A 57446-nucleotide genomic window follows, 5' to 3' on the forward strand; every position below is an offset into this window, starting at 1 on the left:
GCAGAGCGCGCGGATCGGTGCCATACACCGACTTCAACGCGCCTGTGCTTCCGGCCAACGCCATGATGCCCATGCCAAGCGCAATGCCGATCACCGAGGACGCAAACCCGAGCAGAATGGATTCGAGTATCACCGAACGGTAGATCTGCCCGCGTTTCGCGCCGATCGTGCGCAGCAGCGCAAACGTGCGCCGACGCTGCGCCACGAGCACCTGGAAGGTGTTGGCGATGACCAGCGCGGCGACGAACATGGCGATGACGCCGAAAACCAGCAGGAATATGGTCACCGGGCTCGTGCCGCCCTCGCCGAGCGCCTTCATCTGCGCGTCCGATACGGACCGGCTGGATTGGATGTCGAATCCCTTGGGCACCAACGAGCGTATCCGCGCGATGGCCGCGTCCGCCTTCCCTTGGTCGATGTCGAGATACAGCGTGGAGGTGTTGACCGTGTCGAAACCCTGCTCGTAGCCCTGCAGCGAGGCCACGGCGTCGTCGGCGAGAATGACGGCACCGCTGGTGTATGCGAAGGCACCATGGGGATCCTCTGTGAACCCGACGACGCGCATCTGGGGCATCGCTGAGGAGCTGCCCGTTCCAGAAGACTGCGCATTCACTCCGACCGTGTCGCCGATGCCGACCTCAAGCTGCTTCGCCATGCCTGCAGGCAGCGCTATCTCCTGATCGTTGCGAGGCTGCCTGCCTTGCGAAAGCGTAATGGGAAGCAGTTTCGCATCGCTCGATCCGCCGATGCCCACCGAAGAGATGTGCGTGTCGCCGTTGCCGACCTCGATGGAGACCCGTGTATCGGCGCGCAGTCCGCGCACTCCGTCAATGGCTTGAATCTGGTCGGTATGGAAGTCGGCGACGGTTCTGGAGTATTGATCGGAGCCTTTGTAGTTCTCTTTGACGCCGATGGCGTAGTTCGCTTGGCCGAACGAAGCCGTGAGCTGCGAGCGCAGCGAATCGTTCATTGCATTGCCGAAGAGGAAGGTGCTGGCGATGAACGCCGTGCCGATGACGATGGCGATGCCCGCGGGGATGAGCATCCGCAGGCTTTTCTTCATAAGTTGTAAGGTCACTGACCACATGGGAAATCCTTTGCATTGGCCGTTGCGGCGTCTGAAATGCAGGCGACGGCACTGTTGGTGGCGCTGCTGCTGACGGCGCAGTTGGCGGCATGGTGAATAGCGTGGTTGACGGCAAGGCCGCCGTCGGTTCGCATATCAATATCGGATACGGGTGATTCACCGGCCATGCTTCGACCCGTTGGAGTTCTGCCCGTTCGCATACTCTTGCGCGGAAGCCTTGTGCGCCGGACCGCGAGACTGGTCCGCTATGTGAGGCTGCGCCGGCTTGTCGGCCATGAGCTGGGCGACTGTGGGTGCTGCGCCGCTTCGGGTGGCGCGTTCGCGTTCCTCCATGAGCAGCTCGCTCATGCGTTCGGCGGCAGGATCGTTCTCATCGGCCACGATGCGCCCGTCTGCGAAGACGATGGCGCGATCGGCGTAGGAAGCGGCGATCGCGTCATGGGTGACCATGATGATGGTCTGGCTCAGCTCCTTGACCGACCGTTTGAGGAAGCTCAGGACTTCGGCGCTGGAGACCGAGTCGAGGTTGCCGGTCGGCTCGTCGGCGAAGACGACTGCGGGCTTGCTGATCAGCGCACGGGCGATGGCGACGCGCTGCTGCTGTCCGCCGGACAATTCATTGGGCCGGTGCTCCAGACGGCTTTCAAGACCCAAGGTCTCGACCAGCACCTTGAACCATGAGCGGTCGGGCTTCTCGCCAGCCAGGGTCAGGGGCATCAGGATGTTCTGTTCGGCGCTGAACATCGGCAGCAGATTGAAGCTTTGGAAGATGAACCCGATGCGATGCCGCCGCAGCAGCGTCAGCTGGCTGTCGTTCATCGCGGTCAGATCGGCCCCGTCGAAGATGATCTTGCCGCCGCTGGCCGAGTCAAGGCCGGCCAATGTGTGCATCAGCGTGGATTTGCCGGAGCCGGAAGGGCCCATGATCGCAGTGAATCGCCCCTGCTCGAAGCTGATGTTCACGCCGCGCAGCGCGTGGACCGCATTCTCGCCGCGGCCATAGTCCTTCATGAGATCGATGGCTTCGATTGCCACCGGGTTGCTTCTTGTCATCGCTTCGCTCTCCTCGCGTTATCGGTGTTCTGTTGCGGAACATTGTTGTTCGGAACACCTTTTACGCTACGCAAGCAAGCGGTCGGGCGACATCATGCGCAAGACCGAAAAGTCGGAGCCCTTCTCTCATCCTTACGAATGAGGGAAGGGCTCCGACTCGTGAAAAGAGCAAGCGGGAACTCTAGGGGCTGAACGCGGTTGTTTATGTTCCGGCTCGACGCCATGGCAGTCAGCCATTTCTTAAGTCAGGCGCTGCTGTGATATAGGGAAGAATGACAATGCACTGACAATGCTAGAGCACCTGCGACAGGAAGTGGCGCAGGCGATCGGACTTGGGTGCCTCAAACACCTGGTCCGGATGGCCGGACTCGATGATTCGCCCTTCGTCCATGAACATCACCTGTTCGGCGACCGATCGCGCGAAACCCATTTCGTGGGTCACGACCACCAGCGTCATGCCCGAGTCCGCAAGCTCAGTAATAGTGCCGAGGACGCCCTTCACAAGCTCGGGGTCGAGCGCCGAAGTGGCCTCATCGAAAAGCATCACCTCGGGATCCATCGCGAGCGCCCGAGCGATGGCGACGCGCTGCTGCTGCCCGCCGGACAGGCTCGCGGGGCGCGAGTCCGCCTTGTGGGCAAGCCCGACCCTGTCGAGTTCGAGCAGCGCACGCTCGTTCGCCTCGTCCTTTCCAAGCCCTTTGAGCTTGATCAGACCGAGCGTGACGTTCTCGCGCACGGTCTTGTGCGGAAACAGGTTGAAATGCTGAAACACCATGCCCACACGCTGCCGCAGCTTGTCGGGATTGTCGCTGAGAACCGAACGGCCATCGAGCAGCACGTCGCCTGAATCTGGTTCGGCGAGCCGATTGACGATGCGCAGCGTCGTCGATTTGCCCGACCCCGAGGGGCCGATGAGGCAGGCGGTCGTTGCGGCGGGCACCTCAAAGCTGATGCCACGCAACACCTTATTCGAGCCGAAGGCGAGGTGAACATCGTTGAGTGCGACGCTGACGCCCTTGCGCTGCGGAGTCGCCGTCTTTGATTTGTTGGTCACGGCGGTTGTTTCGTTCACGGTCATTATGCCTGCACCTACTTCTGTGTTTCGCTATCCGTTGCGCCTGCGATGCCGCGAGCCTCAGCATCGCCCGGCACCTGCTCGTCGGAATCCTGCTTCATCGGCCTGCCGTCGCGCAGCCGCTTATCGATGTGGTTCACATAATGGGTCAACGGCACGGTAATCGCAAGATAGAACAGCCCGGCGAGCACCAGCGCCGACTGGTTGCCGCTGTTCGCGGCAGCGTCGGCACCGATTCTGAACAACTCGCGCTGGCTGGCGAGAAGACCTAGGAAGTAGATCAGCGAGGAATCTTTGATGAGCGCGATGAACTGATTCACGAGCGCAGGCAGCACCCGCCTGATGCCCTGCGGAATCACGACAAGACGCATCGACGCGCCACTCGAGAAACCAATCGCGCGAGCTGCCTCGTTCTGTCCCTTGTCGACGCTTTGAATGCCGGATCGGAAAATCTCGCCGATGTAGGCGCTCGCGATCAGAGACAGGGCGAGGATGCCCAGCGGATAGGGATTTGGACCCCACAACTCGATGCCGAGCGGGGCGAATCCGACGCCGATCAGCAGGATGGTGACTGCAGCGGGCAGGCCTCGGAAGATATCGGTGTAGACCCGCGCGGGCCACCGCAGCCAGCGGTGTCGAGACAGACCTGCGACCGCGAGCAAAAGACCTAGAATCGTGCCGATGACGCCTGATGTCACCGCGAGTATCAGCGTGTTCGGAAGCCCTACTTTCAGGAGGTCGGGGAAGGCCTTCTTCATGGCATTGAAATCGAAGAACGCCGACCAGACCGATCCCAGCGAGCTGCCGCCGGCCGAGCTGGCCCTATTGCTCGTGGGTTTTTCGACGGAGCCCTTCCCTGAGCCCGGCACGAATTCCTTCGGAATCGCGCGTCCCGGGTAATACTGTTTTTGCAGCTTCAACCAGGTGCCGTCGGCGATGACCTCGTCGAGGCCCTTGTTCATTGCCTCGCGCAGGGCGTCGTTGCCTGGCGCCACGGCATATGCCATGCCGCCGGGATCGAGCACCGAATCGACCGCAGCAAGCTTGCCGCCGGACTCTTTGGCGCTTTTCTCGCCGATCTCGGCAGGAGCAATTCATGCGGCGGCCCCGCCCGTGCGCAGCTGGTTGAGCGCCGCGTTGTAGTCATTGACGCGAACCGGGTTCAGCTTCTTGCGGGTCGCATAGTCGTCTTGCACCGTTCCCTGCACCACGGCGACGCGCTTGCCCGCCAAATCGTTGAACGACTTGACAGGAGAGCCGGCCGGGGCGATAAGACCCAAGTAGCCGAAGTCATAGCGGTTTGTGAAATCGACGGTCTGCTTTCGCGCTTCCGTGATGCTGATGGAGGAGGAACCGACATCGAATTTGCCGCGCGCCACCTGCGTCAGCAGCGAACTGAACTCGGTGCCGACAAACTCAACCTTCAAGTTGAGCTTCTTGGCGACAGCAACCAGCAGATCGTTGTCGAAGCCAGTGAACTTGCCGTCTTTGAGGTACACGTTTGGCGGCGCGTCGGTTAGCGTGCCAGTAAGCAGCACGCCCGGCTCGACGAGACCGTATGGGTTGTCCTTCGAATTACTCGAAGAGCCCGCCGCCATAGCGGGACCGCCGCCGATGAGCGCTACAAACGAGAGCACGGCGGCCAAAACTATCGAGGCAGCGAAGAATCGCCTAACCTTTGTCATCACAACCCCTTCAAAACTAAGCTGCCCGCCCAGACTATTGCGTCTCTGGACGAGCAGCTTGGTTCCCATTAACCCTGAATTCGCCGGAAAAGGAAGGCACTACAGATCCTGCGCCAACACCTGCGCCGCGCCAAGAAAGAAACTCTCAAACACCATGTTGAGTTCCTATAAGCCGCGGGCGGCTATTATGCTGCGAATGCGATCATGCCATCTAATGCCGTGATGTCAAGGACTGCGGCGTCATTTCGCCAGACCGGATTCGCGCAATGCCTCGAATCCACCCTTCAGATCATCGAGGATATCATCGATGTTCTCGGTGCCGATCGACAGGCGAATCGTGCCCTCGTGGATGCCCTGATCCTCCAGCTCCTCAGCGGTCTCCTGCGAATGGGTGGTCGAAGCCGGGTGGATCACGAGGCTCTTCACGTCGGCGACGTTGGCGAGCAGACTGAACAGGTGCAGGTTGTTGATGAACACGCGCGCCGCATCCTTGCCGCCCTTGATTTCGAAGGTGAAGATCGAGCCGGCGCCGTTCGGGAAGTACTTGAGGTAGAGCTCATGGTCGCGCCTGCCTTCGATGCTGGGGTGCGAGATCGACTCCACCTCCGGCACGGTTTGCAGGTACTTGACGACCTTGAGGGCGTTCTCGACGTGGCGCTCGACGCGCAGCGAGAGCGTCTCGGTGCCCTGCAGCAGCAGGAAGGCCGCGAAGGGGCTGAGCGTGGCGCCGGTGTCGCGCAGCAGAATCGCGCGGATGCGGGTGACGTAGGCCGCGCCGCCCAGCGCTTCGTAGAAGTTGAGGCCGTGGTAGGAGGGGTCCGGCTCGGTGAGCGTCGGGAACTTACCCGGCACTTCGGCCCAGTTGAACGTGCCGCCCTCGACGACTACACCGCCCAGCGTGGTGCCGTGGCCGCCGATGAACTTCGTCGCGGATTCCACGACGACGTCCGCGCCGTGCTCGAGCGGGCGGAAGAGGTACGGCGTGGCGAAGGTGTTGTCGACGATCACCGGCAGATGGTGGCGGTGCGCGATTTCGGCGATAGCTTCGAAGTCAGGCAGATCGGCGTTCGGGTTGCCGAAGGTCTCGAAGTAGACGAGCTTGGTGTTCTCCTGGATGGCGTCCTCGAAGTTCTGCGGAACCTCCGGATCGACGAAGGTGGTGGTGATGCCGTCGCGCGGCAGCGTGTGGCGGAAGAGGTTGTAGGTGCCGCCGTAGATGTTCTTCGAGGAGACCAGGTGATCGCCGGACTGCGTGATGTTGCGCACCGCGTATTCGACTGCAGCCGCGCCGGAAGCGACGGCCAGGCCCGCAGTGCCGCCTTCGAGCGCCGCGATGCGGTCTTCGAACACGCCTTGCGTGGAGTTGGTCAGGCGGCCGTAGATGTTGCCGGGATCCGCCAGACCGAATCGCGCCTCGGCATGATCGAAGTCGTGGAACACGTAGCTCGTGGTGGCATAGATCGGGACGGCTCGCGAATCGGTCACGGAGTCGGCCTGCTCCTGGCCGACATGCAGCTGCAGGGTCTCGAAACGGTACTGATGGTTGTTCTCGCTCATGGCGTCCTCTTTTGTTCTCTGTTGGCGTGTTGTGAAACGTTGGCCCGCTTCGTCGGGCCGCTATGGGCGGCTGGCGAAGCGATAACCTGAGATTACGACGTGCACGGACTCGACGGCAAGCTGACCGATATCGCATTCTTTTATAACCGATTAGCAAACGTTGCGATACGTGGTTTTATACGGAGAATTTCGTTGCCGGAAGCTTCGTCAGAAGGTGCAAAGCCCGCTCGACACGCCGAACGGACGCATGGCGAAAACGCCTCGTAGCGGCGCACGGCTAGGGTCTAAAGTCGTATACGACGAATCCCGTCCGGGCGAGATCTGATCCGAATCTCCCGGACGCTGGCCGAGCGCAATAGAAAGGCTATTCATGACTCAGGATGCTCAGGATGTGACATTGTTCGAACGCGATCCGCGCTATATTCCGCGCGTCGCGGCGGTGCACGACATGTGCGGCTACGGCAAGTGCTCGCTGACGGCGGCGATTCCGATTCTTTCGGCGGCCGGCTGCGACGTCTGCCCGGTGCCGACCGCCCTGTTCTCGGCCCATACCAAGTACAAGGTGTTCACCTTCCACGACACCACGGAGATCTTGAGCGGGTACCTCGACGCCTGGAAGCAGGAGGACGTCGATCTCGACGGCGTCTACAGCGGCTTCCTCGGCTCGGCCGAGCAGGTGGCCATCATCCAGCGGCTGTATCGCGAGTATCCCAAGGCGCTGCATCTGGTCGACCCGGTGATGGGCGATGGCGGCGAAATGTACCCGACCTACACCGAAGAGCTGTGCCGCGCCACGGCTCAACTGGCCGACGGCGCGGATGTGCTGATGCCGAATCTGACCGAAGCCGGTCTGCTCACCGGTCGCGAGTACGCCGGGCAGAATCTTGACGACGCGCAGGTGGACGCCGTGCTGCAGGCGCTGCTCGACCTCGGCGCCAAGAACGTCGTGCTCAAGGGCATCGATCGCGGCGACGGGCAGCTGCGCAACTATGTGGCAAGCGCTGCTACTGGCGTTGCGGCCAAGCGCGAGCTGGCGCACGAGAAGCTGCCCTTCATGATTCACGGCACCGGCGACGCCTTCGCTTCGGCGCTGTGCGGAGCGGTGATGGCCGGACGCACGCTTGTGGAGTCGGCGCGGATCGCCGGCGAATTCGTGCGCCATGCGATGCAGAGCACCCGCAACCAGCCGCATTACGAGGATCGCGGCGTGAGCTTCGAGCTCAATCTGGGCGAGCTGGCTTCGCTGGTGAAGTAAGGCGCGGATGCGTCTGGGCTGGTCCGGTCTGGACGGGGGTGGCTGCAATGCACCCCGGCAGCGTACGTTATCCAGCATGCTTGTGCGGTTCGTATTGGAAAACGTGCGCTGATCGGTGGTTATCGTACGTTTTCTGATACGAGGTCCTGAAACACGCCATGAAACGTACGCTGCGGACGACTGGGCAATAGCGGCGAGCAGCGGCTGCATATGCGCAACGCTGCGGCCACGATGCGTTCGTACGCAGTGCGGCGTACGGACGCTCGGCATTGTGGATAACCCGATTTTGTCCACATCCTATCCACAACACGCCGGATTCGTACCCTTCGACCACATGACCTGAAACCGCTGTGCTCGGCGAGCGTTTTCTGGTCAACTGGTTATATGAACATACAACGCATTGACACCCAGCCTCGTACCGAGATGCAGTCGCTCGCCGACACGCAATCGCCTGCCGCCGCACAGTATTTTGCCAACGGGCAGCGCATCGGTTCGCAAGGCATCAGCACGCATCTCCTCGACGCACGGCCTGGCAACATACAGACCATTAATCCATCTCAAGCCGAAATAACCCCTACCGCTACGATTCCCGGCATCGAATCCCCGGCTCTGGCAGCGGCGAGTGCGCTGCAGGATCTGTCCGCACATCTGCGCGATGCAACGCTCTCCCCCGCGCGTTTCGGCGTTCTCGGCGAGGAGTACGCCGCAGCATGGCTGGCCAGACGCGGATGGTCGACTCTTTCGCGCAACTGGCACACGCGCTACGGCGAACTGGACCTCGTCATGCTCGATCCGGAGCGCACAATCGTTTTCGTCGAGGTCAAGACCCGCCGCACCACACGCTACGGGAGTCCGCAGGAGGCGGTGACAGCGCGAAAACGGCTGCGATTGCGCCGAGCCGGGGTGCAATGGCTGCTTGAGCCGGAGCATCGCATTGCGCATAACGGCGTGCGCTTCGATGTGGTCAGCATTCTGCTTGAGGCAAGCGGTCCGAGCGTGCGCTATATTCCCGAGGCGTTCTAATGGCTATCGGCGGCGCTCTGTCGGTCGGCCTGATCGGGCTCAAGGCTTTCGTCATCCAGATACAGTCCTTCATCTCGCCCGGCCTGCCCTACTTCTCCATCATCGGACTTCCCGATGCTTCGCTGAGCGAGGCCCGCGAGCGCGTGAAATCAGCCTGCCAGGCGAGCGGTTTCTCCTGGCCGCAGACACGCGTCACCGTCAATCTCTCGCCCGCCTCGCTGCCCAAGCGCGGTTCCTCGCACGATTTGGCGATAGCCGCTAGTGTGCTCGCCGCAGCGGGCGCGATAGACGCCGAGTCCTTGGTCGACACCATCGTGCTGGGCGAGGTCAATCTCGACGGCACAGTGCTGGCGATCAACGGCCTGCTGCCGATCATGCTGCATGCCAAACAGCACGGTTTGCGCCGCATCATCGTGCCGCACGCCAACGAGGATGAGGCCAGACTGGTCGGCGGGCTGGATACGGTCTGCGTGCGCCACGTCGGCGAGCTTATCGAGATGATGGGCGGGCATGCGAAGTACCAGCTGGCTCCCGAGCGCCGAGGCGAGGCGCACGACTTGTCGCATGGCAATCAGGCACCGATCGAACCGCAGGATATGAGCGAAGTCGTCGGACAGGAGCATACGAAATGGGTGCTGCAGGTGGCTGCAGCCGGCGGGCATCATGTGCTGATGACCGGGCCGCCGGGCGCAGGCAAAACCATGCTCGCCTCGCGCCTGCCCGGCATCATGAGCCCGCTCGACGATGCGGAACAACTCGAAGTCGCTTCCATTCGCTCCTTGTGCGGAACATTGGGAAGTCATGGCATCAGCGATATACCGCCATTCGAGGCGCCGCACCATACAGCGTCGAACGCCGCGCTGGTCGGCGGAGGCTCGGGAGTCGCTCAGCCCGGCGCCATCACGCGGGCGCATCGCGGCGTCCTGTTCATGGACGAGGCGCCTGAATTCTCTCCTCGGGCGTTGCAGACGCTGCGCGAGCCGCTGGAATCGGGATATGTAGCGCTGTCGCGTGCCAAGGGAACCACATATTATCCGGCGCGTTTCCAACTGGTCATGGCAGCAAATCCCTGCCCGTGCGGCTTCGGATATGGCGACGGGGAACGCTGCACGTGCCGGGAGAAGGACCGGGTGCGCTATTTTTCGCGTCTGTCCGGGCCGATTCTCGACCGCATCGATATCCAGGTGGAGGTGCCGCCTGTCGAGCGGATAACCGGTCAGCTTACGGCGCAAGGCGCGTGCAGCCGGGATATGCGCTTGGCGGTATCCAAGGCACGTGCGGCAGCGAGGGAGCGTTTCCGCGAGCGGCATTGGGGCTGCAACGCCCAAGCGGGAGGCACTTGGCTGCGGGAGAACACCTCGCGACAGGCCGTTGAGCTGGTCAACCAAGCCTTGGAACGCAAACGGCTGAGTCTGCGCGGTGCTGACCGCGCCATGCGCCTGGCGTGGACGCTCGCCGACCTCGAAGGCAAGGACTCCCCGGGCAAATCCGAAATGATGCAGGGCATCGCGCTGCGTACGAGGCTGTCATGAACAGCGGCGATGGCATCGCGCCCGACAGCGCAGGCACCCCAAACGATCAAAAATCCACTGCAACCAGACAGTCCGGTGCAATGAGGCCGGAAGGTGGCGCAACCAGTCAGACGGACGTCGCGTACAGTCATGAGAACACTGCGCACAGCCATATGAGCATCGCAGACAGCCCTGCGACCACTGCACCGAGCAGTCAGCCTACGATTTCGCCACCTGATACCGAGACGCTTGCCCGAGCCACGCTCACCTTCTGCCTTGATGGCGCAGACGCCTGATGTTCGCCCTGCTCAAAGGCGCGGAGAGCGCACAGTCGGTGGTAACACTATTCCGTGATGCCACAGTGGACGGCATGTGCGCGAACTCCAGCGCCGTGCCGAATCGTGACTCGCCGTACTCTGACACGTCGCACTCCGACACGCTGCACTCTGGTTTGCCGTACTCTGACCCTGAGCGCCTTGGCACCGTGCAATTGGGCACAGCAGGTTCTCAAGGTTCCGGTGCGCCGAACCTCGCCGCAAGCAACCCTGATACGTTGAAAGTCAGCACGTCGAAAACCAGCGCTCACGCCAGACGCGAGCTGGAATCTCTCTTCGCCATGGGCATCGCGCGATGGGGACGCAGCGTCGACCATCGCGGCATGCGGATTTTTCGTCGCACGCTGAATCGGTGGCTGTCTCGTTTCCTGCAATTGCCCGGCTATGATCCGCAGCTGCTCTCGGACTGGTTCACGATGGAGGGCAGCCAATGGATCATCGCGCCGCACAGTAAATATTGGCCGAGTCAGCTGGCTGATCTATCCACGCGCAAGGATTGGGCGGCACCATTGTGTCTGTGGGGATATGGAACGCCATCAAGCCTTGTCGCCTGTCCTAAGCCGATAGCGATTGTCGGCTCGCGCGGAGTGAGCGAATACGGGCGAAGCGTCGCGCATGACATAGCTCTGCAAGCGGCGGCTGATGGTCATATTGTCGTTTCGGGCGGCGCGTTCGGCACGGATGCGGCTGCGCATTGGGGTGCGCTCGAAGCCTCGCGCCGCGACGACATCGGAGCCGGCACCACTGTCGCGGTGTTCGCCGGAGGATTGAACCATATCGGTCCACAGCGCAACGAGCGCCTGTTCGAAGCCATACTCGCCAACGGCGGAGCGCTTGTCAGCGAGCTGTGCCCCGGCACAGTGCCTGAAGCGCGGCGCTTCCTGCTACGCAATCGGATCATCGCCGCCCTGTCCTCGACGGTTGTCGTGGCACAGGCCCGAGCTCGCTCCGGCGCACTCAACACCGCGAACTGGGCGGCGGAGCTGGGGCGGGAGGTCTACGCGGTTCCTGGCGGCATCGACTCGCCGGACAACGCCGGATGCAACGCGCTCATCCGCGATGGCAAAGCCGTCATTCTGTGCTCGACGCATCATATCGATGAGCTCTGCCATAAACGGCATGAGCGATTTGCACCAGAAACGGAGTCCTCGGAACCAACCGAATTCGGCACATCGACCGATTCGGACGAACAGACAGATCGGACGGGCCAGCTGCATCCCGGCAACTCCAACGACGAACCTGCAACCGACGCCGGTCCCAAGGAAGTCGAGGCATCGCGCCGATACGAGTCGGTGCGCACCGCCATACGGCGATGCCGACGCCGAGGGCTGGCCGCCGAACCTAACGCCATCTTCTCCATGCTCGTCGGCGACAACGCGTCCGGGCACAATGCCACAAGTTCCTCGACCAGCGCCGATGAAGAAGCTGGCCGGCAAAGCGCATCATGCGGAATCGCGACATTCGCTCAACTCACCGAAGCGCTTGGCGAAATGGAACTGATGGGGATGGTCGAATTCCATAAGGGCGCGATCCGCATCTCTCGACAATCGGACAAAGAGTCCGGCAACAGCTGCGACGCCAGCCGTTCCAACGACGCCAGCCAACGATGCCCAGCTGATAAGGAGAAGCAATCATGACCATGCTATGCGCAAGTGCAGCTGTAGCCAAAAGCCCTGCAATTCCAACGGTTTCTGCCGTGCAGCAGCACTATTCACAAATCATGCGGCGGCAGAGGAAAGAATTGAGCGGCACACTGCGTTCACAGACGCTATATTCAGGGCCATCGCGCTCATATCGGCATGACCAAACGTGCGCACCATCGCATTCTTGCGCACGCACCTCACAGCACCCCTATGAAGGCGTGCCGACATCCAATGATGAAATCAATGACGTGCCATGCCAACACAAACGCAAACGCGATCGAGCGTACAAGCCGGCGCGCCGCCATCAGGGTGCCGAACGCACCTCACTCCTACCATTGGCAGCGCTGCAAGTCGACCAGCCAGCCGTCCTCGCCGGCGTTGGCATGGCTTTTGGCGGGCGGAATGAAGGACACGCCTTCATTCTCCAACAGCGCACGCTGGCGTTCCGGGCCGCCGAAGGCGAATCCGGGAGCAAGCGAGCCGTCGCGGAAGACCACGCGATGGCAGGGAATGACGCCCGGCTCCGGGTTGGCATGCAAGGCGTAGCCGACGATTCGCGCATTGCGGGGGTTGCCGGCCAAGGCCGCCACTTGGCCATAGGTCGCCACCTTCCCCGTCGGAATGCGGCGGACAACATCGTAGACACGACTGCTGAAGGATTCGCTCATGACCCTATTATCGGCCACCGGCTAGAAAACGCGATGCCGGTTCGCGCCCGACAAGCCAAACGCGCCCGGACGCGCGGCAAACCGGCCCCGCGAGTCCTGCCGTGTGCAAGAATCGTGGGTATGAGTCCCGAACATGTGGAAGAAATGTACGACGCGATCATCGTGGGTGCCGGAGCCGCCGGACTGTCAGCAGCCCTAGGGCTGCTGCGCTCACCCGCGATGCAGGCGGCGCGGGAGAACGGCGTGGAGCCGAAGATCCTGGTGATCTCCAAGCTGCAGCCGCTGCGCTCGCACACTGGCTCGGCCGAAGGCGGCATTGCTGCGACTCTGGGCAACGTCGAGCATGACGATTGGCATTGGCACTACTATGACACCGTCAAAGGCGGCGATTGGCTGGTCGATCAGGACGCCGCACAGGTGCTGGCGCAGTACGCCCCTGAAACCGTCATCAACCTCGAACGCTCCGGGGCCGCGTTCTCCCGAACCGCAGACGGGCATATCGCCCAGCGGCGTTTCGGCGGCCACACCGCTGATTTCGGGCATGCGCCGATTCGACGCGCCGCGTATTCCGCTGATCGCGTCGGGCATCAGATTCTGTTCGCACTATGGCAGCAGTGTGTGGCGAACGGCGTCGAGTTCGCCGAGGAATGGGTCGTCACCGACCTTGTGTTGGACGAGCCGTTGACCGCCGTGCAGGGCGTCGTCGCCTTCGATACGCATGCGGGCGAAGTCCATGCGCTGCACGCGAGGACTGTTGCGCTTGCCACCGGCGGCGCAGGACGGCTGTTCCATACCACGACGAACTCCTGGGACCTGACCGGCGACGGCATGGCGCTTGCGCTTGAGGCCGGATTGCAGCTTGAGGACATGGAGTTCATCCAGTTCCACCCTACCGGGCTGGCCCACAGCGGCATACTGCTCTCCGAGGCGGTCCGTTCCGAAGGCGGCGTGCTGCGCAATGCGCGAGGCGAGGCGTTCATGCAGCAATATGCTCCCGAGCACGGCGATCTGGCCGCACGCGACGTTGTGAGCCGCGCCATCTTAGACCAAGTCGACCGAGGCCTAGGCGTGCCGGATCCCAAGGACCCCAACGGGCCGCACGATTGCGTATGGCTCGATATGACCGGTATTCCGACCGAACATATGCAGCAGAGTCTGCCGCAGGTGCTTGAAACCATTCATACCTATGCAGATCTCGATCCGAGCCGGGATTATGTGCCGATCAAACCGACCGCTCACTACACGATGGGCGGCATCCCCATCAGCCTCGATGGCGAGGTGTACCGCTGGCATGAAGGCGCGCGCAGCATCATCCAAGGGCTATACGCCGCTGGAGAATGCTCCTGCGTCAGCGTGCATGGGGCGAATCGCCTGGGCGGCAACTCGCTGCTCGATGCCTGCCTGTTCGGCAACCGTGCTGGAGCTGCCATCGCGCGGAAGATCATGCAGCCAATCACGGACGAAGGCGATGCTGATGCTGTGGTTTGCGATGCACTCAGCGACGCACCCGACGACGCACCCGACGATGCGGATACGAGCGATTCCTCTGCAGCCGCGGGCCTATCGCATGCCATCGCGACTGATGGTACAGATGCGAATGGGCTGGCAGTCGCCAAAGGAGGTAATGCCTCGGATAATATTGGCGAAGATCTGGTCGGCATAGCCGCCGAACGTCGCCGAACGGACGTGCAGCGGCTTCTGGCGCAGGATGCCGGCACCACCGGGTCTCATCAGTCCGGACTTGCTCACGGGCACAATGCCAATAGCATCGGCGAAGCTGCCGGCACCGACCCCGCAGTGCCCGCAGCTTCGCGCGATCCAGACGTTAAACCCGCCGAGCATCCCGATGGCAACCCTTACGAGCTGATGTCCGAACTCGGCGAGGTGATGGAAAGCGCCCTCGCCGTGCGCTGCGACGCGCACAGCATCGAGATCGCCCGCACATGGCTGCATGATACGGCATCGCCGCGCACACAGGCTCTTCGCAGCCATGCGCCGACGGCAACGTTCAATCAGGAGCTCATTGCGATTTGGGAGGCGCGGCATCTGACGACGCTTGCCGATGCCGTGCTGCGGGCTTCCGATGCACGGCATGAGTCGCGCGGCTCCCTGTACCGCTCCGATTTCACCGAACGCGACGACGAGCATTACCTTGCTCATTCCATGACTGCAACCGGCTCGGATGTACTGTGGCAGCCCGTGCATATCCTCGACATGCCGCCGCAGGCACGCACTTATTAGTTTTCGTGCTCATTAGTCCGTACTCGTTTGGCACTGTTCGGTTACCATCATCCCCTCATCGTTGCCTTCGGCAACCTGACCGAACCCCATGGCAAAATAGTGACGTTAACAAGTGCGGCAAGGCAAGAAAGGCGTGCGCATGGGCGGCATAGGCAATGCTACGGCGACGGTCACGATACGGGTGAAACGCTTCGCGCCGCGACCCGAGCGACCGAACCGCAGCGCCGTCACCGCCTTGCGAAAGCCCGCATCGCCTTTCGGCTCGACGCGCAAACGACCTCGTGGCAAGCAGTGGAGCCAGGAATACACATTGCGCGTCCACCCGCATGATACCGTGTTGGACTGCCTGCTCATCATCAAACGCACACTCGATCCCACGCTTGCATTCCGCTACTCCTGCGGGCACGGCATGTGCGGCTCGGATGCGGTCGCCGTCAATGGCACGCCGACGCTGCTGTGCACGGCAAGAATATCCGACTACGCGAAACAGCTGCCGCAAAACACGCAAAACGAAGGGTTTCGGCGCACTGCAACGGTCAATCGCTCCGCAGCAGCAACACGCGGCTTTGCCGCGTCGGGCGGCAACGTCACAGAAACGAACACCACAGAGACAACTGAGGATACGGACGCAAACTCAGTCAGCGCTACGGATGCCAATGCGACCGTCGTTGCCGCCGAAGGCACGGTCGCACCGACGCCGCTCGCGCCCGATCTCGGCATCATCGAGCTTGCGCCGCTGCCCGGATTCCCCGTGCAGCGCGATCTAATCGCCGACATCGACCCGATACTCGACCAGATCAAACGCCTTCAGCCCTACTTGCAGGCCGACGGTAAGCTCGCCACCACGCGAGAAGGCAAGGTCGATGTCTTCGAATACTTGCAGAAACCCGAACAACTGGCCAAATACGAGCTGCTGAGCAACTGCATCGCCTGCGGCGTGTGCGAAGGCAGCTGCCCGGTGTTCGCCGGCGGCGAGGCCTTCATCGGTCCTGCCGCACTGGTTATGGCATCGCGCTTCCTCAATGATTCGCGCGACGACGCGGCCCAGCAGCGGCTCGATGCCATCGACACCGCCGATGGCATCGCCGCATGTCAGTCGGTGCGCGCATGCGGCCGCCAGTGCCCACGCGGCATCGACGTCGGCGAAGAAATGTGGCAGCTCACCACCGCCGTGCGCGAGCGCTGAATCGCCAAAGCTGCAGTGCGGCACGGCACAGCCCGACGCCCTAGGCCACGCAAATGCCAGCTGAAACCCTGTCAGTATGCTTGGGAATCCTGTATCTACGTTGTATGTAGCGTTAAATCGGCCTTGCGAAGGTCTATCTGCGTTATGTGTAGCGCTATCTCTTGGAGAGCCGAGTATTGGGTGGCCGGAAACCGCCATTTTCAGCCAGCGATACTCGAGGCACCAAGGAATTAACGCCTCACACAACGCAGATAGACCTCCGCAGCACCCCAATAACGCTACACACAACGCTGATAGCCCATGCGAGCGCAAATCGACTCTTCATATTGTGCCGTGCGAGGCTTACAGTGTGCGGCATACCGAAATCACGCGCCGCGGATGCGTAGCTTTTTGCACGCTACCTCGAAGCTGCCGTATGAAATATACCGGAATCGACCCCTGAAACGTTACATTTCATACGGCAGACCCGGTGTACCGTACGTTCGAACACGGTCAGTCAACACGAAGAATCATCATTAGGCAGATTTTCGCCATATCCGCGGCACATTCCGTCCGCATGCCGGTAGAGTAGGGAGTCATGGATAAGACGTCGTACACCAATCTCGCGAAAATGTGGGAGCTCGCCGAGGACCGTGCGTTCTCGCACCAGTCCGAGGACATGAACGCCGTGCGCCGGCACGCCGAGGAATCAGGCTCCCCTCAGGGCACAGCCCAGCAGGCCGAACTGCTGAATCTGCTCGTGCGGCTTGTCAAGGCTTCCTCGGTGATTGCGGTCGGCACCGGGTCGGTCGTGGAGACGCTGCAGCTGGTCCGCGGGCTCGAAGGGCGCGGGCAGCTGACGGCAGTCGACTCCTCGGCGCAGGGCATCAGCCTGATTCGTTCGCTGTTCACCCGGCTCGATGACGTGACGCAGACCACGCTTCGCGCCGTGAATGCCCCGGTCGAGGTGTTCCTGCCGCGTCTGAACGCTGGGACCTACCAATTCATCGCCGTGTGCGGCGAGGCCGGGAACTACGCCGCGGCCTTCGAGCAGGCGCCCCGTCTGCTCGGCGAGCATGGCATGATCGTCTTCACGGATGTCATGGCGCTGGAAGGCCCCGAATCCAACGGCGGCGTGCTCAATCCTGCCGACCGCAGCGACAAGGCGGTCGCCATGCGCACCATGCTCGACGAAGTGCAGTCCGACGAACGCTTCATCTCAACATTCGTGCCCGTGGGCACCGGCATGCTCATCGCCATCAAAAACGATTAGCCGTTTCGGGCCGCTTTATGCTCCCGGGCCGCTTTACGAGTCCGGCCGTCGGAACCATCCGTCGGGCTGGCCGCCGTGACCTCCATAACCGTCGCGGGATCGGCTGACGAGGCTAACAATCCTCAAGTCTACAGAAAACCATACGAACGTCTACCGCGCGATGCCGCTGACCGCCACCCGCACCGCCTCATCGGGATCGTCGGTGAACGCCACCAGTTCGGGGTCGAGCGGCGAAATGAAACCGCGGCCTTGCACGTTTGCTCCCAGCCAGTCGAAAAGCCCACGCCAGTACGCCGTGTCGAAGAGGACGACCGGAATCGACTTGACCTTGTGCGTCTGCACGAGGGTGAGCAGCTCGAAAAGCTCATCCAAGGTGCCGAATCCGCCGGGGCAGACGATGACTCCTGAGGAGTATTTGACGAACATCGTCTTGCGCACGAAGAAGTAGCGGAAGCTGATGCCGAGGTTCACCCACTGGTTGATGCCCTGCTCATGCGGCAGCTCGATGCCCAGGCCGACCGACTTGCCGCCCACGCTCGATGCCCCGCGGTTGGCTGCTTCCATGACTCCCGGTCCGCCGCCGGTGATGACGGCGACATTGCGTTTCGCAATCGCCTCGCCCATGTGCATTGCGCTGAGGTAATCAGAATCGCTCTCCTTGGATCGGGCCGACCCGAACACGCTTACCGCAGGCCCCAGCTCGGCCAAAGCGCCGAATCCGTCGACGAATTCTGCTTGGATGCGCAGCACACGCCACGGGTCCATATGCAGCCAATCGGTGGACTGCTCCTCCTTGAGCAGGTTGGCGGTCGTGTTGTCGCTCGGGACCATCGAGCCACGCAGCAGCACCGGGCCGCGCCGGTAGCTCTCCCCCAACGGCGAATGCCCGCTGTCATCCTCGCTGGTGCCGTCGGCCTCGTCGGAACCGTTGAATTCGACGGTGGAATCGTTCGTGGGCTGCCCATCGGCGAACTTCTCGTTTTCGGCTTGCTCATTCGCAGACTGCCCGTCAATCGGCTGCTCGCCTCCAAATGTCACCGCGTTCTCGGTCATGTTCTCTCCCTCTCCTCACGCATCGCAACCGTGTCCGTCAAGCATCGATCTCGCGCCACGCAAACCATCTCACGACTGCCGTTCGGCCGCCGCATGATCTTTCATGCGTCACATCGCGCAGTTCGCGCCGCCGAAATGCTGCGACGCGTGGCCGGACTTGCGGTGTCCGAAACCGATGCATGTGCCGTATCGTATCCAAGGGTAGCGTTGCCCGCCGATTGCGGCACGCGCATGCCATCGCACGAACATGTCTTGCACAGTCATGGCGCATCGTCATGGCGCAAGCGTACCAATCAGCGAATTGACGCACCGGATTCTGGTTGCGCAAGCCCACGTTCGTAGCGCTTGGATTGACGATGCAGCAAACCACCGGATATTGCGGCGGAGAGCAGTGAGGCGAGCAGAATGCCGATTCTGCTTTCCGCGACCATGACCGCGTCGCCATATGCCAGTGAGGCGATGAGGAAGGATACGGTGAATCCGATGCCGCAGGCGCAGGACATGGGGAACAGGTCGCGCACACGCAGCCCTTCGGGCAAGTCCAGCCGGGCGATATGCGTGCATATCCATGACGTGGCCATGATGCCGAGCGGCTTGCCGACAACCAACGCAATAAGAATGCCCATGACGATCGGCGAAACGAGCAAAGCAGGCGTGAAAGCGTCGAAATGCACCCCCGTGGCGAACATTGCGAAAATCGGCAGCGCCACGAGCGCGGACAAAGGCTGCAACCGGTCTCGGTAACGTGCCGCGCGCGGGGTCAATTCGCCATGCCGTTCGATTGCAGGCGTGAGCAGGCCGACCAGTACACCCGCCAGCGTGGGATGCACGCCGGCTTCGAACATCATGACCCACGCCGCGATCCCCACCAGACCGACCGCGAGCCACGGTACGCGGCGCATGCGCACCAGCAGCGCCCAGACTGCCGCGCACACAGCAAGCCCCGCGAACCAGTACCACTCATTGAGATGCGAGAAGAACACGGCGATGACGATGATGCCCAGCAGATCATCGACCGTGGCGAGCGTCATCAGAAACGCGCGAATCGAGCCGGGCAGCGCCTTGGCGAACAAGGACAGCACCGCCAGCGAGAACGCGATATCAGTCGCCGTGGGAATCGCCCAGCCTTGGGCGATAGCGCCGAGTCCACCCGCTGCGCCGCCCGGCTGCATCGAGTGCAGCACGTGCGCGACCAGCAGGAACAGCGCCGGAGGCACCAGCATGCCGCCGATTGCAGCGAGCATCGGCACGGCGGCGGCCTTCGGATTGGCCAGCGTTCCCGTGGTCAGCTCCTGCTTGAGGTCAAGCCCCACCACCAGAAAGAAGATGGTCAGCAGTCCATCCTGCGCCCAGTGCCCTATCGGCAGGTCGATGTTGGTCGCGGGAATGCCTACATGCGTGTGCGCAACGAAGGCGAAGGTGTCAGCCGTGGCTGGCAGATTCGCGAGCATGAGGCCCAGCAGCGCGCACCCGAGCATAATCAGCCCCGAAGCCCGGTCCGATGCGCCCAAGCGCTTGATGGCAGTCAGCATTCCATGTGTTTTCATATCTTCCTTGTCTGGTCGCACTATCCCCTAGTCGCTCTTAAACACCGCTAGCCAGCAGAGCCTGGTCGATGGCGTGACGCAGGAATTGCGAGCGCGATTCACCTTTGGCTTTGGCATCCGCATCGATGGCCTTCAACCGCGATTTGGGCAAGCGGAACGAGACGGTTTCAAGCTCCTCGTCGTAGATTCTCGGTCGTCCCGGCGTAATCTGGCCCACCGTGCCGTTCCAATCGCCGTCCTCGTATTCAGCAGCCATACGATCGAGCTGCTGGTCGGTGACACCGAACAAATTGTTGATTTCTTCGCGATTCATGATGTCCTCCTTGCTGCGTTGAGCTCATTCATGGTCTTTTTCGATGGGGCGTCATCGCATGGTAGATGAGCCATCGTCTGTGCCTATTAATGGACACCATTTCCAGCAAGCGTCCATTGCTATCCATTCCCACGGTAACCCATGAGCCGGAGCCGTCCATTCGCAAAGCGGAAAGCAGCGCCCCATGCCAGGCGTCCAACACATCGTGCTCACTGATCTGCGGATGGCGTTCATGAATCCTAGGATGGATGATCGGTTCGTCATCCATGTAGGAAACCTTCCTTGCCTATTATTGTATTGCAAAACCATAATACATTATTCTGCGTAGGACGATACTCAACAATACCCAACCGTCAGGCATGATTCGCAAGGACGCCATCCCACTCACGTCATTGTTTTCACGCAACGACACGCCGCGTTTGCCACGTATAGGCAAACGCGGTATCTTATACGAGTTGCCAAAAACAAGGTCAAGGAAACAAAGCCTCGTGACAACATGCGCCAGTAGCCCAATGGATTAGAGCAGCTGACTACGGATCAGCAGGTTGCAGGTTCGAATCCTGTCTGGCGCACAACACTTAAGCCCTACAGCTGCAACAGCTGCGGGGCTTTTGCATGTTTCGCGACACGGCTGGCACGCCCCGGCAAGGAGCTCCTGCACCCGTGACGCAGCACCTGGAGGGGAACGATGAGCCAACAGCCGACAACCGCTGGATCCACGATGCGATCGGGCCTCATCTATGGGTTCGGTGCCTATATTTCCTGGGGAATCCTGCCGCTCTTTTTCCTGGCTCTCGCCCCGGCCGGCGGATGGGAGATCGTCGCTTGGCGGGTTGTCTTCTCTGCCGCTTTGTGCGCGATACTGCTCACCTGCATGCGCAAATGGCGCGGGTTCATCGCAGTATGGCGCAATCGCCGTCTTCGACTTGCCTTCATCGTCGCGGCCCTGCTCACCTACATCAACTGGCAGACCTACGTGTTGGCCACCACCAGCGGACATGTCGTCGACTCCGCGCTTGGCTACTTCATCAACCCCGTATTCACGGTGCTGTTAGGCGTCTTCGTGCTGCACGAGCGGCTCCGACCCATGCAATGGGCATCGGTGGCTCTCAGCGCGGTAGCGATCATCGTCCTCACCGTCGACGAGGGTCGCATCCCTTGGATCGCCCTCATTCTAGCCGGCTCTTTCGGAATCTACGGCCTGATCAAGAACCGGGTCGGGAGCAGCACGGACGCTCTCACCGGACTAGCCGTGGAGACCACCGTGCTCTCCCCCATCGCAATCGTCATGCTGATAGGAGTGCAGTTCGCCGGCGGAATCACCTTCGCCACCCACGGCGTCGGACATGCCCTGCTGCTCATGCTGGCGGGACCGATGACCACCGTGCCGCTGATCCTGTTCGCCGCAGCCGCCCGACGCGTGCCGTTGAACTGGATCGGGTTCCTGCAGTATGCGTCCCCGACCATACAATTCCTGATTGGCGTATTCGTGCTGCATGAGGCCATGCCGGCGTCACGCTGGGTCGGCTTCGCCATCGTATGGGCCGGGCTCGCACTCCTCGTCGCTGACTCCATAATAATGGTGGGCCGCCGTCATAGGATGCTCGTGCCCGGCACCCATTCCGCTTGAATGTCGAGATGGAACAGGGTTTGCCAGTCTTTTGCGGCTCCTATCTCTTATCGTCCTTGGGCCGATTGCTGAAGAGACATTGAACGCGAGACATTCAACATCATAGGCGGCTCATCCGCGTACGAGAACGTCAGAGCTCCCGCAGAACCCGCGCCATCAAGCAGATTCATCGCATCCTGCGTGCGACTTTGCTTTGACAGCCTGCATCATGGTGTAACGCGCTTCTCTGCTTCCACGATACCAGTGACTTGGACACAAGCCCTCAAAGACGCCGACCACATCCTCGTCCTCGACAACGGCAGACTCGTCCAACACGGCACCTATGAAGAACTCAACAACCAAGACGGCCCATTCCGCCACCTGCACGCCAGCAGCCAACAATAGAAACCAGACCGCTAGGCACTGGTCAGCGGCACCATGATGCACGACACACCGCGCCTTGCCTTTGAGCGCACTCGAAGCTCTACGCTCGGCAGCATGAACAAGCATTCAACAAACTCAACAATATGGCTCATTACTGGTGCATCATCCGGGTTCGGACACGCACTTGCCGTCGCAGCGCTGCGTCGCGGCGAGAAGGTCGCGGGAACAGCGCGGCATCTCGAACGTTTCGCCGATCTCATCAACGAATATGGTGATCAATTCCTCCCGATCGAACATGATATCCGCAATCGAGACTTGGCCGCATCCGTGGTTGACCAAACGATTAAACAATTCGGAGGACTCGATGTGCTTGTCAACAACGCGGGCGTCGGCCAGGTCGGCACAGCGGAAGAGGTCACCGACGCGCAGCTGCTGGATATGCTCGCGCAGCATATTCTCGGCCCCGCCGCGATGGTACGCACGGCATTGCCGACCATGCGAGCGAACGGCCACGGGGCAATCGTTCAGATGAGCAGTCAAGGCGGGCGGCGTTCATTCCCGGCCGTCGGCAGCTACTCTGCTGGAAAATTCGCGCTCGAAGGCTGGTCCGAAGCACTCGCAGGCGAGGTGGCGCCGTTCGGAATCAGGGTCCTTATCGTCGAGCCGAGCCGATTCCGGACAGGGTTCAACCGCTCGGACGTGCTGCAGCTCGCCGAGGAAAATGCAACGTATGACGCTGTCGTTGGCAACGTGCGCACCGACATGACAGCATCGGACGGGCGGCAGGAAGGCGATCCCGCCCGCGCCGCCGAAATCATTCGCCGCGTCCTTGCGGCTGAGGACATGCCCTTGCGCCTGCCGCTCGGCGCGGAAGCGGCGCACAACCTCACGACGCTCTACGAAACGCAGCTGGCGAATACGCGGGCAATCGCCGAGCTTTCCGCTTCGGCTGATTTCCCCGACGCGTCACACGCTGGACGCGGGTTCTGATGACGCTTTGGCGGTCAACCTCCCGCTTGTACACTCATTGATATGCCGACTCACGAACTCATTGCCAAGCTTCTCGATGCCGCCGATGCAACTCCCGCAACGGATACGATCGAAGCGCTTCACGAGTTGCTCGACGATTCGACGATCGAAGCGGTCAGTGCACCTGTCCGCATTTCGGATGCGGCCGCGCTGACCGGCCTCTCTGCATACACGCTGCGCTACTACGAGTCGAAGGGACTTGTGCATCCTCATCACAACGCGGCTGGATACCGCGAGTATTCGGCGTTCGACCTGCGCAGGATCGTGTTTATCGCGCGAATGCGGCTGTCCGGCATGACGATGGCGGATTTGCAGCGTTACATTGGCCTCGTCGAGCAGGGCGATACGACGATACCGCAACGTCGGGCGCTGATGATCGCCCAACGCGAGCGAATCGAGCGACAAATACGTGAGCTCTCATTGGCGCTCGAAACGACGAATTACAAGATTAAGACCTATACTCCGGAAATGACCTCGGACTAGACGGAGTAACGATAAGCGCGCCACAACACTTGAGCGCCACCGACTGTTGCTCAACTTAAGCGAGGAACACTTTGGCGTAAAACCATGGCTGAAACTAGCGTAAAATCGCAAATCAAACTGGCGTAAAATCATAAATGATTCGATATTGTCCTTGAATTCAAGCGCCGGGTAAGCGGGAATCCTTCGGCTTCGGGTGTCTGCGATACATCTTGTCGCGATATGCATTGTATATTCTACAGCGCGTATGCATCGCAACGCATTTCATGAGACCGGCATCTGCCGATACCGATATTTCGCAAACGAGGTAGCCATATTGAAGGCAGACACTGTGAAGGACGACACTGCGGAAGTGCCCACTGCACCGGAGGAAACCCACGTCTCCGCTAGAACCAAACTCTCGATCGGAGCGACGGCGCTGCTCTCGTTCGTCGGCGTGCTGACCGAGACCTCGCTCAACGTCACCTTCCCGACCATGACCAAGGAGTTCGGGCTGCCCCTGTCGACGATCCAGCTGCTGACCTCCGGCTATCTGCTCATGGTGACGCTGGTGATGAGCACCTCGTCGTTCCTGCTCAAGCGCTTCGACGCCCGGCTGCTGTTCCGGCTCGCGATCGCCACCAGCTTGGCGGGAACCGTGCTGTGCAGCGTGCCCGCGAACTACTGGGTGCTGCTCGCGGGCCGCTTGCTGCAGGCCGCAGCCACCGGAGTCTCGACGCCGCTGATGATGCATGTGATTCTTTCGCTCGTCCCGCAGCGCAGACGCGGCGTCTACATGGGCATCGCAGGCATGGTGATCTCCCTCGCCCCTACTCTGGGGCCGACATATGGCGGACTGATCAACTACTACTGGTCATGGCATATCATCTTCGTGCTGACCGTGCCCTTGCTGTTGCTGTCCTACATTCTGGGCGAACTCAATCTGCGTCTTTCGCCGCGCAGCAAGGCAGCGCAGCATTTCGATGCGCTCGGCCTCGTATTGCTCACGTTCGCTTTGGTGTCCCTGACTCAGATCTTCGACCGGCTCGGCGCCAGCGGAACCTTCAACGCCCCGGTGCTCATCGCCATCACGGCCACTGTGATCGCCTTCGCGCTGCTGATATGGCATAGCGTGTCCAGTCGTGCGCCGCTGCTGAACGGCAGACTGCTCAAAACGCCGACCGTGGGCTTGCGAGCCATCAATTTCTTCATCCTGCAGTTCATCAATATCGGCAGCTCGTTCCTCATTCCCGTATTCGCCGAGCTTTTTTTGGGCGCGAACTCCATGCACGCCGGCCTGCTGCTGCTCCCCGGATCGCTGCTGGGGGCACTCATCGCGCCGTTCGCCGGGTCAGTGTACGACCGGCACGGAGCCGCGCTGCCATTGCTCGTCTCGAACATTTCGATGCTGATAGGCGTCGGCGCCTTCTGGTGGCTCACCGGCAATCTGACCCTGCCGCTGATCACCGGACTCTATATATTTCTGAAGCTAGGTTTCAACATCGGCTACAGCAACACGATGAGCGACGCGAGCAAGTATGTCGCCGCCGAGCAGCAGACCGACTTCAATTCAATGTTCAACACGTTCCAGCAATACGCCGGGTCCCTAGGCACCAGCGTGCTGGCCTGCTCGCTGGCGGTGAGTGAAGTCGCGCGGCCCGGCGATCCCACGCACGCAGCAGCCGAGGGCACCAGCCATGGTTTCATGCTGCTCATCGGCCTGGCGCTCATAGCCCTGATAGCGACGGTCGTCTCAGTCGCGCTGCGCCATAAGCCGCCGATCCGCCTCACGCCCGTCAAGATCTGAGAACGTCAAAGGCTGCGAACGACAAAGGCTGAGGATAGCAAATGGGGCTTGGTCCACAGCCGCAGCCATGACCCAAGCCCCATTCCACTCGACCGAGTGCAGCCTGCTACTCGGCGAGCGTGTCCTTGATCGCGCCGACGAAGGCGTCAAGGTCGTCGGGCTTGCGCGAGGAAATCAGACGCCAGCCGTTCGCGTCGCACACATGCACCTCTTCATCAACCTGCGTGGCACCGGCGTTCTCGACATCCGCCTTGATGTAACGGGTGCTGCTCGACGTCTTGCCCGGCAGCAGGCCAGCATTGACCAGTAGCCATGGGCCGTGGCATATCGCGGCGATGGGCTTGCCTGCATGGGCGAAGTCCTGGGCGAGCTTGACGGCGGCCGGGGCGACGCGCAGACGGTCCACATTGCAGGTGCCGCCTGGCACCACCAGCAGATCGTAGTCCGCCGCCTTTACGCTGTCGTATGTGGTGTCAGGCTGCACGGTCTCGCCCTCGTAACGGTCATGCTGCACGGTCTCGACCGGATCCATCGATGCCGCAGCCAAAGTCACCTGTGCGCCTGCGGTCTTGAGCTCGCGCAACGGCCGCGTCATTTCGGTTTCTTCGATACCCCAGTTCTGCACAATGATCAGGACCTTCGCTTCTTCGATAGCCTTTGCCATTCCATCCTCCTTCGCTAGTAATCGTTCCCAGTTGCAGCGCCCTGCAAGCTGCCGCAACCTCATTCCGCTGGCCACAATACGACCAGCCGTACTTACGACGATAGCGATATTCTGCGCCGCACGGGCAGTTTCAAGCCCGACGCGAAGTGAACGATCTCACATGAGCGCCCATGCCGGAGATTCGTCGTGCAGCATGCGCGGGTTTTGCCCGCATCGCGCATTCGCATCACGCACATGTACGGCTACACGATACGATCCGTTGGCATTGGTCGCTGCAAAAAGGCGATCGCGGACTGCAAATACCGACTTGCATATGGAATTCCGGGCGTGTCGAGCATGGCAGGCAGGCGCATACACTGGTGGATTATGACATTACAGGATCTCTCCCCCAATGCGCAGGACTATCTCAAGGTCATCTGGGGCTTTCACGAATGGGGGCGCACCCCCGTGCAGCCGTCGGATCTGGCGAGCAAGGCGCATGTCAAGCCCTCGACCGTTTCCGGGGCCGTGGCTCGCCTCGTATCGGGAGGATATGCCCGGCATGATCCGTATGGCGCCATCGAGCTGACCGACACCGGCGAGCGATACGCGCTGGCCATGGTGCGCCGGCACCGGCTGCTGGAGACCTTCCTCGTCAGCGCACTGCACTACTCATGGGACGAAGTGCACGCTGAGGCCGATGCGTTGGAGCACGCTGCTTCGGACATGATGATCGATCGCATCGACGATATGCTCGGTCACCCGTCGACTGACCCCCACGGCGATCCAATCCCCCGTGCCGACGGCTCGATGCCGAACGTCGCCGAAACCCCCTTATCCGACGTCGAGACCGGCGCAGCCGTCACCATCGAGCGCGTCAGCGACGAGGACCCCGAACTGCTGCGTTACTTCGACGCCCACCACGTCACCATCGGCACGACGCTGCGCGTCGAAAACCGAGACAAGGCCTCTAGCACAATAACGCTCTCTCGACTGAATTCGTCGGCGTCCACAGCCGACTCTGAAGGCGCAGATCCCGACGGCGACGGCCAACTCGCCTCCACTGCCCCAATCACCCTGCAACCCTCATTCACCGACAGCATCCACGTGCGCGTACTCTAGGCAACGCTTGCGAATACGGGCGCATATTATGATTTTCTCCGAGCTGGGCATCAGAAAAAAAGACCGGCTCTTTGCCGAGTATTTTCTGCAATCGCGGTACACTTCTCCACTTTGCCAAGCGTCTCCTACTTGGCGGGCACATCCTTGCAATTACAGGGATTACCGCGGTAGCACTACTCCTAGAAAACACAAAAGGGCAGTGGCCTCATAGAACTCATCCGTACGAGATCACTCGCCTCCTCGCACAGCGTCTTCTGCAAACGTAAAAGGCGGTGGTTTCATAAGGTTATTCGCGTGAAACCACCGCCTTTTACGTATCAGCCGTCAACGCGCCCCGAGCGCTGCAGCACCTGACTCCTGCTCCTTCTGAAGTCGCGCCTTGACCTTCTGCGCGTACTCGTCGACATAGTCCTGGCCACTAAGCTTGCGAATGGCCTCGGTAACGCGGTCGGTCAGCGAGCGCAGCTCATCGTGTGTGATCTCGTCCGGATTCTTCTTCGCCACGGTGATCGGCTTGCCATAGATTACCAGCGAACGGCCTTTCGAGGGAATCACCTGCCCGGGCTTCTGCAGCTCGCGGCTGCCTATGACGGCCGTAGGGATAATAGGACAGCCGGTTTCGAGCGCCAGTTTCGCGACGCCGACATGACCGCGATAGAGCCGCCCGTCGGGGCTGCGCGTGCCTTCGACATGGATGCCGAAGAGATGCCCGTCCTCGAGGATTTCGCGCGCATGCGCCAACGCGCCCAAGGATTTCGAGCCTCCGGAGCGATCCACGGGGAAGACTCCCACCGAAGTGAACCACCATTTCTGGAATTTGCCTTTGATGCCCTTGCCTTCGAAGTATTCGGCCTTGCCCATGAAATGGATCATGCGCGGGCTGGTCAGCGGTATCAGCGCATCGTCGATGACGGCCAGATGGTTCGAGGCGATGATCGCGCCGCCTTGCTTCGGAATGTTCTCGACTCCCCGGCTTGACGGGTTCATGCGCCAGCGGGCGATGGGGCCGAGTCCCTTGACGAACAACCAGTAGAGCATGGCTCTCCCTTTCGCGCGGCGTTCGACGGCCGCCACCTTCATTCAGCGGCATGGTCGCGATGCGCCAAGTTGTTACGGCATCCCTATTAGAGTGGTGCCTATGACTGAACTCAACAATAGCAACGGCGAAGATACGAGTCCAAACTCCACGCCGAAAGATGGTCCGAGCGATGCCAACAGCAGCGTTGACGGCAGCAAAGACGCCAGCGCTGCCAACGCCGACGAGCTCTGGGCCGAGTTCGAGAGCAGTCACGCCGACGATCTGGGCGATGTCGCGCATTCCCGCAGCGCGAAGCAGTTCGAAAAACACGCCAAGCGCAAGGAGAAGAAGGCGCTGCTCTCAATCAATGACCTCGATGAGGGATCCTTCGCCGACGACATGCCGCGCGCCAGCCGTGGCCCGCGCGATTTCACGGCCTCGAGCTGGCTGGACGCCGACGACACGCTCGACGCGCAGGACGATTTCGTGCCGCCGAATCCGAAGATCGGCCACATCGACGCCACAACGCTGGTGTTCTGGGGGCTGCTGCTCGTCGGCATCGCCGGCACCATCGCGTCGGTGTTCTTCCACCAGTACACAGGCATACTGGGCATGTTCTTCGGCCCGTGCGCACTCATCGGCGGCGCAGGCCTCATCGCTCGTCATCGCGGATCCGCACAGACCCGCGATGACTATTTTGACGACGGCGCCAGAGTCTGACCGGCGCGGCCTGACGACGTCTGACATTGCAGCATTCAGCTTGTAGGGCCGACTCTTTCAGCCTTTTGGCAGCCAGATAGCCCCGACTCGCACAAGCCACACCAAGCGGTGCTGCTCTGCGCCGGCGGCCTGACCTCGACTAATCACCTGCTATCGCTTGGCCTGGGCTGCGGCGAGCCAGCGGTCGAGCAGCGCCTGGGCCGCGCCGGAGTCGACGGTCTGCTCCGCAATCGCATAGGCCGCCTTGAAACGCTCGATGAAATCATCCTGCGGCACCAGATGCCCGTCGGCCACGATGGCCGACGCGGCGTTGAGCAGCGCCGTTGAACGCGATGACACGTTCTCGCCAGCCAGAAAGCGGCGGAAGATGGAAGCGTTGAGCTCTGGCTCCCCTCCCCTGAGCGCGCTGACATCGATGCGCTCAAGCCCCAGCTGCTCCACCGGGTCGAACTCGATTTCGGTGACCTTGCCATCGGCAATCTCCCAGACGGATACCGGCCCCGTCGGAGCCAGCTCGTCCAAGCCTTCGTGCGAGGTGTAGACCATGCCGCTCTGCCCATGTTCGGCGTATACCTGCGCCATAAGCGGGCTGAGCTTGCGGTCGGCGCAGCCGATGGCCACATGCTGCGGCTTGGCGGGATTGGTCAACGGCCCGAGCACGTTGAACACGCAGGGAATGCCCAGCGCGGAACGCACCGGCCCGACGAAGCGCATCGAAGGATGGAAGGTCTTGGCGAAAGCGAAGGTGATGCCTACCTCGTCGCCGATTTCAGCCACAGTCTGCGGTTCGAGATCAAGCGGAAGACCCAATGCTTCGAGCACATCGGCGGCACCGCACTTTGACGACGCAGCACGATTGCCGTGCTTGACGATTTTGACGCCGGCCGCCGCAGCGACCACCGAACCCATGCTCGACAGATTCACCGTCGCGGCGCCATCGCCGCCAGTGCCCACGATATCGGTGAGCTCTCCGCTCACCTCAAGCGGCACGGCATGCGCGACCATAGCCTGCGAGGCCCCTGAAATCTCATCGGCAGTCAGCCCGAGCTGCTGCTGCATCGCCAGCACGGCGCCGACCGCCGCCGGATTGGCGTCGCCGTTCATCAGGTCATCCACGAACCATCGAGACTCCTGTGCGTTCAAGTGGTCGCCGCCGACCAGCTTCGTGAGAATCGACTTCCATGTGATCTCGGACATAAGCCCTCCCTGAGGCGTGATGCTGCTGCTCATGGCACATCACCATGACGATGCCATTCTACTGTCTCCCTGTCACAGAATGCTTTCGCGTTTCCACATGTCGGGCCGCCGAACGGGTTCGTGCGTTTTCTGCACGAGAAAACGCTCGAACCGTTCGGCGCTTTGGGTTCTCAAGCATCATTCAGCACGTGCGACGGGCAACCCGCAGGTGGCGTCACGAGAGCGAGACCCTAAACAATGTTCAGCGGAGGCGATTCGCAGGCCATCGGTAACCCGAACACGGCAATAGCCATTTTGCCTATTTTGCGAAATCTAGAGAATCCAAAACCCTTCCAGCAGTAAAGTCGCCGGCTATACATGCGCTGTGGGCGATGAGGGACTCGGACCCCCGACATCCACCGTGTAAAGGTGGCGCTCTAGCCAACTGAGCTAATCGCCCGCGTCGCACTACTGTACCGCACCCCCTGCATGTGGCGCCACGCGGCGTGGCCGTGCCCGTGCGCCAACATCGCTCGTACGGCATCCACAACAGTATGGCAATGTATGGCAGCTGAGCGGCTCCTGCTGGTGACATGGAGCTTCTGCCTAGTTCTGCCTAGCGTCCGTTTTGTAGCGCTAATTCATGGCTGACGCTACAAAACGGACGATAAAGCTCCGTTATAGACCGGATTGTAGCGCTAGGCCCTGTTTAGCGCTACAATCCGGACGCTTACCGGCCAGATCCGCAATCGCCCCGTCTGCGACCCCACTCTGCAAGACACTCCGCTGCAAGACACTCACGCAGCAATCGGTTCGGCGCACGACATCGCAACCGTCTCGCAGGTGCCTATCAGGTCGCTGTACCAGTGATTTTGCATGGTGGGCGCGGCGACGAGGAAGGTGGGGATCGTGATCGTAGGTTCGATGCTGACGACCCGAATGCCCTCGTACTGGTGCTCGGCCTCGTAGGTCTCGTAGATCGGCGTCCACATCGGCGTCGGATTGGCGGCCATGACGGCGAAGGTGGCCTCGACGCTGGTGAACGGCATGCCCACGGTCAGTCTCAGTCCTTGAGCCGAGTAAGCCTCATTCAGCACGTCATGAAGCGCCGGATTGACGTCATAGGAAGCCAGCGCCACGGGCGACCCAGCCAGTTCCTGAATCGACACCGAATCCTTGCCGGCAAGCGGATGATGCTCGGGCATGGCGGCGATGAGCCGGTCCTCCCAGACGCGCCCGCTGCGCAACCTCATATCCCGAACGCGCCCGCGGAAGAACGCGGCGTCAATCGTGCCGTCTGCCAGCGAGGCCGCCCGCTGCTCCGGCGGCACCTCGACGGCGCGCACCGTGTAGCCTTTGCGGGCAAGATCCTTGAAGACGAGCGGGACTCGCCTGCCCATCCCGCACCCGATTCCGAGCCGCAGCACGCGCGTGGACCGGTATTCATTGGCTGCGGAACTCAGCGCGGCCGCGTCGTCCAGCAGCGTGCGAGCAAGCGGCAGTAAGCTCATCCCGGCCGAAGTGAGGATAATGTTCCTGCGCGAGCGGTCGAACAATTCCACGCCGAGCGCATGTTCAAGCCGCTTGACTTGCTCGCTGACCACGGATTGCGGCAGGAACAGGCGGTCCGCCGCCCGTCGGAAATGCAACTCCTCGGCGACGGTGACGAAGATGCGCACCTGCCGCAGTTCAAAATCAGCCATGCTGGGTCCTCTCCATCTGTCTCTATCTGTTTTCGATGATTACCGATAACCGATCTGCAGTTATCGCGTTGCTCTGATCGTAGTTCACGATCATTACCTTCGCAGTTTGGCTCTCGATAAAACTTGCAGCATCGACAAGGATTGACATTGTCACCGAGACAGCCCGAGAAGAACAATCGACTCGGGCCGAGTGCGAGCAATACGTTCAAGCAATCAACAAGGAGCATCATCATGGCAAACATCGTCATCATCGGAACCGGAAACGTCGGCGGCCCTCTGGCACGGCGGTCCGAGCAGGCCGGTCACCAGGTCACCACGCTCACGAGCAAGACCGAAGCCGAGACCGCAGTAGCCGCCATCAGCGCGGCCGACATAGTGGCGCTGGCGCTGCCATATCAGGCTGCTCTGGAATTGCCCGAAGCGTGGGCGCAGGCATTGGCCGGCAAGACCGTCATCGACGCCACCAACCCGCTGACCCCGGACTTCACCGCGCTGACCGTCGGCTTCACCACCTCCGGCGGCGAAGAAGTCGCCAAGCATCTGGCCCGCGCCAAGGTGGTCAAGGCGCTCAACACCGTGCTCGCCCCCAACCACGACCCCGCCGCATTCCCCGCAGGCTCGATTTTCGCGCCGGTCGCAGGCGACGACGAAGAGGCCGTGAAGACCGTCGTCGAATACCTCACCTCCCTCGGTTTCGACGCAGTGCCCGTCGGACCGCTGGAAAACGCGCGTCTGCTTGAGCCGTTGGCTGAACTGCAGATCCAACTCGCCTACGTCCAAGGCCTAGGAACCGCCATCAGCCTGAAGCTGCAGCGCGCATAACCCGTCTGCCGGCGACAACGCCAGCAGTAGCACCATCAGCAGCGGCCAGCCGCCACGTGAACGATTCATAACGATTGCTCGCGCTGCGGCTGGCCGTTGTCATACCTGCACAGTCATACCTTCGCCGGGATCGATCCATCAATGATTACCGAAACATCAACGAGGTTTCTTGTCCCGAATCGAACCTCACCGTACGTTTTCCCTTACGTTCATGAAGGCGTATCGAAAAACGTACGATAACGCCGATTCAGCGTACGTTTTCCAATACGGCACACGCTTGTGTGACATAGAACGTACGCTGCCGCATTTAATCAATCTGTTCTGCGGATTATTTCAGCTGCACGACCCATCTCCCAACGCGTCTCCGTGCAAGCCTTCAGTGCATCTCCGCAATATGCTGTCTGAGTGTTCGCGCCATGCCATGCCATACGCTACCCAGCCGCTTCACTCCTCCGCTTTGAGACCTCGCGCCCATGCGGCTGCCCGCTCTGTCTCTTCAGAGCGCAGCTGGTCGGCGCCGGTGACCCAGAAAGTTGCCCCGTAGCGTGCATTCACGCCACTTGCGGCAAGACTTTTGATGGCCTTCTTGGCCGCTCGCCCAAACAGGGGTCCTGCTCCTGCGACGCATGTGTCGAACGTGAGCACCTTGGTCGTGCTGGGGATGGACGCTTCAGCGATCCACTCGCGCAGTCCGGTCGCGCTGGCACGGAAGCCACCGCTCCTCGCCGCCTGCGCCCCGGCAGTCTTCCGTTCCAGCGCCGAAGCCCTGCTATCAGCACTGGAAAGCGTGAACGCGTGCGTCGGGGCCCCAAGAATCAGCAGATTCACGCTTGGGTCAATCCGTTTGGGCGCATTATCGATCCGGAGCAGCGTCGCATCGGGAAAAGCGCTGGCGACGGCCTCGCCTATGGTCCACGTGTTGCCAAAATGCGACTCGACAATGACTAGAGTACCCATCTCATGCCCCTTGCTCATAGATAATCGATCGAGTCGAATACTGATCGCTCACGAATGAGTTCTGCGTGTCGTCCTGCACGACGGCAACAATGACGGCAATCAGATTACGATTGCTGCAATCAGTATGGAACCTCATAGCACAGCCTACAATATCCGACGAAATTCTCAATTGCTGTGTTTCCCCTTTGCAGCAACGCAGCACTATATGGCGGCGAGCCGTTGCACCTCCATGTCAAAGAGAACATATACTCATCAACTTCTACAAGCACTACAAACAACGCATCACGTCACACCCGAAGACCGCAACTCTTGACACAACACGACTCAGTAATGATCCCGCACTGAGTACAAGTGGATGCCTTGATTGTCGACGTGATAGATGAGTCGATGCTCCTGCCTGACATGCCGACTCCATGCACCAGCGAGATTGTGTCGCAGGGGTTCGGGCTTGCCCAGCCCGCTGAATGGATGCTGGTCGATGTCCACAATAAGGCGCTGAATGCGCTCGAATCGTTTAGCGTCGGTTCTCCTCCATTCGAGGTAGTCGTCATGGACTCCGCTCGCCCACAGCACATGCCGGGTGAGCTGGTATCGGACCTGCCCAATGACGATTACGGGCAAGGGCCTAGAGCTCGTCATACTCCTCCTCGGCGCCCTCGGCACTCTGGCGCATGCCAGCCAAGACGCGGCGATGCAGATCAGGATTCGACTGCACGCGCAGCGTCTCCATAAGCGATTCGTAGTCATCCTGACTCATGACGACGATATTGTCCGCCGGATCGCGGTTGGTAACGAGCATCACGTCGGCATCGTCATGAAGCCTGCGCATGTTCTCCTTCATATTATTGCGAAAAGATGTGTACGGCAGAGTAAGCATATCCACCTCCAAGTTGTACTGTTATTGGTACCATAGTACCATAATCTGTCATCCGTATATGATTTGCCGTTTCAGAACATATCCATCTTGCGACCACCATCACAGATCACGCAACCGACACGACCATGCGGCATACTGATATTCAGCTAGTAACTTCATCTTCCACACTTACGAAAGGCCTATCGATGACCGCAGCCGCTGCACCCGTCCCAACCGATGACCAAACCTTCGACGCACAAGCCAAACCTCAAGAACCCCACGAACCTCACGAACACTACGATTTCTATGCCGCAGGCCCGTTCTTCAACGACGAGGAAATCCACAGTATGGAGCGGTTGGAAGCCGTCCTCGAATCGCACGGCAGGAAGCTATTCAAGCCTCGGTTCGGCGAGGCGGACAAGCGCGAGCACGATGCTGCCTGGCCCAGGTTCTGCTTCGAACAAGACATCGACGGCATCCACGATTCCGACGCAGTCATCGCCAATCTCATCGACGGCGATACCGGCACCATGTTCGAAATCGGCTATGCCTACAGCCGCGGTATGCCGGTCTACGCTTATTACGAAGGCGTCAAGCCTGCGGACACCATCAATCTCATGATCGCGCAGTCAGTGAGCGCGGTGTTCGCCGGCCCCGACGACCTCGCCCATTGGCTCGAAACCGGCGAGCACACACAGCCCGAGTTCAAGCAGTTCTGAGGTTCTGAGCTGTGGCTCTCCCGAAACATTCCGCACCGCAACAGCATCCAAAATGCGAAATTATTCAGGACCCTCCTACTCATAATGGTCCCGCGCGGAAATAATGCACAACCGCCCTTCAACAACCGTGTACACAATGCGATTCGCCGAATCGATACGCCGGGACCATGCACCTTGCAGCCCCCATCGCAGTGCCTCCGGCTTGCCGATGCCTTCGAATGGATGGTTGCACATGTCGTTGATGAGCCTGTTGATTCGTTTGAGCGTCTTGCGATCCTGCGACTGCCAAAACAGGTAGTCATCCCACGCATCCTGCGTCCACGCAATAATCATGCCGCCGCTCCGGAACCATCATCATCGAACAATGCATGCTCCTGCACCCGCCCCTGATGCACCTGCTCAAGTCCATGCGTAATCTTGTTGCGCAAGTAGGGATTCTGATAGACGCGCAGCGTCTCCATCATCGAGTCGTAATCGGCGGCGCTCATCACCACGACGTCGTCATCCGGATTCGTATTGGTCACGAGCAGCATGTCCGAATCCTCATTGACCTTGCGCATATACGATTTGAGATCCTTGCGGAAATTGCTGTATGCGACCGCCTGCACCATGATTGCCTCCAAAACAGTACTTGTACATGATATTGTACCATTCAATATACAAAGGCACCAATTCAAATTCCGCAGCGCAGCATTGGGATGCTTGCACTATCATCCCGCATCCGTCACCGGCCCACGCTTGGCAGTATTTGTCGACGTACCCAGTCTCAAGCCGCTCGCCCCCCACTCCAATCCTCCAAGCAAAACCTGCCAAGACCTGAAAATACGAAGCACTGCCGCGAGACAGAAAATAACACGACACACCCTTACATTGTTCGCTTACAGAATACGGAAATATTATCAGCAAAAGTTATAGCACACGTAGAACTCTGTATTTGCAATGGTTTTATGCATGTTCTCACACAACATCACATGCTCAACAGCAAGAAACAGCACAGTAAAATCTAACACAATCGAACATTTTCCTGTGTCCCACATCACACTGCACGGCTAGCCCCCAGCGTGTCGCAACAACGGCCTGACAGAACGCACTGCCGTCGTGTTATTTTGTTTCGTGTAGAGAGCGCAGGCAACCAATTCACCAGCAATTAACCAGCCCATCAGTACAGGAAACGTTGCGCCCAAACAACACAGCGTTCCCAAAACACTGCAACCATCTTGCCCTCGCGCATCACACCACCACACACCACCGAGTCACACACCACCGAGCTGTACATCATCGCGTCATAAATCTGCGCGACTCTGTGCGACTCGGCTGTACTGCTGCGCGCCTTCTGCACAATAAGAGAAAACAGAGAGAGGATTCCATGTCACGTATCGCCGATAATCGTTGGACGCGGGCCATTGCGCCGGCACTGCTGATTCACGTTTCGATAGGCACCGTGTACTGCTGGAGCGTATTCAAGCAGCTCATCGCGGACCGCATGCACGTGCCCGCGGGAACCATCGAATGGGGCTTTTCGCTCGCCATATTCTTTCTCGGTATGTCGGCCGCGTTCCTCGGCCCTATGGTGGAGAAGGATATCAAGAAGTCCGCGCTGGTCTCGATGATCTGCTTCGTCGTCGGGTTCGCCGGCACGGGCCTGAGCATCGCGTTGAATTTCCTGCCGGGCGTGTTCATCTGCTACGGCGCGATTATGGGCGTGGGACTCGGCATCGGCTACCTCGTGCCGGTGAAGAACCTCATGCTGTGGTTCTCGAATAACAAAGGCCTGGCGACTGGCATCGCGGTAGCGGGCTTCGGCCTGGCCAAGGCCATCGCCAGCCCGGTGATGGAATACCTCATCGCGTCGGTCGGGTTGGTCGCGATGTTCTACATTCTGGCAGCCGTCTACGCCGTGATGATGTTCGCCGGATTCCTGCTCATCAAACGCCCGCAAGGCTACGTCTACCATCCCGAGGCGCAGGTCAGCCGCCGCAGCATCATGAAGAAGCCCGTGTTCTGGGGCATCTGGCTTGCCTTCTACATCAACATCACCTGCGGGCTGGCGCTGATCTCGCAGGAGAAGGACATCCTGCACGATGTGCTCAGCCAGATGCCGAAGTACGCGAGTCTGAGCGTCGACAAGCTCTCGCTTGCCATCGCGGGCATCATCGGCACGGTGCTGGCGGTCGACGCCGTGTTCAACACGCTCGGACGCATCGGCTTCTCCACGCTTTCCGACCATCTCAAGCGGCGCGAAACCGTGTATCTGATCATCTTCGCCGTGTCCATCGCGGTGTGCCTGCTGCAGATCGGCACGCACAGCATCGACCGGGCGCTGCTCTGGGCCGTGCTGGCCATGCTCTTCCTCGTCAATGCCGGGTACGGCGGCGGCTTCTCCACGCTGCCGGTGCTGCTCGACCAGCATTTCGGCATCACCGCCGTCTCCACCACGCACGGGCTGGCGCTGAGCGCGTGGGCCATCGCCGGACTGTCGGGCAATCAGCTGGCCTCCTTCGTCGTCAGCCACGCCTCCGACCAGACGCATCGATACAGCGCGCTGATTCCCATCCTCGCGCTGCTCTATGCGGTTGCGGCCGTGTCCATCTGGCTGGTGTCGCGCGTCAAGAAACGCGAGCCCGTCGCCGCCGCGTGATTGTGCGCACGACCGTTCTCGCAATGATGTAATAGCACCGATTGCTAGCCTTAGCGTCCGTTGTGTAGCGCTAACGTGAGTCTGTCGCTAAACAACGGACGCTAAGGCTTCGTTATAGGCCGGATTGTAGCGATAGTTGCTCGTTAGCGCTACAATCCGGACGCTGGCATTCGGCTGAACAATAGGTTTGGCACATTGGCTGGCCGCCCCGCACCCAATACGCCCCAGCGTCCTCCCCCATCCCCAGCGAAACCGGTACAATGCATATCGGAAGCACAATCGAAACCACTGTTCACAAACCGCTAGCACGTTAGGAAGCATGTATGACCGCAATAACTTCCACACCCACTGTGGCGCGCACCTCTGAGGCCGCCGAATCCGCTCAGTCCGTTGAGCACCCCTTGGCGCAGACTCCGGGCGACGTGTTCAACGCCCCGATCGCGCAGGCCGATCCCGAGATCGCCGCGCTGCTCGACGGCGAACTGCGCCGTCAGCAGGAGGGCCTTGAGATGATCGCCTCCGAGAATTTCGTGCCGCGTGCGGTGCTGCAGGCGCAGGGCTCGGTGCTCACGAACAAGTACGCGGAAGGCTACCCGGGACGGCGGTATTACGGCGGCTGCGAGGTCGTCGACCAAGTAGAGACGCTCGCACGCGACCGGGCCAAGGCGCTCTTCGGCGCGGAGTACGCCAATGTGCAGCCGCATTCTGGTGCACAGGCCAACGCCGCCGTATATCAGGCGCTCATCAAGCCCGGCGACACAGTGCTCGGCCTCGCGCTCGACCACGGCGGCCACCTGACGCACGGCATGAAGATCAACTTCTCCGGACGTTTCTACCATGCCGAATCCTATGGCGTGAATCCGGAAACCTATCGCATCGACCCTGACATCATTCGCCAGCGGGCGCTCGAAACTCACCCGGCCCTGATCATCGGCGGGTGGAGCGCCTACCCGCGCATCGAAGATTTTGCCGCGATGAAGGCCATCGCTGATGAGGTCGGCGCGAAGTTCTGGGTGGATATGGCCCACTTCGCCGGACTGGTGGCGACCGGCCTGCACCCCAGCCCTGTGCCGTACGCTGATGTCGTCTCCTCAACCGCGCATAAGACCTTGGGCGGCCCGCGTTCCGGGTTCATTCTCGCGCGTTCGGAGTATGCCAAGAAGCTCAATTCAGCCGTATTCCCCGGTCAGCAGGGCGGCCCGCTCATGCATGTGATCGCTGCAAAGGCCGTCGCCTTCGCCGTCGCGGGCAGCGCGGCGTTCAAGGATCGCATGCAGCGCACGCTTGATGGCGCCAAGATCCTCGCGGAACGGCTCAGCGCTGCGGATGTGAAGGCCAACGGCATCAGCGTGCTCACGGGCGGCACCGATGTGCATCTGGTCATGGCCGACTTGCGCAACAGCGAGCTGGACGGCCAGCAGGGCGAGGACTTGCTCGCGCAGTGCGGCATCACAGTCAACCGCAACACCGTGCCCTTCGACCCGCGCCCGGCTTCGGTCGCCTCGGGTCTGCGCATCGGCACGTCGGCGCTGGCGACCCGCGGCTTCGGCGAGGAGCAGTACCGCGAGGTGGCCGACATCATCGGCACCGCACTGGCGCAAGGCACCTCCGCCGACACCGAGGCGCTGCACGCCCGCGTCATCAAGCTGACCGAGGACTTCCCGCTCTACCCCGGACTCGATCAAATCGACTGAGCGGCCTATACGCGCAGCCGTGTGCATCATGCATTCACAATGCCGAACGCACGCGGCTGCGCCTTCGTATAGTAAGTAGTGTGCATACTGCCGTATGAGAATGAGACTCGACTCGTCTGCTCCTTCAGGCGCCGCGTTCAATCTCTTGCGGCTTTCAATTCACAGTGCTCGCCTTCAAACAGTGCCCACCATCAATAGTGATCACCATCAATTAAGCAGATTTCCTCCTGAGACCATGGTTTTCAGGGCATGCCAAGTGTTCTCGCACGCTCAGAATCAGCGGAATTGCAAGGATTTCACGAATGGCATGTTGAGCCTATACTTTCGTATCTGCTGAATAGACGAAAAAAGTGCTGAATAGATGTCGATTTCCATCGGCTCGATCAATGTTGGCCGGTTTCAGCTGCCGGATAGCTGAATGTCGATTGTTGCCTGACTGCAGTTGGCCGCATTCATCTATTCAGCATTTTTTTCGTCTATTCAGCACCTCGCAAAGTAGACCATGGATCGAATATGTAGCGTTTTGGCGGAATACCGCCATTCCTCTGAGTCTGCATATGCAAGTTTCAAGGCCCAAAATCCCGTGGCTATCACAAATGTGCTTAATAGATTTTGCGGACGCGCCTATACAAGGTGCGAGCGCGTACATCCGGACTACATACGCCATGCAGACGGCAACGCTAGTCGCCGATTGGCCGGTACCTATTACACAGGTCAATTACGCAGCGCCCGAAGCCTCAGCATCCGAAGCCTCAGCGGCCTTTGCCGAAGGGGCGCAAACGTATGCCGTTCCAGTCAGGGGCGACGGTCAGCGGCGTGGAGCCGTTCATGCCAGCGGTTTTGGCAGCGGACAGCACGATATTGGGGTTGGCAGCGCCAGGCCGCCCGGGCTTGGGGGTCAGCACCCACAGCGGGCCGTCCTCACCCAAGACGCCGTAGGCGTCGACGATAGTATCGGCGAGTCCGTCTTCGTCATCGCCATCGCGCCACCAGATGATCACTCCGTCTACGGCGGAATCGTAATCCTCATCCACCAGATCCTCGCCGGTCAGGGCTTCGATCTTGGTGCGAATCGCGTCGTTGACGTCATCGTCCCACAGCCATTCCTGTACGATGTCGCCAGCGCGAAAACCGAATTCTTCAGCGTTTTGAGATGCCGTTTCATTCACAGTAGGCATCTTAGCAAGACGCTGCGAACAGTTGCGTTACACGCCCAGTCGGGGTATCACCATGTGGGCATTCGTCCTCGTCGTCGTACATCAGATTTCTCCCGCACACAGACCCGATGCTCGTATGGCACGGGGCCCTAGCTCGCGGCAGCATCGCGGAAAATGCTGTAAAACAGGCCTCAAGCAGCCCGGGAACGACACAGTCATGGGAAATCTGCACAGGCACATGGTCACATGGTCATGAGTCCGCGCGGCTATGGCAGCATGGGTGCGGATGCCCGGCCAGTTCTGATCAGGCTCTAGCCCGGTCGTCTCTCCTAGCGTCTGCCGCCGGCCACGCAATGCGGCAGCGCGTCGCCTTTGCCTTGGCCGATGGCGACTACGGCCTTGTAGGCCTCGTCCAAGGTGGACACCTGTACGTCGCGCAATCCCTCGGGCACATGCCTCACGACCTCGCCGCAGTTCGACTTCGGGGCGAGGAACCATGTGGCTCCGTCGCGTTTCGCACCGATCATCTTGAGCCGGATGCCGCCTATCGCGCCGACTTCGCCCTTGGCGTCGATGGTGCCGGTGCCGGCAATCGTCTTGCCGCCTGTCTCCTGAGCCGCAGTGAGCTTGTCGATCAGGCCCAGGCTGTACATCATGCCCGCCGAAGGGCCGCCGATATCGTCGACATGCATCGAGACCTTCACTCCCGACACATCGACGCCGAGACGCCTGGCATAGCCCAAAGCCGCGGCTTTTGCCGCATCCTGCGACCCGGTCATCTCCCCCTGCACATGCTTCTCGTACTGATCGGCGTTCTGTCCAACCGGGAACACCGCCTCGCTCGGCGTGACTTCCTCACGCGCATCCAGCCACGCCCATAGCGCCTGCGCGTTGCTGACCGGATAGCCGGGAATTCCCATGGCGTTGACGGTCACTAGCAGCAGCTTGCCTGCATCACGATGCCCGCTGCCAGCCGTATCAGAGTCGCCCGATGCGCCCGAAACCGTGATGATTCGCTTCCCCTCGCTTGATTCGAGCACATCGCGCGTCGGCCCCGGCGACTCCACGACATAGGGGCTGGGCAGAGCCAGCACGATAATGCAAAGCGCCAAACAAATCAGCCCCGCCAGATAGCGCAGAGAACGCGATGCAAAATACGAGCGCACAGCATCCACGGTACGGCTGAAAAGTCCCGTTCGCCCCTTGTCCGAGTCCTGGGGCCGCGGCGACGGCCGCGCGCCGTGAGACTGCGGCTGCTCCTCGTTTGCATGCATAACCGACATAGGCATCAGTATGCTGTCTCCCCTGTCCAAATACCGCGCATACGTGGACGAAATGCTGCCTCACTTCGCACGCCGCTGGCTGAGGATGCCCGCCTGCTGCGCCAGCAGCTACGCTATCCGCTGCGTTATCGGCATATTTCCCCCGGCTTTACACATGTCTCCCTCAGCGAAACGCCTAGAGTAGAGGAGAATAAGTGTTAACAGGGCAATTATCAGGAGAACGACGACTCACCGCCGCAAGCAAAGGATGGATGGGCATGGACGAGAACGCGATTCACCAATGGCTGATTGAATGCTTCGGACCGATTCAGGGCGAGGTCGCTTGGACGCAGATTTCCCAGCTTCCCGAAGAGGTCCGCACCCAGCTCATGAGCCAGGATTCCAGCAAGCTTCCCAAGCCGCAGGAAGTGCAGGCGCTGATGCAGGCCTTCTCCGCCGGCGGGCTGAATACGGTGGGCGATATGCAGCGCACCGTCGCCGAAGGCCCCATCAACGTCAAGCTGGCGACCTCGATCGCGCTGCAGCAGGCCAATGACGACAGCTCGCAGCGCACCGTCGCCGCGCAGGATGGTCAGGCGGTGCGCAGCGCGATGAGCGAGGCCAACCTCTGGCTCGATACGGCGTGCTCCTTCGACCCGGCACCGGGCGAGCCGCAGGTGCTCACACGCGCCGGCTGGGTGGAAGGCACCGTGGATGCCTGGGCGAAATTCGCCGCACCTGTCGCGCAGTCAATGAGCGAAGCGCTCTCCGCCGTTCTCTCCGAACGACTCGGCGGAGCCTTGGATGGCGAAATTGCCGGAGTCTTCGCGGGGCCGGTGCCACTTCCGCTTCCCGAGGGGATGAAGGATCCGGTCAAGCTCATCAAGCTGCTGGGCAATACCTCATACGCGATGCAGCTGGGTCACGCCGCTGGCGATCTCTCCCATGAGGTGCGCGGCAGCTTCGATCAGGGGGTGGCGCTGCTGAAGAACCCGGCCGGTGCGCTCATCGCGCAGAACGCCGTGGAATATGCCAAGGAGCTGGATATCGAGCAGGGCGAAGTACTGGCGTTCCTTGCGCTGCAGGAGGTGGCGCACGCCCGCCTGTTCGCCGACGTTGCATGGCTGATGCCGCGTTTCGAGGCGTTGATCGGCAAGTATGCCCGTGGCGTCGATATCGATCTGGACGCCGTGGAGGAGCAGCTGCGCGAAGCCGACACGATGAATCCCGAGTCCATCGCGGGCGCCGTGAACCTTACCAAGGTCGGCATTCCCGACACGCCCGAGCAGAAAGAGGCCATGGCGGGGCTGGAAAATCTGCTCGCGCTGGTCGAAGGCTGGGTCGATTGCATCACGTGGAAGGCCGGCATGGCACACATTCCGCATATCGAGCAGCTGCGTGAGATGCTGCGGCGCGAGCGCGCGGTAGGAGGCCCCGCGGAGCGCACTTTCGAATCGCTGATCGGCATGCAGCTGCGCCCCAAGCGCATGCGTGAAGCCGCGGCTCTGTGGGAGTCCATCGGCGGCACAGAGGGAGCCGAGGCACGCGACGCCAAATGGGGTCACCCCGATCTGCTCCCCAAGCTGCAGGGCGATGATGCCGCTATCGCCGCCGCAAACGCCACAGACGTTACCTCGACGGGCGCAGCTCCGGCGGCTGGCGGCAAGGCCATCGAAAGCTCCGCGAAGGAACCGACAATCGACTGGGACGCCGAACTGAGCAAACTGCTCGGCGAGGAATCCGGCGATGGTGCTGACGATAACTCGGGCGGCGACAACTCGGGTGATAGTGACGCATCCGGCAACTCAGGCGACGACAAACCCACAGCCTAGGAACACTGCCCAGCTGCCTCATCGACGCCTCATCTTCCCACGTTGCGGTGCCCATAATCGGCACCTCTATCATCGAATGCCCCTTTCGTGACTGTTAGCTTGGATTAGCGTCACGAAAGGGGCATTGCCGAGCAGTTACCGCCCCTTTTGTGACGCTCAAGGCGAATCAGCGTCACGAAAGGGGCATTAGCCGCAGACAAGACAGACCTCTCACACAGACCGCACATTAGGTGCTGACAGTTAGGCTCCTGACGGTCCTAGGGCACGCTCTCCCTCACAGAAAGCGGCTCGGCACACGGGCGATGCCGCCCGACGAGTCCTTGCGACGCGCGTATGACAGGTGCAGCGTGTCCTCGGCACGAGTCACGCCGACGTACATGAGCCGCCGCTCCTCCTCAAGCTGCTCGCCGGGGCTGGGCGAGCTGAACGGCAGCAGGCCCTCCGAGCACCCGATGATAAAGACGTGCTTGAATTCCAAACCTTTGGCGGCGTGAATCGTAGACAGCGTAACCCCTTGCTGAGTGCCTTGCTGCGCGCCCGCGCCAATCTGCTCCAAGGCCTCCTGCCGCGCCTGACTCTGCGCCTGATCCGGCCCCGCCCCCTCGTCCTCAAGCGCCGAATGCTGCCAGCCCGCATCCCTGCGCACCCGATAATGCAGATCTTGCTCACGCAATGCACGGCAAACGACTCGGTGCTGGGCGTTGATTCGAGTGAGCACGGCGAAATCGTCCGGCACAGCCCCTTGGGAGACCATACGCGCGATGCGCATCGCCACGCCACGCGCCTCCTCGTCATCATCGTCGTAGACGGTTCTGCTCACCCGTGCGCCGCCCTGCCTAGCCGCCGTCAGTTTGAGATAATCCTCGCGATTGGCCGCCGCCGACAGCACACGATTCGCGCAGCCCACGACCTGCGGCGTGGAGCGGTAGTCGATGCCGAGGTCGATGTCCGCGCTCAACGGCGCGAATTCGCTGGCGAAGCCCAGCAGATCGTAGCTGCTCGCCCCCGCAAAGGAATAGATGGTCTGCGCCGGGTCCCCCACCACGCACACGTCGCGGTTTCCGTTCAGCCACAGGCCCATCAGCCGATGCTGCAGCGGCGAAACGTCCTGGTACTCGTCCACGGTGAGCCAGCCGATGGCGGCGCGAATATGCGCGGCCTCCTCCGGGAAGTCATCGAGGATATGGCAGGTCAGCAACAAGATATCGTTGAAATCAATCTCCCCATGTGAGGTCTTCACGCGCTCGTATTCCTGCATCACATCGACGAGCCGATCGACTTCCATGCCGGCAGGCGGCTGGCGATGCGTGGCCGCGCACACCCGCGGGTAGTCGGACGGCGCGATAAGCGACACCTTGCACCAGTTGATTTCAGCCAGAACCGCGCGCACTTCGGCGTCGCCGAACTGGTCGGTGCCCAGAACCCGGCGCATGCACTGATCGATGGCATGGCCCGGCTCGCGAATCACATGCGGGAACGGCGCCTCGCAGATGTCCGGCCAGACCTGGCGCAGCTGGTGGAGCGCCGCCGCGTGGAAGGTCGAAGCCGTCACCTGCTCGCCGACGCCCAAGGAAGCGAGCCGCGATCGCATCTCGGCTGCGGCCTTGACCGAGAAGGTCACCGCGAGCGTGCGCGCAGGGTCCCAGGCCCCGCTCGCGCAGGCGTAGGCGATGCGGCGCGTCACGGTGCGCGTCTTGCCCGCGCCGGCCCCGGCGATGATTCGCACCGGGCCGCGCAGGGTCGTGGCGGCGGCCAATTGGGCGTCATCAAGCCCCTGCACGATGGCTTCGGCTGATGCGTTCATAGCTGCCATTGTGTCAGCTGCACCCCCTAATCGCGCCCCCATCGCGTTGCCTGGCACACAGCCAAGCGGCCCGATAGTTGGGTTTGCCTCCCGTTCTCCGCATGTCGTCTCATCCCTTGCCGGCTCGACCGCTCGCCATGTGGGACGCAGATATGCTAACGGATGTGCAGAATGCGAATCCGCAGGCCGGCGAATGACCGACACGAATGACCGACAACGCCGGAAAAGCCAGAAAACGGCATAACGTGTTGGTTTTAGACGCCTATGTATTAGTGTGGAGGTGTGAATCAACGACGCAATCTCATGTTGGCGGCACTCGCATCGGCGGCTATGCCGAGCATCGCCGTGGCCGGAGCGCGCAACAGCGAGCAGAATAACGCCACGGATGAGGCGATGGGCATCGATCTGGCGGTCGTGCAGGACAATTCTGGTGCCTTGTACGACGTCTTCGCCTCCGACACTGAGGAAGGCAAAAAACGTCTGGCCCGGCGCGTGCATGCCGCGAACACCCTGGCGAGGGCGAAGGAGCCAGGCGGCCTCGGGTTCGCGATGGACAACGTGCTCGCATTCGAAGACGGCGCGTCGGATCGGGGGATCACCGGCAGCACGGCGGTTTTGGTCGCCACGCATCACAACGGGCAGTCTCGTCCGCTTGATCTGCTCACCTTGGACGACAGCGCAAGCGTAGGCACCGCAATCGGCGCAATCCACCGTCTGCGTCCGAATTTCCTGCAGGAGGGGAAATACCCGGTGTTCTCCACCGGGCAGATTCGCGCTCAGCTCACGGCCTGGATACGTCGGCTGCGGCAGGCCGGCCATATTCCGTCTTCCATAACCGCAAGCTGGTCGCGCATACTCGAAACCGAAGGCCTGTGGTCATTCGCCACCTGCCCGGTGCATGGCGGCTTCTCGGACGGCGATTTCCTCTTCTCGGATTCCACCATCACTGCGGTTACCAATTGGCAGGACATGCAGGTCAATGACCCGGCGCGCGATCTGGCGTGGGTGTTCTCCAAACTTGACGAGCCGCATCGCAACGCCGTGCTGACGGCTTACGGACGCATGCTGGGCTCGCGGCTAGACGATCTGATTATGCTGCGTGCGAATCTATGGCTGCAGATGGAGCAGGTCGGCGAATTCATTCAGGCGCTCAACCGCGCCGACAACGCCAAGATCATGCAGTTCAAGGCGCAGGTCGAGCGGCTGGCCCACCAGCTCGCCGTAGCGACGCAAAGCCGTGCCGATGCCGCTCCTGCCGTGCGTTCCGAACAGGCTTCGCCGCATCAGGCGCCGTCGACCATCACAGTCGGCACGCTGCTTTCCGAGTCGGAGCGCCGCCGCGTCGCCCTCGAAGCCGCGGAGCAGGAACGCGCTGACCAGTCGCAAGACGGTGACGGAACCGGGCAGCTGGATGCCACGGGCGAATCGGATAGAACCGGTTCGGCGCGAGCGAGCCAGCCCGCCGCCGCGTCCGCTGATTCGGATTCCACTGCGGACCGCCCTGTACAGTCCAAGCAGTCGGCGCAGCCCAGACAATCAGCGCAGTCAGATGGGCATTCCGGTCAGACTGGGCGGCGCTCCTCATCGGCGACGATGGCCATCGATCCTTCATTGTTGCAGCGCCCGCAAGGATTCGCTGGCTTGGAGGGCAGCGGAGGCTCGGCCCTTGGGCAGGACGGAGCCGATGCCGATAATGCCTTCGACAGTGGCTCATTCAGTCCCAGCGACACTTCCACCATCGTCATCCCGCTGCTCGAACGCGAGCAGCGCGCATTGCACGACGCGCAGGAGGGATTGGGCGGTTTCGACCCCGACGATACGACAAGCAGCGGCGTGCATATCTACCCCGACCGCAATGAGTACCCGCCGCAGGAGTCCGATAGCGCGTCGCATGGCGATATCGATGAAGGCGGCGCGTACAGTGCCGATGCCGATCTCGCCAACGATGCGGGTCTTTCTAGCGACACGGCATCGGATGACGACACGAACGACGCCACGCCGAAAGCGTAAAGCGCCGCGTGCGGGCACAATGGCTAGGGACACAACGAACATGCGCCCGGCGTGAGTCATGCATGCGATGCACGCGGCACGCAACGAACGCGTTGAGCATAAGACCGAGTTATAGCAACAAGGAGTAATGATGGATATCGAACTGGGCATCCAGAACGTGGCACGGCCGGTGAATTTCAGCAGCGACGAAAGCGCTGACAAAATCGGCTCGATCATCGCCGATGCAGTGGCCAACCAGACCATGATCGACATCACCGACAGCAAGGGCCGCCGCATTCTGGTGCCCGGACGCGCCCTCGGCTACGCCACGATCGGCTCGGAGACGCGTCACGCCGTCGGCTTCGGCGCACTGTGACCGACTGCGCCGCAATGCGCTGCGCCCTATGACGCACTGCGAGTCTGAGCCCTGAACCCGATTCGGCCATATCCATTTTCCTTGCAGGCCTGAGGCCCCTGCCCGAGCGAATTATTGAGCGGCCCGCAGATAGCAGCAGCCGAGCAGTTCTGCTATCTGCGGGCCGCTCGGGTTTGGCCATAACCCCTGCTGAAACCGCAACAGTACCGGCAGAGAGTATTTACTTCGCCGAGAGTGCTTCTTCTGGCGCAGGCGGCAGAATCGGGGAAATCGCGCCTCGTTCGATGATTCGCGCCACAGTTTCAGGGTCGGTGACATTCTCTCCTAGCAGATTCGGCTTGCCTTTGCCGTGCCAGTCCGACCCTCCGGTGGTCAGCAGCCCGTAGCGCTGTGCGAGGGCGAGCAGTCGGAGCCGCTGCTCCGGGGCATTGCCGCGGTGCCACACTTCCAGCCCATCCAATCCTTCGTCCACCAGCGCACGAATCTGCTCATCGCTGAGCAGCACCCGGTTGCGGCCGGTATCGGCAGGATGCGCGACGACGCTCACGCCGCCGGCTTCGCGTATGGCCTCCACCACTTCCAGCGCCGTCGGCGAAGGCGTGGGCACGTAATATTCGCTGCCCCCGCTCACCGCCCCTTGAAATGCCTCGGAACGCGTGGCGTAGATGCCCGCGGCTACCAGCGCATCGGCGATATGCGGCCGACCGATCGTGGTGCGAGAACCTTCCTTGACCTGATCGAGCACGTCATCCCAAGTGATTGGGAAATCCTCAGACAGCCGCTCGACCATGATCTTGGCGCGGCGAACGCGGCCGTCGCGGGTTCTGGCGAACATTCTGGCGATATGCGGGCTGTTCGGATCGTATTGGTAGGCGAGCATGTGAACGGAGGTGCGGTCGAATTCGGCGGTAATCTCAGTGCCGCGCAGCAAAGGCAAACCAAGAGACTGCGCGGCGCGGCGCGCCGGCACCCAGCCACTGGTCGTGTCGTGATCGGTGATGGCCACGCCAAGTAGCTGCATTGCCTTGGCTTGGCGAATCAGTTCTTCGGGGGTCTCTGTGCCATCGGAAAAAACCGTGTGGCAGTGCATGTCCCAGCCGGTTCGTGGCCGCCCAGCAAAATCGTCATACGTCATGCAACTATCGTAAGCTGTCGCACAGCGAACAAGAGCATGATAGCGGCATAATATGTCATCATGTCGCCGAAATCGTGAGGTTGTCATGATGTGTATGCGGCGAGCAGCCGCCATCGCGGAAGAATCAGCCGCACAGCAGCCAATCAACGAACAACTAGTATTGGGAAACAATCATTGGGAAAGCACAGAGGATGATAGTGGACGACATCAAGAACCCAGCCATATCCGATAGCGGAGCGGACGTCGCGGACGCTGCAACGGCAACAGTCGTGGCGTCCGCAGCAGCCGCCGCGATGCCTGACGCCGCTGGCACCGCATCGAGCAACATCGCAGACGTCGATGACGCAGAGTCTGGCGTCGCAGCGTTGCGCAGGAATCCCGTCCCCACGCCTGCTTCAAGCTCGCCGCTCACCCCATTCGCGCCGGCGCTGGCCGGGCGTCGCCATAGCGCGACATGGAACTATGCAGTGATGCTCGCGTTTTCGCTCATCGCGCTGCTGGTTTCGCTGATCCTATCGGCCGAAACCCTCCAATTGGCGCGCAACCCCAAGAAGCTGCTGGATTGCGATGTCAACAGCGTGCTGTCCTGCTCGACGGTCGCCGAATCGTGGCAGTCTGAAATCGTCAAGTTCAATGGGCTGAGCTATCCCAACGCCTTCTTCGGCATCGCGGCGGAAAGCGTCTTCATCACCATTGCCGTCATCGGCTTGGCTCGCATTCGCGTGCCGCGCTGGTTCGCCGTCGCCACCTGGTTCGGCGGACTGGCCGCGCTGCTCTACGCGTACTGGCTGTTCACGCAGTCCGTTTTCGTCATCCAAGCCCTATGCCCGTGGTGCCTCGTGCTTATGTTCTCCACGACCATCCAGTTCATGGCGCTCTCCCACGCCACGGTCAGCGTGCAGCATTTGCCTGACCGCGCAGGTCTCAAGACTTACTACCGTCTCAACTATGATCTTATGGTCGATGCGGTGTGGATCCTGTTCCTCATCGCCATCATCATCGTCAAAGACGGTCCCGCGCTCTTCGGCTGAGTGGATTGTCCTATTCTGGTGCGCCCTGCCGAGATCGCGAACTCTCCCGTGGTTTCCCGCAGTCTGTTCTCTGGGTCTGTCTGGGGCAAGTTGCGGCAAAATAGAAAATTACATATCCGGCTTCTTCAGGGCACTGGTTATGGCAAATTCCGGGGAAAATCTCGTATTCCCACTTTGTAGGGCACTGTTTTTACCACGATCCGAGGAAAATGCGACTGCAGTTATAAATCGTCGTGGGTGCGAAGGTGCCCGGAATGCTAGGCGAGTCGGACTTCGCCGACGATGGTGGCTGGCCCGGTGAGGGTGACGGTGCTGTCATCATGCACGGTGACGCGCAGCCGGCCGCCACGCACGGCTATCGTCCACTGATGGATGCCGGTGAGCGCCTGCAGCACCACGCCCGAAGCGCATAGACCGGTGCCGCACGACAAGGTCTCGCCTACGCCGCGCTCGTTGACGCGCATGAATGCCGAGCCTTGATCCTGTTCCGGCTCCAACGCGCGAATCGCAAGGAACTCCGCATTCTGGTCGCTGTCGATCGCCGGGTCGACCACCGGCTTGGTCACCAGATCGAGCCTCTCCACATCGGGTAGGCTCACAGCCGCCAGCTCGTTGTTCAAAACGGCGAATTCCGGCCTGCCAAGCTCTTCGCCAGCGCTGGCCGTGACGCCAAGAACCGCGACGACATGCGGATTTCCCATGTCAACAAAGGTGCCATTGGCCTGACCGGGCGTTCCCGGAATCGTCACGCGATACTCGCCGATCTCCCCGATCGAGAAAGCGCCCATCTCCACTTGGAACACATCCTGCCCTAGCTCAGGCACATCGCCCAACGATGTCAGCGTTTTCACTCCGGCTCGGGTCGCGAGCGCGAATGGGCTTCCTGCGGCGGCGAGGCCGAGCTTCTGCGCGAACAGCGTGATCGCGCGGGTGCCGTTGCCGCACATCTCGGCGATGCTGCCGTCGGCGTTGCGATAGTCCATGAACCATTCGGCTCCGGCGGCTTTGCACGCTTCGACCAGAGCGCTATCCAATCCGCGCATGTCCTCAGTGCGGGCGAGCCGCAGCAGGCCGTCGCCGCCGATGCCGAAGTGCCGGTCGCACAGCCAGCGCGTTTCCTGCTCGCTCGGCTCATATACGCCGTCCGGGTCCCAATACATGACGAAATCGTTGCCGGTGGCGTGGCCCTTGGTGACTTTGCTGGGGAATGTCATATGCCATAGCCTACTCACTGCGCACTACGCCCGGAGCGTTCTGCGTAGTGCGCACGAAGCGAACATGGCGAGGCAGGCGCTCAATTGGCGAATCGCTGCAATGGCGCGGTTTCGGCACGAATCACGCGATGAGCGCATGTTCGATTCGTGCGCACTATGGAAATCGTCTGGCGCGTAGTGCGTAATGTGAGCGCCGCACCGAGTATGGTATTGCCCGTATGTCCAAGCAGGTTGGCGGCAAGTCTTCAGGAGGTTCGGCTCATGGTTTCGCGTGCAGCGATCGGCGTGTTCGATTCGGGCCTTGGCGGCATCTCCGTCGTGCGGCAGCTGCGGCACGACCTGCCGAATGAGCGCGTGCTGTATTTCGGCGATTCGGCCAACGCCCCCTATGGCCGGAAGACCCCGGAGCAGGTACGTGAGCTGTCGTTCGGCATCGTCGAACACTTCGTGCATCAAGGGGTTAAGGCGGTCGTCATCGCCTGCAACACCGCGACCTCCGCCGCCGTGGACGCGCTGCGCGAGGCATATGACATTCCCATCATCGGCATGGAACCGGCGCTCAAACCGGCCTGCGACCGTGGGCACGGAGCGGCACAGCGCATCATCGTCGCCGCCACTCCCCTGACGCTGCACGAGCCGAAATTCAAGCGTCTTATGACCCGTTTCTCGGATCAGCACACCATTTTTTCGCAGCCCTGCCCCGACCTCGTCGAAATCCTCGAACATGGTCAGCTCGCAGACCGCGACCGCGTCCTGCGCACCTTGCATGGCTATCTCGATCGGTATGACCTTGATGCCATCGATTCCGTGGTGCTCGGCTGCACGCACTTTCCGTTCTTCCGCAGCTATTTCCGCGAACTGCTGCCCGAAACGACGGCGATCATCGACGGCAATGCCGGAACGGTTCACCACCTGCAGGTCGTGCTCGAATCGCTGGGCAAGCTTGCCCCTGAGGACGCGGCGGGCGGTGCTGAGCTGCGTAACTCGGACCCCAGCGAGCGCGTCGCCGCGTTGGAACGCAGCCTGCTCGAACGATAAGGGGCATATAGCTGTCAGCGTACGTTTTATGACATGATCGCGGAGCCCGTATCGGAAGACGTGCGATAACCGCAGCTCAGCGTACGTTTTCCGATACGGGCCCGTGACAGAATTCCAGCGCATAGGAGACTGTCCGTCTTCATTTCTGCCCAATGTCCTGACACGATGGGTAAGCTCGGGCGCATTAGTAGGAAAGAGGCGCATTATGACTGCAAGCGCACTGATTGACGTCGGCGGAGGATTCCGTTCCATATTCGGCGCAGGAATCATGGATCGCTGCCAGGAGCTGGGCATCGATTTCGACCACTGCTACGGGGTGTCGGCGGGGGCCGCGAACATGACCTCGTTCATCGCCCGGCAGCACGGCCGCAACCACCGCTTCTACACCGAGTACGCCTTCCGCAAGGAATACGCGAGCGCCACGAACTTCATCAAGGACCGCAATTTCGTGCACCTCGATTACGTGTACGGCGATCTGTCGAATCACGATGGCGAGTTCCCTGTCGACTACGCCGCATTCGAAGCCAATCCGACCGAATTCACTGTGGTCGCCTGCAATGCGTTGGACGGCTCCACCAAATACTTCGACAAGTCCGATATCGGCTTCGACCAGATGAATCCCGTCAAGGCTTCGAGTGCCGTTCCGGTCGCTTGCAAGCCGTATGTCATCGATGGCATACCGTACTTCGACGGCGGCATCGCCGACCCCGTGCCGGTGCGCAAAGCCCTCGACGACGGTCACGATCGCATAGTGCTCATCCTCACCCGGCTCAAGGACGTGCTGCGCGAGCAGCGCAAGGACATCACGCCCGCACGTATCCTCAAACGCAGCTACCCCGCCGCGGCCGAACGCTTGCTCAACCGCTTCCAGACCTACAACGACGAAGTGGCCTTCGCCAAGGAATGCGAGCAGGACGGCCACGTGCTCATTCTCGCGCCCGAAAGCCTCTACGGCCTGTCTACTCTCACCAAGACTTACGAAGGCTTGGAGCGCATGTACCGCGCCGGCTACGCGCAGGCCGAGCGGATCGCCGATTTTCTCGCGTCCTGAGGATGGTTTGCGTGATGCCTTGCGCCGCATTGGCACATCGGCATCCGACAGGCCGGAGTCGCGGCACTGCCAGCGTCCGGATTGTAGCGCCATCTTCGCTCTGACGCTACAATCCGGTCTCTAAGCTTGGGCTATAGTCCGTTTTGTAGCGATAGGGCGTAGTTAGCGCTACAAAACGGACACTCAGCAACCTCTACCAGATACCAGAATGTCGGGCACGCCATCGAGGCGCTACTGGTCGGATTCCTGCGTTTCCCAGCCTGAAACGCAGGAATCAGACCATTACATACACATAGCGCATACGTACGAATGCACAGCCGACCACTAGGGGTGCGCACTTGTGAAGCCGACCCGTATGCCATCGGCGCAACGAGTCATCGCCGCAAAAGCGAATTCGCCATTTCACCGCTGCGCGACGATTGCGACGTAATTGCCCGCCTCATGCCCCTCGATCGGGTCTTCGACGCGGTCGTTCTGATAGGGTGGATTCCCCAGCACGGTCTGGAAGTACTGCAGATTGTGGAATCCGATACCTTCAAGCAGCTTCGCGTACCACGCGATCTGGTGCCAGTTCGGCTTGTAGGCGTGGGTGTCGAGATTGAAGAACGAAGTGCCGACGAGCAGATCGTCCACATCCTCCCGCGCGATGTCGTACTTCTGCGCCAGCCGCAGCACGGTGCCCAGCGCGCTTTCCCTAGGCACATCGGTCAGAACCAGACGGCCCCCTTCGGCGAGGACGTCGCGGTTGCGCGTGAACGTCGCTTCGATCTCGTCGTCAGGGATGAACCCGAAGCTTGATCCGTTGTACACGATGGTGTCGTAGGGCGCTCCCGGGTAGTTGTAATCCTGCGCTGTGCTTTGCACGACATTGATGCCCTTCCCGCGCGCCTCGGCGCCCAGACTCGCGGACGGTTCCACGGCCTCGGCGACCTCGATGCCATACCGGTCGCGCAACAGCGTTTCGAAGATGCCCGACCCGATGCCGATGGACAGTATCTTCCCGGGATCCTCGGTCGTGAGCGCCCGATGCAGCAGACGCAGCCGCGATTCGTAGATGTTCTCACGCGCGTGCCAGGTGTCGTCCAGCACGCGGCCGTTGCCTTGGTATCGGTCGATGAATTGCGCTGTCATGATAGTCCTCCTCTATAAGTGCTGTGCTCTATGTTGCTGTTCCGCATGATGCTTGGCGCGTGGCATACGTCATGCGGCGTATTCGCATGCCGGTGCCTACGCGCATCAGCGATCGGCGTGTTGGCTGATGCCGGCTCGATGCTACTTGCGAGCCACCAGCGCGACGTAGCTGCCTTCCTGGTACCCTTCGACAGCCTGCTCCGGGGCGTCATTGTGATAGCTGAGATGCTTGCGCAGCGTCTGCCATGCAGCGAATGAGCTGAATCCAGCCTCCTCAAGCAGCGCGCGATACTGCTCGGCGGTACGCCAGTAGGTCTTGCGCGGCGTATCGGCCGCATACCAGCTTTGGCTGAGCACATCCGTGACGTAATTCTCGCCCGTGAGCGCAAACGACGCCTGCACGGCAAGTCCCAGCGCACTGGCCGGCGGAACGTCCAGCAGCGCGAGCACCCCAGTGGGTTTAAGTTGCTGGTAGTGCTGACGAAACACGGTCTTGAGCGTCGTTTCGTCGATGAAGCCGAATGCGCTGCCGTTGTAAAACACGGTGTCGATTGATTCGTCTTCGAAGGCGACATTCTGGATCAACGCCTTCGTCACATTGAACCCGCGGCGTCTCGATTCGGCCGCAAGATTCGCGGAGGGCTCCACGATCCGCTGCACTTCCAGCCCTTCCTCACGTAATGCGGCTTCATAGGATCCCGTTCCTGCACCCACGGAAACCGTGTAGCCGATATCGCGCGTGCCATCAAGCGTGATGGCGATTTTCAGCAGCGCGAGCTTCGAGGCGAAGATGTTGGGATGCTCGCGCTCGAAATCGTCGAAGTACTCGTGATTGAAGATATCGGTCATTTCACGTTCCTCGCCAGCTCCTCCGCCTTATCGGTGCGCTCCCACGTGAAATCGGCGTCATTCCGGCCGAAGTGGCCGTATGCTGCGGTCTTGCGGTAGATCGGCCGACGCAGGTCGAGCTCGTCGATGATGGCGAGCTGGCGGAAGTCGAAGGTGTGCGCGACTGCCCGCTGGATCTTCTCGCGGTCGACGGTTTCGGTGCCGAAGGTCTCCACGTCGATGGTGATCGGCTTGGCGACGCGGTTGAAGTAGCCCAGCTGCACCTGGGCGCGGCGTGCGAGCCCTGCGGCCACGATGTTCTTGGCGGCCCAGCGCGCGGCGTATGCGGCGGAGCGGTCGGGCTTGCGCGGGTCCTTGCCGGAGAATGCGCCGCCGCCGTGGCCGGCGATGCCGCCGTAGGTGTCGACGATGATCTTGCGTCCGGTCAGTCCGGCGTCGGCCTTCGGCCCGCCGTTGTTGAATGGAGCCCGGTTGATGACGATCTGCGCGTCGGACGCATCGACAGGCAGCGTTTCAAGCACTGGGTTGAGCACGTTTTCACGCACCTGTTCGCGCACCTCATCCAAGGACAGTTCCGGAGAATGCTGCGTGGAGATGAGTATATGCCGAATCGCCTGTGGATCAGTGACATTGTCGTTGGCATATTCGACCGAAACCAAGGTCTTGCCATCCGGTCTAAGCAGCGGGATGATGCCGTTCTTGCGCACGTAGGCAAGACGTTCGGCGAGTCTGCTGGCTGCATAGATCGGCAGCGGCAGCAGGGCTTCGGTATCGTCAGAGGCATAGCCGACCATAAGCCCCTGATCGCCGCCGAAAGTATTATAGGCGTCTTCGCGGCTGATCGAGGTGTCGTCGCCGTAATTGCCGTATGCTCCGCCATCGTTGCTGTCGAATTCGCGTGGGCGGATGTTGTTGATCACGCCGGCGCCTTGCGCGTCAAGCCCGCTGGCCGCATCGGTATAGCCGATGTCCGCAATGGCCTTGCGCACGATTTCGACATGGTCAAGCGTCCTGGGAGCCGACACCTCGCCTTCTACGACTACGAGTCCGTCTTTGGCGGAGGTCTCGACGGCGACGCGGGAATCCGGGTCCACCGCAAGATACGCGTCGAGGATCGAATCGGAAATAATGTCGCACACTTTGTCGGGATGCCCCTCGGTTACGGATTCCGAAGTGAGAAGTCTGGTCATGTCAGTGCCTTTCCTGATGTATTCGTGACTGAAGAATATGCATGAATGCAACGAATACTATGGGCCGCATTCCCGCTCGTCAATCGTCGAAAACCTTGCGTTTCCAATGTTTTGGGGCATAAGCGCAAGTTTGAACGAAGTACGGTTCCTTGGCATTGCCGGCGTGTGGGACGCCCTTGTGCCGCACGCTATAGACCGAAGTGTCTCCCGAGTATAAGCAATGGATATAGGCTATTGCGTCATCATAATTTTTAGGTTGATGCCATCATAAGTTTTCGCGATTACGGGGCCGGAACGGCCGGTTTGCAAGCATGTTAGATTGTGTGGCACGCGGCGGGAACGGGGAATATCCGCAAGGCTTCGCATCATCCATACCCCATATCCATGCGGCTGTAGCGCAAACGCCTACGGCGCAGAAAGACCGAAAGATCATGCCTATTGAGCAATTCGACACCTCGCAAGTACACGCCGGCTTCGACCCGGCAGCCAACGCCGATTCGGTGGCGCCCGTCATCTACCCCAATGCCGCGTTCTGGCTGGAAAACTC

The 57446-nt window shown here is 61.0% G+C and carries 53 protein-coding genes, 2 tRNA genes and 1 pseudogene (2 of these 56 cut by a window edge); 26 read left to right on the forward strand and 30 right to left on the reverse strand.

Annotated elements, in window-relative coordinates:
* From BISU_RS02325 to BISU_RS02355, 7 genes are all read right to left on the reverse strand, one after another.
* Nucleotides 1-1087 carry the beginning of an ABC transporter permease gene (locus tag BISU_RS02325; RefSeq protein WP_024462818.1) on the reverse strand. Its footprint begins 1607 nt before the window's first position, so the window shows 1087 of its 2694 coding nt (coding positions 1-1087); its start codon is at nt 1085-1087; the stop codon falls past the left edge of the window.
* The gene (locus BISU_RS02330) at nt 1075-1254 is read right to left on the reverse strand and encodes a hypothetical protein (RefSeq protein WP_024462817.1); all 180 of its coding nucleotides are present in this window, start codon (nt 1252-1254) and stop codon (nt 1075-1077) included. The genes BISU_RS02325 and BISU_RS02330 overlap by 13 nt, the downstream gene beginning before the upstream one ends.
* On the reverse strand, nt 1244-2140 hold the full coding sequence (locus BISU_RS02335) for an ABC transporter ATP-binding protein (RefSeq protein WP_024462816.1): 897 nt from the start codon (nt 2138-2140) through the stop codon (nt 1244-1246). The genes BISU_RS02330 and BISU_RS02335 overlap by 11 nt, the downstream gene beginning before the upstream one ends.
* A gap of 292 nt (nt 2141-2432) precedes the next feature.
* The gene (locus BISU_RS02340; protein ID WP_024462815.1) at nt 2433-3218 is read right to left on the reverse strand and encodes an amino acid ABC transporter ATP-binding protein; all 786 of its coding nucleotides are present in this window, start codon (nt 3216-3218) and stop codon (nt 2433-2435) included.
* Nucleotides 3219-3229: 11 nt separating this feature from the next.
* Complete coding sequence (locus BISU_RS12390; protein WP_404801769.1) at nt 3230-4222, reverse strand: amino acid ABC transporter permease; 993 nt, start codon at nt 4220-4222, stop codon at nt 3230-3232.
* Nucleotides 4223-4309: 87 nt separating this feature from the next.
* Nucleotides 4310-4900 carry an ABC transporter substrate-binding protein gene (locus BISU_RS12395; protein WP_202805545.1) on the reverse strand — a complete coding sequence of 197 codons (591 nt, stop codon included), beginning with the start codon at nt 4898-4900 and terminating at the stop codon, nt 4310-4312.
* A 240-nt stretch (nt 4901-5140) separates the two neighbouring features.
* Nucleotides 5141-6457, reverse strand: coding sequence for an O-acetylhomoserine aminocarboxypropyltransferase/cysteine synthase family protein (locus tag BISU_RS02355; protein WP_024462814.1), 1317 nt, complete (start codon nt 6455-6457; stop codon nt 5141-5143).
* Nucleotides 6458-6827: 370 nt separating this feature from the next.
* Between BISU_RS02355 and BISU_RS02360 the strand changes: the two genes are divergently transcribed.
* The 4 genes from BISU_RS02360 to BISU_RS02380 all read left to right on the forward strand — a co-directional run bounded on the left by BISU_RS02360 (nt 6828) and on the right by BISU_RS02380 (nt 12218).
* Nucleotides 6828-7712 (forward strand): bifunctional hydroxymethylpyrimidine kinase/phosphomethylpyrimidine kinase, encoded by an 885-nt coding sequence (locus BISU_RS02360; protein WP_024462813.1) that lies wholly within the window; start codon nt 6828-6830, stop codon nt 7710-7712.
* A gap of 585 nt (nt 7713-8297) precedes the next feature.
* Nucleotides 8298-8735: a YraN family protein gene (locus BISU_RS02365; RefSeq protein WP_404801790.1), complete on the forward strand. Its 438-nt coding sequence runs from the start codon at nt 8298-8300 to the stop codon at nt 8733-8735.
* A complete protein-coding gene (locus BISU_RS02370) occupies nt 8735-10267 on the forward strand; it encodes a YifB family Mg chelatase-like AAA ATPase (RefSeq protein ID WP_024462811.1) in 1533 nt (510 codons plus the stop codon). Before BISU_RS02365 ends, BISU_RS02370 begins: the two co-directional genes overlap by 1 nt.
* A gap of 349 nt (nt 10268-10616) precedes the next feature.
* Nucleotides 10617-12218: a DNA-processing protein DprA gene (locus BISU_RS02380; protein WP_081672618.1), complete on the forward strand. Its 1602-nt coding sequence runs from the start codon at nt 10617-10619 to the stop codon at nt 12216-12218.
* A 335-nt stretch (nt 12219-12553) separates the two neighbouring features.
* On the opposite strand, the gene BISU_RS02385 is transcribed toward BISU_RS02380, so the two are convergent.
* Nucleotides 12554-12892 carry an MGMT family protein gene (locus BISU_RS02385; RefSeq protein ID WP_024462809.1) on the reverse strand — a complete coding sequence of 113 codons (339 nt, stop codon included), beginning with the start codon at nt 12890-12892 and terminating at the stop codon, nt 12554-12556.
* 120 nt (nt 12893-13012) lie between these two features.
* Here BISU_RS02385 and BISU_RS02390 point away from each other — a divergent pair, with 120 nt between their 5' ends.
* The 3 genes from BISU_RS02390 (at nt 13013) to BISU_RS02400 (ending at nt 17571) form a co-directional block, all read left to right on the forward strand.
* Nucleotides 13013-15133, forward strand: a complete 2121-nt coding sequence (locus BISU_RS02390) for an FAD-binding protein (RefSeq protein WP_024462808.1) — start codon at nt 13013-13015, stop codon at nt 15131-15133.
* 139 nt (nt 15134-15272) lie between these two features.
* Nucleotides 15273-16319: a succinate dehydrogenase/fumarate reductase iron-sulfur subunit gene (locus BISU_RS02395; RefSeq protein WP_024462807.1), complete on the forward strand. Its 1047-nt coding sequence runs from the start codon at nt 15273-15275 to the stop codon at nt 16317-16319.
* Nucleotides 16320-16896: 577 nt separating this feature from the next.
* Nucleotides 16897-17571: an O-methyltransferase gene (locus BISU_RS02400; RefSeq protein ID WP_024462806.1), complete on the forward strand. Its 675-nt coding sequence runs from the start codon at nt 16897-16899 to the stop codon at nt 17569-17571.
* 150 nt (nt 17572-17721) lie between these two features.
* On the opposite strand, the gene BISU_RS02405 is transcribed toward BISU_RS02400, so the two are convergent.
* The 4 genes and pseudogenes from BISU_RS02405 to BISU_RS02420 form a co-directional block, all read right to left on the reverse strand.
* On the reverse strand, nt 17722-18624 hold the full coding sequence (locus BISU_RS02405) for an LOG family protein (RefSeq protein ID WP_024462805.1): 903 nt from the start codon (nt 18622-18624) through the stop codon (nt 17722-17724).
* 335 nt (nt 18625-18959) lie between these two features.
* Nucleotides 18960-20171: pseudogene (gene nhaA, locus BISU_RS02410) on the reverse strand (Na+/H+ antiporter NhaA); the annotation flags it as partial.
* Between the two features lie 37 nt (nt 20172-20208).
* Nucleotides 20209-20484 (reverse strand): ribbon-helix-helix domain-containing protein, encoded by a 276-nt coding sequence (locus BISU_RS02415; RefSeq protein ID WP_024462803.1) that lies wholly within the window; start codon nt 20482-20484, stop codon nt 20209-20211.
* Between the two features lie 28 nt (nt 20485-20512).
* On the reverse strand, nt 20513-20752 hold the full coding sequence (locus tag BISU_RS02420) for a hypothetical protein (RefSeq protein WP_024462802.1): 240 nt from the start codon (nt 20750-20752) through the stop codon (nt 20513-20515).
* Between the two features lie 230 nt (nt 20753-20982).
* On the opposite strand from BISU_RS02420, the gene BISU_RS02425 reads away from it, so the two are divergent.
* The 6 genes from BISU_RS02425 (at nt 20983) to BISU_RS02450 (ending at nt 25772) form a co-directional block, all read left to right on the forward strand.
* Nucleotides 20983-21056, forward strand: a tRNA-Arg gene (locus tag BISU_RS02425).
* 116 nt (nt 21057-21172) lie between these two features.
* Nucleotides 21173-22114 carry an EamA family transporter RarD gene (rarD, locus tag BISU_RS02430; RefSeq protein WP_024462801.1) on the forward strand — a complete coding sequence of 314 codons (942 nt, stop codon included), beginning with the start codon at nt 21173-21175 and terminating at the stop codon, nt 22112-22114.
* A gap of 243 nt (nt 22115-22357) precedes the next feature.
* Nucleotides 22358-22498 carry a hypothetical protein gene (locus BISU_RS12400; RefSeq protein ID WP_155803792.1) on the forward strand — a complete coding sequence of 47 codons (141 nt, stop codon included), beginning with the start codon at nt 22358-22360 and terminating at the stop codon, nt 22496-22498.
* A gap of 93 nt (nt 22499-22591) precedes the next feature.
* Nucleotides 22592-23467, forward strand: a complete 876-nt coding sequence (locus tag BISU_RS02440) for an SDR family oxidoreductase (protein ID WP_024462799.1) — start codon at nt 22592-22594, stop codon at nt 23465-23467.
* A gap of 42 nt (nt 23468-23509) precedes the next feature.
* Complete coding sequence (locus BISU_RS02445; protein ID WP_024462798.1) at nt 23510-23989, forward strand: MerR family transcriptional regulator; 480 nt, start codon at nt 23510-23512, stop codon at nt 23987-23989.
* Between the two features lie 328 nt (nt 23990-24317).
* Complete coding sequence (locus BISU_RS02450) at nt 24318-25772, forward strand: MFS transporter (protein ID WP_202805546.1); 1455 nt, start codon at nt 24318-24320, stop codon at nt 25770-25772.
* Nucleotides 25773-25878: 106 nt separating this feature from the next.
* On the opposite strand, the gene BISU_RS02455 is transcribed toward BISU_RS02450, so the two are convergent.
* Entirely contained in the window at nt 25879-26436 is a 558-nt protein-coding gene (locus BISU_RS02455; RefSeq protein WP_033502461.1) for a type 1 glutamine amidotransferase domain-containing protein, read from the reverse strand.
* 366 nt (nt 26437-26802) lie between these two features.
* On the opposite strand from BISU_RS02455, the gene BISU_RS02460 reads away from it, so the two are divergent.
* A complete protein-coding gene (locus BISU_RS02460) occupies nt 26803-27537 on the forward strand; it encodes a metal-dependent transcriptional regulator (RefSeq protein ID WP_024462795.1) in 735 nt (244 codons plus the stop codon).
* A 324-nt stretch (nt 27538-27861) separates the two neighbouring features.
* Here BISU_RS02460 and BISU_RS02465 read toward each other — a convergent pair whose 3' ends face one another.
* A complete protein-coding gene (locus BISU_RS02465) occupies nt 27862-28575 on the reverse strand; it encodes a lysophospholipid acyltransferase family protein (RefSeq protein ID WP_024462794.1) in 714 nt (237 codons plus the stop codon).
* 100 nt (nt 28576-28675) lie between these two features.
* Between BISU_RS02465 and BISU_RS02470 the strand changes: the two genes are divergently transcribed.
* Nucleotides 28676-29275: a hypothetical protein gene (locus BISU_RS02470; RefSeq protein WP_024462793.1), complete on the forward strand. Its 600-nt coding sequence runs from the start codon at nt 28676-28678 to the stop codon at nt 29273-29275.
* A gap of 150 nt (nt 29276-29425) precedes the next feature.
* On the opposite strand, the gene trpD is transcribed toward BISU_RS02470, so the two are convergent.
* From trpD to BISU_RS02485, 3 genes are all read right to left on the reverse strand, one after another.
* Nucleotides 29426-30472 carry an anthranilate phosphoribosyltransferase gene (trpD, locus tag BISU_RS02475; RefSeq protein WP_024462792.1) on the reverse strand — a complete coding sequence of 349 codons (1047 nt, stop codon included), beginning with the start codon at nt 30470-30472 and terminating at the stop codon, nt 29426-29428.
* Nucleotides 30473-30837: 365 nt separating this feature from the next.
* Nucleotides 30838-30911: transfer RNA gene (locus tag BISU_RS02480), tRNA-Val, on the reverse strand.
* Between the two features lie 337 nt (nt 30912-31248).
* Nucleotides 31249-32154, reverse strand: coding sequence for a LysR family transcriptional regulator (locus BISU_RS02485; RefSeq protein ID WP_024462791.1), 906 nt, complete (start codon nt 32152-32154; stop codon nt 31249-31251).
* A gap of 231 nt (nt 32155-32385) precedes the next feature.
* On the opposite strand from BISU_RS02485, the gene BISU_RS02490 reads away from it, so the two are divergent.
* The gene (locus BISU_RS02490; protein WP_033502460.1) at nt 32386-32976 is read left to right on the forward strand and encodes an NADPH-dependent F420 reductase; all 591 of its coding nucleotides are present in this window, start codon (nt 32386-32388) and stop codon (nt 32974-32976) included.
* A gap of 444 nt (nt 32977-33420) precedes the next feature.
* Here BISU_RS02490 and BISU_RS02495 read toward each other — a convergent pair whose 3' ends face one another.
* The 3 genes from BISU_RS02495 to BISU_RS02505 form a co-directional block, all read right to left on the reverse strand.
* Nucleotides 33421-33933: a hypothetical protein gene (locus BISU_RS02495; RefSeq protein WP_024462789.1), complete on the reverse strand. Its 513-nt coding sequence runs from the start codon at nt 33931-33933 to the stop codon at nt 33421-33423.
* A gap of 324 nt (nt 33934-34257) precedes the next feature.
* The gene (locus BISU_RS02500) at nt 34258-34572 is read right to left on the reverse strand and encodes a Txe/YoeB family addiction module toxin (protein WP_081672598.1); all 315 of its coding nucleotides are present in this window, start codon (nt 34570-34572) and stop codon (nt 34258-34260) included.
* On the reverse strand, nt 34559-34810 hold the full coding sequence (locus BISU_RS02505) for a type II toxin-antitoxin system Phd/YefM family antitoxin (RefSeq protein WP_033502459.1): 252 nt from the start codon (nt 34808-34810) through the stop codon (nt 34559-34561). The genes BISU_RS02500 and BISU_RS02505 overlap by 14 nt, the downstream gene beginning before the upstream one ends.
* A 185-nt stretch (nt 34811-34995) precedes the next feature.
* Between BISU_RS02505 and BISU_RS02510 the strand changes: the two genes are divergently transcribed.
* The gene (locus tag BISU_RS02510; protein WP_024462787.1) at nt 34996-35508 is read left to right on the forward strand and encodes a nucleoside 2-deoxyribosyltransferase; all 513 of its coding nucleotides are present in this window, start codon (nt 34996-34998) and stop codon (nt 35506-35508) included.
* A 75-nt stretch (nt 35509-35583) separates the two neighbouring features.
* Here the strand turns inward: BISU_RS02510 and BISU_RS02515 are convergent, their stop codons facing one another.
* Together BISU_RS02515 and BISU_RS02520 are read right to left on the reverse strand one after the other, a co-directional pair.
* Nucleotides 35584-35841 carry a Txe/YoeB family addiction module toxin gene (locus BISU_RS02515; RefSeq protein ID WP_024462786.1) on the reverse strand — a complete coding sequence of 86 codons (258 nt, stop codon included), beginning with the start codon at nt 35839-35841 and terminating at the stop codon, nt 35584-35586.
* The gene (locus tag BISU_RS02520) at nt 35838-36119 is read right to left on the reverse strand and encodes a type II toxin-antitoxin system Phd/YefM family antitoxin (protein WP_033502458.1); all 282 of its coding nucleotides are present in this window, start codon (nt 36117-36119) and stop codon (nt 35838-35840) included. The genes BISU_RS02515 and BISU_RS02520 overlap by 4 nt, the downstream gene beginning before the upstream one ends.
* A 755-nt stretch (nt 36120-36874) precedes the next feature.
* Here BISU_RS02520 and BISU_RS02530 point away from each other — a divergent pair.
* The gene (locus BISU_RS02530; protein WP_024462783.1) at nt 36875-38146 is read left to right on the forward strand and encodes an OFA family MFS transporter; all 1272 of its coding nucleotides are present in this window, start codon (nt 36875-36877) and stop codon (nt 38144-38146) included.
* 422 nt (nt 38147-38568) lie between these two features.
* Nucleotides 38569-39840 (forward strand): serine hydroxymethyltransferase, encoded by a 1272-nt coding sequence (gene glyA / locus BISU_RS02535; protein WP_226839183.1) that lies wholly within the window; start codon nt 38569-38571, stop codon nt 39838-39840.
* A gap of 752 nt (nt 39841-40592) precedes the next feature.
* On the opposite strand, the gene BISU_RS02540 is transcribed toward glyA, so the two are convergent.
* Together BISU_RS02540 and BISU_RS02545 are read right to left on the reverse strand one after the other, a co-directional pair.
* Nucleotides 40593-41018: a DUF3052 domain-containing protein gene (locus tag BISU_RS02540; protein ID WP_033502457.1), complete on the reverse strand. Its 426-nt coding sequence runs from the start codon at nt 41016-41018 to the stop codon at nt 40593-40595.
* A gap of 308 nt (nt 41019-41326) precedes the next feature.
* The gene (locus BISU_RS02545) at nt 41327-42280 is read right to left on the reverse strand and encodes a S16 family serine protease (protein WP_152599021.1); all 954 of its coding nucleotides are present in this window, start codon (nt 42278-42280) and stop codon (nt 41327-41329) included.
* 257 nt (nt 42281-42537) lie between these two features.
* Between BISU_RS02545 and BISU_RS02550 the strand changes: the two genes are divergently transcribed.
* Nucleotides 42538-44091, forward strand: coding sequence for a zinc-dependent metalloprotease (locus BISU_RS02550; protein WP_024462779.1), 1554 nt, complete (start codon nt 42538-42540; stop codon nt 44089-44091).
* A 274-nt stretch (nt 44092-44365) separates the two neighbouring features.
* On the opposite strand, the gene BISU_RS02555 is transcribed toward BISU_RS02550, so the two are convergent.
* Nucleotides 44366-45904 carry an ATP-dependent helicase gene (locus BISU_RS02555; RefSeq protein WP_033502456.1) on the reverse strand — a complete coding sequence of 513 codons (1539 nt, stop codon included), beginning with the start codon at nt 45902-45904 and terminating at the stop codon, nt 44366-44368.
* Nucleotides 45905-46198: 294 nt separating this feature from the next.
* Between BISU_RS02555 and BISU_RS02560 the strand changes: the two genes are divergently transcribed.
* Both BISU_RS02560 and BISU_RS02565 read left to right on the forward strand, forming a co-directional pair.
* Nucleotides 46199-47905 (forward strand): phosphotransferase, encoded by a 1707-nt coding sequence (locus tag BISU_RS02560; RefSeq protein WP_024462777.1) that lies wholly within the window; start codon nt 46199-46201, stop codon nt 47903-47905.
* Between the two features lie 130 nt (nt 47906-48035).
* The gene (locus BISU_RS02565) at nt 48036-48260 is read left to right on the forward strand and encodes a DUF3107 domain-containing protein (protein ID WP_024462776.1); all 225 of its coding nucleotides are present in this window, start codon (nt 48036-48038) and stop codon (nt 48258-48260) included.
* Between the two features lie 220 nt (nt 48261-48480).
* On the opposite strand, the gene BISU_RS02570 is transcribed toward BISU_RS02565, so the two are convergent.
* A complete protein-coding gene (locus BISU_RS02570) occupies nt 48481-49395 on the reverse strand; it encodes a PHP domain-containing protein (protein ID WP_024462775.1) in 915 nt (304 codons plus the stop codon).
* 428 nt (nt 49396-49823) lie between these two features.
* On the opposite strand from BISU_RS02570, the gene BISU_RS02575 reads away from it, so the two are divergent.
* Nucleotides 49824-50426: a vitamin K epoxide reductase family protein gene (locus BISU_RS02575; RefSeq protein ID WP_033502513.1), complete on the forward strand. Its 603-nt coding sequence runs from the start codon at nt 49824-49826 to the stop codon at nt 50424-50426.
* A gap of 257 nt (nt 50427-50683) precedes the next feature.
* Here BISU_RS02575 and dapF read toward each other — a convergent pair whose 3' ends face one another.
* Nucleotides 50684-51640, reverse strand: coding sequence for a diaminopimelate epimerase (dapF, locus tag BISU_RS02580; protein ID WP_024462773.1), 957 nt, complete (start codon nt 51638-51640; stop codon nt 50684-50686).
* A 261-nt stretch (nt 51641-51901) separates the two neighbouring features.
* Here dapF and murI point away from each other — a divergent pair, with 261 nt between their 5' ends.
* Together murI and BISU_RS02590 are read left to right on the forward strand one after the other, a co-directional pair.
* Nucleotides 51902-52678: a glutamate racemase gene (murI, locus tag BISU_RS02585; protein ID WP_024462772.1), complete on the forward strand. Its 777-nt coding sequence runs from the start codon at nt 51902-51904 to the stop codon at nt 52676-52678.
* 205 nt (nt 52679-52883) lie between these two features.
* The gene (locus tag BISU_RS02590) at nt 52884-53729 is read left to right on the forward strand and encodes a patatin-like phospholipase family protein (RefSeq protein ID WP_024462771.1); all 846 of its coding nucleotides are present in this window, start codon (nt 52884-52886) and stop codon (nt 53727-53729) included.
* Between the two features lie 402 nt (nt 53730-54131).
* Here the strand turns inward: BISU_RS02590 and BISU_RS02595 are convergent, their stop codons facing one another.
* The 3 genes from BISU_RS02595 to metK form a co-directional block, all read right to left on the reverse strand.
* The gene (locus tag BISU_RS02595) at nt 54132-54860 is read right to left on the reverse strand and encodes a class I SAM-dependent methyltransferase (protein ID WP_051921993.1); all 729 of its coding nucleotides are present in this window, start codon (nt 54858-54860) and stop codon (nt 54132-54134) included.
* 141 nt (nt 54861-55001) lie between these two features.
* Nucleotides 55002-55709, reverse strand: a complete 708-nt coding sequence (locus BISU_RS02600) for a methyltransferase domain-containing protein (RefSeq protein ID WP_024462769.1) — start codon at nt 55707-55709, stop codon at nt 55002-55004.
* The gene (gene metK / locus BISU_RS02605) at nt 55706-56899 is read right to left on the reverse strand and encodes a methionine adenosyltransferase (RefSeq protein ID WP_024462768.1); all 1194 of its coding nucleotides are present in this window, start codon (nt 56897-56899) and stop codon (nt 55706-55708) included. Before metK ends, BISU_RS02600 begins: the two co-directional genes overlap by 4 nt.
* A 431-nt stretch (nt 56900-57330) precedes the next feature.
* Here metK and BISU_RS02610 point away from each other — a divergent pair, with 431 nt between their 5' ends.
* Nucleotides 57331-57446, forward strand: the 5' end (the start) of a protein-coding gene (locus tag BISU_RS02610) for an O-acetylhomoserine aminocarboxypropyltransferase/cysteine synthase family protein (protein ID WP_024462767.1). 1195 nt of this gene lie beyond the right edge of the window; only the first 116 of its 1311 coding nucleotides appear in the window; the start codon lies at nt 57331-57333; its stop codon lies beyond the right edge, outside the window.

The organism is Bifidobacterium subtile, from assembly GCF_000741775.1.
Taxonomy (GTDB): domain Bacteria; phylum Actinomycetota; class Actinomycetes; order Actinomycetales; family Bifidobacteriaceae; genus Bifidobacterium; species Bifidobacterium subtile.

Coding starts and splice junctions, on each gene's coding strand:
- BISU_RS02330 (WP_024462817.1), bottom strand. CDS start 1,254: ATGGCCGGTGAATCACCCGTATCCGATATTGATATGCGAACCGACGGC.
- BISU_RS02335 (WP_024462816.1), bottom strand. CDS start 2,140: ATGACAAGAAGCAACCCGGTGGCAATCGAAGCCATCGATCTCATGAAG.
- BISU_RS02340 (WP_024462815.1), bottom strand. CDS start 3,218: ATGACCGTGAACGAAACAACCGCCGTGACCAACAAATCAAAGACGGCG.
- BISU_RS12390 (WP_404801769.1), bottom strand. CDS start 4,222: ATGGCATATGCCGTGGCGCCAGGCAACGACGCCCTGCGCGAGGCAATG.
- BISU_RS12395 (WP_202805545.1), bottom strand. CDS start 4,900: ATGACAAAGGTTAGGCGATTCTTCGCTGCCTCGATAGTTTTGGCCGCC.
- BISU_RS02355 (WP_024462814.1), bottom strand. CDS start 6,457: ATGAGCGAGAACAACCATCAGTACCGTTTCGAGACCCTGCAGCTGCAT.
- BISU_RS02360 (WP_024462813.1), top strand. CDS start 6,828: ATGACTCAGGATGCTCAGGATGTGACATTGTTCGAACGCGATCCGCGC.
- BISU_RS02370 (WP_024462811.1), top strand. CDS start 8,735: ATGGCTATCGGCGGCGCTCTGTCGGTCGGCCTGATCGGGCTCAAGGCT.
- BISU_RS02380 (WP_081672618.1), top strand. CDS start 10,617: ATGTGCGCGAACTCCAGCGCCGTGCCGAATCGTGACTCGCCGTACTCT.
- BISU_RS02385 (WP_024462809.1), bottom strand. CDS start 12,892: ATGAGCGAATCCTTCAGCAGTCGTGTCTACGATGTTGTCCGCCGCATT.
- BISU_RS02390 (WP_024462808.1), top strand. CDS start 13,013: ATGAGTCCCGAACATGTGGAAGAAATGTACGACGCGATCATCGTGGGT.
- BISU_RS02395 (WP_024462807.1), top strand. CDS start 15,273: ATGGGCGGCATAGGCAATGCTACGGCGACGGTCACGATACGGGTGAAA.
- BISU_RS02400 (WP_024462806.1), top strand. CDS start 16,897: ATGGATAAGACGTCGTACACCAATCTCGCGAAAATGTGGGAGCTCGCC.
- BISU_RS02405 (WP_024462805.1), bottom strand. CDS start 18,624: ATGACCGAGAACGCGGTGACATTTGGAGGCGAGCAGCCGATTGACGGG.
- BISU_RS02415 (WP_024462803.1), bottom strand. CDS start 20,484: ATGAATCGCGAAGAAATCAACAATTTGTTCGGTGTCACCGACCAGCAG.
- BISU_RS02420 (WP_024462802.1), bottom strand. CDS start 20,752: ATGGATGACGAACCGATCATCCATCCTAGGATTCATGAACGCCATCCG.
- rarD (WP_024462801.1), top strand. CDS start 21,173: ATGAGCCAACAGCCGACAACCGCTGGATCCACGATGCGATCGGGCCTC.
- BISU_RS02440 (WP_024462799.1), top strand. CDS start 22,592: ATGAACAAGCATTCAACAAACTCAACAATATGGCTCATTACTGGTGCA.
- BISU_RS02445 (WP_024462798.1), top strand. CDS start 23,510: ATGCCGACTCACGAACTCATTGCCAAGCTTCTCGATGCCGCCGATGCA.
- BISU_RS02455 (WP_033502461.1), bottom strand. CDS start 26,436: ATGGCAAAGGCTATCGAAGAAGCGAAGGTCCTGATCATTGTGCAGAAC.
- BISU_RS02460 (WP_024462795.1), top strand. CDS start 26,803: ATGACATTACAGGATCTCTCCCCCAATGCGCAGGACTATCTCAAGGTC.
- BISU_RS02465 (WP_024462794.1), bottom strand. CDS start 28,575: ATGCTCTACTGGTTGTTCGTCAAGGGACTCGGCCCCATCGCCCGCTGG.
- BISU_RS02470 (WP_024462793.1), top strand. CDS start 28,676: ATGACTGAACTCAACAATAGCAACGGCGAAGATACGAGTCCAAACTCC.
- trpD (WP_024462792.1), bottom strand. CDS start 30,472: ATGTCCGAGATCACATGGAAGTCGATTCTCACGAAGCTGGTCGGCGGC.
- BISU_RS02485 (WP_024462791.1), bottom strand. CDS start 32,154: ATGGCTGATTTTGAACTGCGGCAGGTGCGCATCTTCGTCACCGTCGCC.
- BISU_RS02490 (WP_033502460.1), top strand. CDS start 32,386: ATGGCAAACATCGTCATCATCGGAACCGGAAACGTCGGCGGCCCTCTG.
- BISU_RS02495 (WP_024462789.1), bottom strand. CDS start 33,933: ATGGGTACTCTAGTCATTGTCGAGTCGCATTTTGGCAACACGTGGACC.
- BISU_RS02500 (WP_081672598.1), bottom strand. CDS start 34,572: ATGACGAGCTCTAGGCCCTTGCCCGTAATCGTCATTGGGCAGGTCCGA.
- BISU_RS02505 (WP_033502459.1), bottom strand. CDS start 34,810: ATGCTTACTCTGCCGTACACATCTTTTCGCAATAATATGAAGGAGAAC.
- BISU_RS02510 (WP_024462787.1), top strand. CDS start 34,996: ATGACCGCAGCCGCTGCACCCGTCCCAACCGATGACCAAACCTTCGAC.
- BISU_RS02515 (WP_024462786.1), bottom strand. CDS start 35,841: ATGATTATTGCGTGGACGCAGGATGCGTGGGATGACTACCTGTTTTGG.
- BISU_RS02520 (WP_033502458.1), bottom strand. CDS start 36,119: ATGGTGCAGGCGGTCGCATACAGCAATTTCCGCAAGGATCTCAAATCG.
- BISU_RS02530 (WP_024462783.1), top strand. CDS start 36,875: ATGTCACGTATCGCCGATAATCGTTGGACGCGGGCCATTGCGCCGGCA.
- BISU_RS02540 (WP_033502457.1), bottom strand. CDS start 41,018: ATGCCTACTGTGAATGAAACGGCATCTCAAAACGCTGAAGAATTCGGT.
- BISU_RS02545 (WP_152599021.1), bottom strand. CDS start 42,280: ATGTCGGTTATGCATGCAAACGAGGAGCAGCCGCAGTCTCACGGCGCG.
- BISU_RS02550 (WP_024462779.1), top strand. CDS start 42,538: ATGGACGAGAACGCGATTCACCAATGGCTGATTGAATGCTTCGGACCG.
- BISU_RS02555 (WP_033502456.1), bottom strand. CDS start 45,904: ATGGCAGCTATGAACGCATCAGCCGAAGCCATCGTGCAGGGGCTTGAT.
- BISU_RS02560 (WP_024462777.1), top strand. CDS start 46,199: ATGTTGGCGGCACTCGCATCGGCGGCTATGCCGAGCATCGCCGTGGCC.
- BISU_RS02565 (WP_024462776.1), top strand. CDS start 48,036: ATGGATATCGAACTGGGCATCCAGAACGTGGCACGGCCGGTGAATTTC.
- BISU_RS02570 (WP_024462775.1), bottom strand. CDS start 49,395: ATGACGTATGACGATTTTGCTGGGCGGCCACGAACCGGCTGGGACATG.
- dapF (WP_024462773.1), bottom strand. CDS start 51,640: ATGACATTCCCCAGCAAAGTCACCAAGGGCCACGCCACCGGCAACGAT.
- murI (WP_024462772.1), top strand. CDS start 51,902: ATGGTTTCGCGTGCAGCGATCGGCGTGTTCGATTCGGGCCTTGGCGGC.
- BISU_RS02590 (WP_024462771.1), top strand. CDS start 52,884: ATGACTGCAAGCGCACTGATTGACGTCGGCGGAGGATTCCGTTCCATA.
- BISU_RS02595 (WP_051921993.1), bottom strand. CDS start 54,860: ATGACAGCGCAATTCATCGACCGATACCAAGGCAACGGCCGCGTGCTG.
- BISU_RS02600 (WP_024462769.1), bottom strand. CDS start 55,709: ATGACCGATATCTTCAATCACGAGTACTTCGACGATTTCGAGCGCGAG.
- metK (WP_024462768.1), bottom strand. CDS start 56,899: ATGACCAGACTTCTCACTTCGGAATCCGTAACCGAGGGGCATCCCGAC.